We start from the raw sequence: 57,214 nt of genomic DNA, 5'->3' as shown, positions 1-57,214 counted from the left end.
GCTGGACCGCATTTCCCTGGCGTTCAGCCGGGATCAGGCCGACAAGGTGTACGTGCAGCACAAGTTGAAGGAAGAAGGCGCCGAGGTGTACGCCTGGCTGGAGCAGGGCGCCCACTTCTACGTGTGCGGTGACGCCAACCGCATGGCCAAAGACGTGCACGAAGCCCTGATCGAGCTGGTGGCCCAGCACGGCGGCAAGAGCCGCGAGCAGGCCGAAGAATATGTGGATGCGCTGCGCAGCGCCAAGCGTTACCAAAGGGATGTCTATTAAGATGAGCGAGCAAAAACTGTCCGACAACGAACGCCTCAAGCGCGAGAGCAATTTCCTGCGCGGCACCATAGAGCAGGATCTGCAGGATCCGCTGACCGGTGGTTTTAACGGCGACAACTTCCAGCTGATCCGTTTTCACGGCATGTATCAGCAGGACGATCGGGACATTCGCAACGAGCGGACCGCCCAAAAGCTGGAGCCCCTGCACAACGTGATGCTGCGCGCCCGTCTGCCCGGCGGCATCATCACTCCCGAGCAGTGGCTGGTGATCGACAAGTTTGCCGCCGACCACACCATGTACGGCAGCATTCGCCTGACCACCCGTCAGACCTTCCAGTTTCACGGCGTGCTCAAGCGTGACATCAAGCTGATGCACCAGACCCTGAACAAGACCGGTATCGACTCCATCGCCACCGCCGGCGACGTGAACCGTAACGTACTGTGTACCAGCAACCCGATCGAATCCGAGCTGCACCAGGAAGCCTACGAGTGGGCCAAGAAGATCTCCGAGCACCTGCTGCCCAAGACTCGCGCCTATGCCGAGATCTGGCTGGACGGCGAGCGCCTGGAAACCACCGACGAAGAGCCGATTCTGGGCTCCACCTACCTGCCGCGCAAGTTCAAGACCACGGTCGTGATCCCGCCGCAAAACGACGTGGACGTGCACGCCAACGATCTGAACTTTGTGGCCATTGCCGACAACGGCAAGCTGGTGGGCTTTAACGTACTGGTGGGCGGTGGCCTGGCCATGACCCACGGCGACACCAACACCTATCCGCGCAAGGCCAGCGACTTCGGTTTCATTCCGTTGTCCCACACCCTGGAAGTGGCCGCCGCCGTGGTCACTACCCAGCGCGACTGGGGCAACCGCTCCGAGCGCAAGAACGCCAAGACCAAGTACACCCTGGAGCGGGTGGGAGTGGATGCGTTCAAGGCCGAAGTGGAAAAGCGGGCCGGCATTCAGTTTGAAGCCAGCCGTCCCTACGAATTCACCGGCCGCGGCGATCGCCTGGGGTGGGTGGAAGGCGTCGATGGCAAGCACCACCTGGCCCTGTTCATCGAGAACGGCCGCATTCTGGACTTCCCGGGCAAGCCGCTGAAAACCGGCATGGTCGAGATCGCCAAGGTGCACCAGGGTGACTTCCGCCTGACCGCCAACCAGAACCTGATCATCGCCGGTGTGCCCACCGAGCAGAAGGCCACCATCGAGGCCCTGGCCCGTCAGTATGGCCTGCTGGACGACAGCGTGTCCGAGCAACGCCAGAACTCCATGGCCTGTGTGGCGCTGCCCACCTGTCCGTTGGCGATGGCGGAAGCCGAGCGCTTCCTGCCCGAGTTCGTCACCGAGATTGAAGGCGTGCTGGCCAAGCACGGCGTGAACGATGACAGCATCATCTTTCGGGTCACCGGTTGCCCCAACGGTTGTGGCCGCGCCATGCTGGCGGAGATCGGCCTGGTGGGCAAGGCACCCGGGCGCTACAACCTGCACCTGGGCGGCAATCGGGAAGGCACCCGCATTCCGCGTATGTACAAGGAAAACATTACCGATCGCCAGATCCTGGAAGAGATCGACGGCCTGGTGGGCCGTTGGGCCGCCGAGCGCGAGCCGGGCGAAGGCTTTGGCGACTTCGTCATCCGCGCCGGCATCATAGCGCCGGTGGTCGATTCAGCGAGGGATTTCTATGCAGTCTAGTGTGTTGCCCGCTCTTGACGAGCTGACCGGCCTGTCCCGACAGGAGCAGGTCGAGGCCCTGGCGCCACTCAACAAAGAGCTGGCCGCCATGAGCGCCCCCGAGCGGGTGCGCTGGGCCCTGGACAATCTGCCGGGAGAGCCTGTGCTCTCCTCCAGTTTCGGCATTCAGGCGGCGGTGATGCTGCACCTGGTGACTCAGGCCAAGGCCGAGATTCCAGTGATCCTCACCGATACCGGCTATCTGTTTCCCGAGACCTACCGTTTTATCGACGAGCTTACCGAGCGTCTCAAGCTCAACCTGAAGGTATACCGGGCGGCGGAATCTGCCGCCTGGCAGGAAGCCCGCCACGGCAAGTTGTGGGAGCAGGGCGTGGAAGGCATCAGCCGCTACAACCACCTTAACAAGGTGGAGCCGATGCAGCGGGCACTGCGCGAGCTGAACGCCACTACCTGGTTCTCCGGTCTGCGCCGTAGCCAGTCCGATACCCGTGAGGGGCTGCAGGTGCTGGGCGTGCAGAACGGCCTGTTCAAGTTCCTGCCGATCATCGACTGGAGCAACAAGGACGTGCACTACTACCTGAAGGACCATGACCTGCCTTATCACCCGCTGTGGGAACAAGGTTATGTGTCGGTGGGCGATGTGCATACCACCACCAGGTGGGAGCCGGGCATGAGCGAAGCGGATACCCGCTTCAACGGCCTCAAGCGCGAATGCGGCCTGCACGAAGTGCCCGAGTCCGACGGTAGTGGTATCTAATTTAAAAAAGGGCCGGCATTTGCCGGCCCTTTTGCTTTGCGCTGTTTGTCAGTCCAGGCAAGGTCGTCGGACAAAGCGCACTGCTTCTCCGGCACGCTGTAAATACCTCCATGTAAGCTCCGTCTCGCCATCCCTGGCGCGAAGGGCCGGCGAAGCAGACACCCTTTGCCCTCCTTGTTAACTGCCGAGTTGCCTCTCGTTTCCACACTTCTCGTGGGAATGTATATCTTTTCTGTAAATAGAAAGGTTCCTTCCAATCCTGATATTCGCGCAAGCGTTCAAAGAGTTGTTATAGGCGAAGTCGATGCCGAAGAGGGAGAGCAAAGGTGTCTGCTTCACGACCGATCAAATGCCATGGCCGAAAAGTTGCTCCTGCATTTTCGGCATTCCCGCCATCCCTGGCGGTCAGATACATTTGCCGAGCGTTCATGGGGCGAGCTTGCTCGCCGTGACGAAGTAAAAATGCCTGACCGAACATTGAGTATGTTCGCAGCAGGTATTTTTAGTGAGTGGCCTTCACCGAAGCGTGTCGTGAAGTAGTGCCTTTGTTCGACCTCTGTACAGCTCTGAAGACACCACTAATGCGTTAAAGGCATAAAAAATCATTTTTTATTATTATGTGGCTATATGACCCGGGGTTTATAGTTAGGCTGTCTATCGTTATTCGCGGAGCCGGCCATGGAACACCTGCCTCTTTTTATCAGCATTGAACAACGTCCCTGCCTGGTGGTGGGCGGCGGTGCCGTGGCCGCCCGCAAGGCCCGCTTGCTGCTGTCCCGGGGCGCCAGGCTGACCGTGGTGGCTCCGAAGCTCTGCCTCGAACTGGAACAACAGCTGTCCGAGTTCGAGTGGCTTCAGGCTTCCTTTGATGAGGTTCATCTCGACGGCCGCTTTCTGGTGGTTACCGCCACCGACAGTGCGGAAGTCAACGCCCGGGTCTACCAGCTTGCCAACCAGCGCGGCCTGCTGGTGAACAAGGCCGACGACAGCAAGCGCTCGGCGGTGATCTTTCCGTCCGTGGTGGAACGCTTTCCGCTGCAGGTGGCACTCAGCACCGGCGGCAAGGCGCCCTGGCTGGCTCGCTTGTTGCGGGCCCGGCTCGACGCCCTGCTGCCGTCCCACTGGGGCGCGTTGGCGGAGGTGGCCGGCCGCCTTCGCCAGCGGGTGAAAAACACCCTGGGCAACAGCGACGAGCGCCGCCGGTTCTGGGCCCGCACTCAGGACGACAGCACCCTCAATGCCTTTCTCAAGCACGGCAACCTGGCCGCCGCCGAGAAGTGGCTGCAGCAGGAAGTGCAACAGCCCTCAAGCGGTGAGGTGATCCTGGTGGGGGCGGGGCCGGGGGATCCGGATCTGCTGACGATCAAGGCTCTGAACGAGCTGCAAAAGGCCGATGTGGTGCTTTACGATCAACTGGTGTCCGACGAGATCATGGCGCTGATCCGTCCCGAGGCGGAGCGGATCCCCGTGGGCAAGAAGGCGGGCAACCACAGCGTGCCGCAGGATCAAATAAACCAGTTGTTGGTGGATCATGCGCTGGCAGGCAAGCGGGTAGTGCGGCTCAAGGGCGGCGATCCCTTTATGTTTGGCCGGGGCGCGGAAGAGCTGGAGACCCTGGTGGCCGCGGGTATTCGTTACCAGGTGGTGCCGGGCATTACCGCCGCCGCCGGCGCCACCGCCTATGCGGGCATTCCTCTTACTCATCGGGATCATGCCCAGAGCGCGGTATTCATTACCGGCCACTGCAAGAAGAACGGTGAAGAGCCGGACTGGGCCAGCCTGGCCTGCGGCCGCCAGACCCTGGTTATCTACATGGGACTGATGCGCTCGGGGCATATTCAGCAGCAACTGCTGGCCCACGGCCTGGACGCCGGCACCCCGGTGGCGCTGATCGAACGGGGAACCACGCGGCAACAGAAGGTGGTGCGGGGCGAGCTGAGTGGACTGAGCGAACTCGCCACTCGGGTTGAAAGCCCGGCGCTGATGGTGATCGGTTCGGTGGCCTCACTGGCGGACAGCCTGGCCTGGTTCAACACCGGAGTTCCAGACGTTTCCCTTGAACGCGCCGGTTAAGCCTCTCCGCCCGCCTGTTCCAGCTGGCCCAGCGGGGCCAGCAGCTCCATCAGATCCGTGACGTACTCCTTGGGCGTCACTTCCGTCATCAACCCGGCGAGCTCATTGCCGGTGGCGGTAAAGCGGTGATACAGCAGCCGCACCCCCCGGCGCCGAGGGCTCAGTTGCAGCCGTCTACCCGCCAGCACCAGGGTCAGCGGAGTGCTGGCTACCAACTCCCCCGACTCCAGTTCGGTCTGGTGCAACAAGCCCAGCTCAAACAACTGCATCAGCCCGGCGTAGGGCAGGCGATACTTGCCCGGATTGAGCTTTTGCTGACGTAGCCCCTGCCACAGCCCCTTTTGCCGGAAGCCGGTGATCAGCCGAAGGTTGTCGTCGCCGAAATGGCAACCCAGGGCGCCGGCCCGTTGCAGCAGCAGGGCATCCTTCTGAGTCATGCGCCGCAGGCAGGTCAGCGACTGCACCGAGCAGCGTCCGGGCCGGCCGATTTCCCGGGCCAGAATACGCGCCCAGAACTGCTGCATGGCAGGGTGACGGATGTTTTCGGCCAGATCCAGAAAATGGCTCAGCCAGTCCGGATCCGGCTCGCCAGCCACCTCGGTGCCGCACAGCTCATGGGCCTGACCGATGATGGTTTCCAGGTTTTTCTGGCGTGCGGCCTCGTCCAGCTGCCGGCGAACTTGGTAACGATCCCCCAGGCTATTGGCAGGATCTCCGTGCAGCTGTCCGGCCAGGCCACGCTGCTCGGCGAGTTCACGCAGCAGGTGTTTGCTGTTTTTGATCTTTGAATCCTGACTGGGTGGTTTGGCGTTCATGAACGTCGATTCAGCTTGTTAATTTTGTTTTCATCATGTTAACATTCGACTGCAATTTCGAAAGGAGCACCGAATGCAAAAAGACAAGTCCAGGATGACTTGGTTGCTTCTGTTCATCGGCTATGTCTCAAGCCTCGGGATCCTCGCCGTCATGATATAGGGCAACCGGTCAAACTGCATACAGCATAAGGCCCATTAGGGGCTTTGTCATCAAGGGGTTATCCCGGACCGGCTGACCGCCACACCAACAAAAAAAGAGCACCGAAGTGCTCTTTTTTTGTGTTTACAAGGAATGAACTATCACGCCTTGTTGTAGCGCTCGGCGGAAGCCAGGATTTCGGCTTCGGCGGCGGCCTTGTCTTCCCAGCCTTCTACCTTCACCCACTTGCCCGCTTCCAGCTCTTTATAGCGCTCAAAGAAGTGCTTGATCTGGGCCTTGAGCAGCTCGGGCACGTCGTTGATGTCCTGAATGTGATCGTATTCCTTGGTCAGCTTGCTGTGGGGAACGGCGATCACCTTGGCGTCTTCACCGGACTCGTCGGTCATCTTCAGCACACCCACCGGACGGCAGCGGATCACGGCACCGGGTACCAGCGGGTGCGGAGTGGGCACCAGCACGTCTACCGGGTCGCCGTCCAGGGACAGGGTCTGGTTCACGTAGCCGTAGTTGCAGGGGTAGAACATGGGAGTGGACATGAAACGATCCACGAACACGGCGCCGGTGTCCTTGTCCACTTCATACTTGATGGGATCGGCGTTCTGAGGAATTTCGATAACCACATAGATATCTTCGGGCAGGCTCTTACCGGCCGGTACCAGGTTCAGGCTCATGACGTTTCCTTGTAGATAGTCAGTAACGGAATTGTGAAAAGAGTGTACCACCGTGGCTGCATTGCATCTGTTATACAAATGGCTGACGGCGATGCGTGGCCTGCATTATAACCGGGCTGTCGCGTGAATCGCCAGAGCAGTGCCCAAAGTGCCGCCGGGTTGCTAGAATGCCTCCACTTTCACTACGCCGAAGGCAGCCTATGCACATTCATATTCTCGGTATCTGTGGCACCTTTATGGGTGGTCTGGCGGTGCTGGCCCGTCAGCTTGGCTACCAGGTGACCGGCAGCGATGCCAATGTCTACCCGCCCATGAGCACCCAGCTTGAGCAGCAGGGCATCGCGCTGATCGAAGGCTATGATCCAGCCCAGCTGGATTCTATGCCGGATCTGGTGGTGATCGGCAACGCCATGAGCCGGGGAAACCCCTGTGTGGAGGCCGTGCTCAACCGGCGCATTCCTTATACCTCCGGGCCTCAGTGGTTGCTGGAGCATGTGTTGCAGGACCGCTGGGTACTGGCGGTGGCCGGTACCCACGGCAAGACCACCACCTCCGGCATGCTGGCCCATGTGCTGCAGGACTGCGGCCTGCATCCCGGCTTTCTGATCGGTGGCGTGCCCGGCAACTTTGACGTGTCTGCCCGCCTCGGCGAGTCGCCGTTTTTCGTGATCGAGGCGGACGAGTACGACAGTGCCTTTTTCGACAAGCGATCCAAGTTTGTGCACTACCGGCCCAGCACCCTGATCCTCAACAACCTCGAGTTTGATCATGCGGATATTTTTCCGGATCTGGCGGCGATCCAGCGGCAGTTCCATCATTTGCTGCGCATGGTGCCCGGCCATGGCCGGATCCTGATGCCCACTCACACTCACGCGCTGGAACAGGTAAAGGACTTGGGCTGCTGGAGCGAGCTGGAATACGTGGGCGACGACGGCCTGTGGCGCGCCGAGCTGCAGGCCGCCGACGGCAGCCGCTTTGCGGTCTGGCTCGACAATGAGCGGGTGGGCGAGGTGAACTGGTCCTGTATGGGGCTGCATAACGTCAACAACGGACTGATGGCCCTGGCCGCCGCTCGCCACGCCGGGGTGCCGGTGGCGGACGGCATCGCCGCCCTGTGCGGTTTTGTGCCGCCCAGGCGGCGCATGGAGCAAAAGGGCGAGGTAGCCGGCATTCGCGTGTGGGACGACTTTGCCCATCATCCCACCGCCATCGCCACCACCCTGGCCGGCCTCAAGGCCCGCAGTGCAGGCCGCCGCGTGCTGGCGGTGCTGGAGCCGCGATCCAATACCATGAAAATGGGTATACACCAGCGGGAGCTGGCCGATTCACTGCAACAGGCCGATGCCACCTACCTGTTTCAGCCGCCGGGCTTGGAATGGGATCTGCAGGCCGTGGCCGGGAGTTGCCCGCAAGGCCGAGTGTTTGACGACCTCAATGCGCTGATTGACGCCCTGGTGCGCGACGCCGAGGCCGGTGACGAAATTCTCATCATGAGCAACGGCGGCTTTGGCGGCATTCACGGCAAGCTGCTGGCGGGGCTGGAGGTGGCCCATGGCTGAGTATGCCCGTGATCAGCAGATCACCCTGGCCCTGAGCGGCGCCTCCGGTGCGCCTTATGCGCTGGCGTTGCTGCAGTGTCTGGTAAAAGCCGGCATGCAGGTGCACCTGCTGGTGTCCGGTGCCGCGCGAGTGGTGCTGGCCACCGAGCAGGGCGAACAGTGGCCGGGCAAACCGGAGCTGCTGGCCGAGTATTTGTGTGAGCGTTACGGCGCCGAGCCTGGCCAAATTCGGGCCTATGGCAAGGAAGAATGGTTCTCGCCGGTGGCCTCGGGCTCGGGGGCGCCCCGACGCATGGTGATCTGCCCCTGCTCCATGGGCACGGTGGCGTCCATTGCCAGCGGCGCCTCCGACAATCTGATCGAGCGGGCCGCCGACGTGGTGATCAAGGAAAAGGGGCAGTTGATCCTGGTGCCCCGGGAGTCGCCACTGTCCGAGATCCACCTGGAAAACCTGCTCAAACTGGCGCGCATGGGGGTGACGATAATGCCGGCGGCGCCGGGCTTTTATCACCAGCCGAAAACCATCGACGATCTGGTCGATTTTATGGTGGCGCGGATCCTGGATCACCTGGGTGTGGATCAGGATCTGGTCAGCCGCTGGGGGTATGGCGCGAACCCAGGCTCGAAGCCGGAAGCTTGAAGTAAAAACAAGTTGTCTGTGGGTACAGTGCACTTCGTGGGACAAAGCGCACTGCTTCTTCGGCACGCCGTGATGACATGCCACTCAATGTTTCAACCCGCTGCGAACATACTGAATGTTCGGTCGGGCTGAAACATTTCGTTACGGCGAGCAGGCTCGCCCCATGGGGGCTCCACTGCGCATCTGACCGCCAGGGATGGCGGGAATGCCGAACATGCAGGAGCAATTTTCGGCCATGGCGCAGTGGGCCTTTGCCCTCCTCAGAATGTACTGACCTGACTGCATGCAGGCGATGCCGAGGTAACTCGAAGCAGCAGTGGGGATTGCCGAAGCCGACCATAAAATGCCATGGATGGCATTTTCGAGCGTTACAGGGAAGTACTTGAAGCGTGTCGGCGGAGTGCAACCGCACTGATGCTTCGCGTTGCGTATCCGCGTTTGTGCACAGGTTTGGGAATTCCGCTAAAATACCGCTTTAATCACAGCCGGGTGGCTCGCACCCGAACGGAGCAGAAACAATGAAACACCGAGTGGATGTGCTGATCGGCACCGAAGAGGTCAATGCCAGAACCAGGACCCTGGGCGAACAGATTAACACCCACTATCAGGGCGTCGACGAAGTGGTCATGGTGGGCCTGCTGCGGGGCTCCTGCGTCTTTCTGGCCGATCTGTGCCGTCAGCTCACCGTGCCGGTGCGGCTCGACTTCATGACCGCCTCCAGCTACGGCAACAGCATGGACAGCAACCGGGACGTGCGCATCCTCAAGGATCTGGACGACGAGATCCATGGCAAGCACGTGCTAATCGTGGAAGACATCATCGACACCGGTTACACCCTGAGCAAGGTAAGGGAAATATTGTCTCTGCGCAATCCGGCCTCACTTACCATCTGCACCCTGCTCGACAAGCCCGAGCGGCGTGAGGTACAGGTGCCGGTCGACTGGGTGGGCTTTACCATTCCCGACGAATTCGTGGTAGGTTACGGCATCGACTACGCCCAGCTGTACCGCAACCTGCCCTATATCGGCAAGGTTGTGCCGCTGGAGTAACGCCTCGCTTTTTACATCATCCATTCCTTCATATGCCTGGTCCTTGCCCAGGCATATGTTTTTCATTGGGAGTACACATGACCAAAGCACTGGAGATCGCCGGGCTGCGCAAGACCTATGCCGGCGGCGTGGAGGCGCTCAAGGGCATTGATCTCGGCGTGGAAGCAGGGGACTTCTATGCCCTGCTCGGCCCCAACGGCGCCGGTAAGTCCACCACCATCGGCATCATCTCTTCCCTGGTCAACAAGAGCGGCGGCACCGTGCGGGTGTTTGGCCACGACATCGACACCGAGCTGGAACTGGCCAAGTCCTGCATTGGCCTTGTGCCCCAGGAGTTCAATTTCAACCAGTTTGAAAAGGTGCGCCAGATTGTGGTTAACCAGGCCGGGTTGTACGGCGTGGATCGCAAGGAAGCCCTGGTCCGGGCCGAACGTTACCTCAAGCAGCTGGATCTGTGGGAAAAGCGGGATTTGCCGGCGCGCACCCTGTCCGGCGGCATGAAGCGCCGGCTGATGATCGCACGGGCCTTGATGCACCAGCCCAAACTGCTGATCCTCGATGAGCCCACCGCCGGGGTGGACATCGAAATACGCCGGGCCATGTGGGACTTTCTCAAGGAAATCAACGCTCAGGGCATCACCATCATCCTTACCACCCACTACCTGGAAGAGGCCGAGATGCTGTGCCGTCACATCGGCATTATCGACAAGGGCCGGCTGGTGGAAAACACCACCATGAAGGGGCTGCTGGGCAAGCTCAATGTGGAAACCTTTATTCTCGATCTGGCCGCCGATTGCCGCGAGCCCTTCCTGTCGGGCTTTAACTGGCAGATGGTGGACGACCACACCCTGGAAGTGGAAGTGAAAAAGGAGCAGGGCCTTAACGGCGTGTTTGACCAGCTCAACGAGCAGGGTATTCGCGTGCTGAGCATGCGCAACAAGGCCAACCGGCTGGAAGAATTGTTCGTGACACTGGTGGAACAGGGGAGAAAAGCATGAGTGCCAGACAGTATTACATCGCCTTTAACAGCATTCTGCATCGTGAAATCGTGCGTTTTACCCGCATCTGGGTGCAGACCCTGGTGCCGCCGGCCATTACCATGACCCTGTATTTCGTGATTTTCGGCAACCTGATCGGCAGCCGCATTGGTGAGATGGGCGGCTACTCCTACATGGCCTTTATCGTGCCCGGGCTCATCATGATGTCGGTGATCACCAATTCCTATTCCAACGTGGCCTCGTCGTTTTTCAGCAGCAAGTTTCAGCGTAACGTGGAAGAGCTGCTGGTGGCGCCGGTGCCCACCTATGTGATCATTGCCGGTTACGTCGGTGGCGGCGTGGTACGGGGCCTGCTGGTGGGGCTGATCGTCAGCCTGGTGTCGCTGTTCTTCGTGGATCTGCAGGTCAGCCACCTGTTCAGCGTGGTGGTCACCGTGTTCCTCACCGCCGTGTTGTTTTCCCTGGCCGGGCTGCTTAACGCCATTTTTGCCCGCACCTTTGACGATATCAGCATTATTCCCACCTTTGTGCTGACGCCGCTGACTTATCTGGGGGGCGTGTTCTACTCCATCGAGCTGCTGCCCGGCTTCTGGCAGGGGGTGTCCCATGCCAATCCGGTGCTCTATATGGTCAACGCCTTTCGCTACGGCTTTCTGGGCATCACCGACGTGCCCCTGACCGTGGCCTACGGCATTATTCTGGCCTTTATCGCCGCCTTCTACGCCGCCGCCTGGTACCTGATCCACACCGGTCGGGGATTGCGGCACTAAACGGCCGCGAGACCGGAGAGCAACCATCAAGCAAAAAGGCAGCCAGTTGGCTGCCTTTTTTGTTTACCGCGGTGAAAACCGGTTATCAGGCCAGTTGCAGCGGAATGTTCTTGCTGGTGCGCACGATATTGTTGTCGGCGTCCAGGTAAACCAGGTTCGGGTCGTAGGATTCGATCTGCTGCTCGCTCATGGGCGCATAGGCGCAGATGATGATGCGATCGCCCACGGCGGCCTTGCGGGCGGCGGCGCCGTTCAGGGAGATCATCTTTGAGCCCCGTTCGCCGGAAATGGCGTAGGTGTGAAAACGCTCGCCGTTCTCGATATTGTAAATGTCGATCTGCTCATATTCGCGAATGTTGACCGCATCCAGCAGATCCTGATCGATGGCGCAGGAGCCTTCGTAGTTGAGCTCGGCGTGGGTCACCCGGGCCTGGTGCAGTTTTCCCCTGAGCATGATGCGTTGCATATCCATGTTCACTTGTCTCCGTTGTTACCGCCTTGGAGGCGTAAAGGGCGGGATCACCGGGCCGATGCGACCGGGGCTGCATCATTTGCGCCCCGTCCGGCTATCCTGCCAAAAAACGATGATGGTTCTACAGCGCCACCACCTGGTTGTCGATCAGTCTGGCCTTGCCCAGAAAGGCGGCCATCAAAATTACCACGGCCCGGCTGTGCTCGGTCAGCTCGGTCAGGGTGTCGGCATCCACCATGTCGATGCCGTCGGTACGAAAACCGGCATTATCGAGCCGGGTGCGGCCATCGGCGGCCAGCCGTTCGAGATCACGCTCGCCGGCGGCCAGACGTTCGGCCAGCCAGTTCATGGTGGCGGCCAGCTCCGGCGCCTGTGCCCGCTCGGCCTCGGTCAGGTAGCCGTTGCGGGAGCTCAGCGCCAGGCCGTCGTCGGCACGCACCGTGGGCACGCCGATGATCTCCACCGGCAGGTTCAGATCCGCGGTCATTTTACGGATCAGTGCCAGTTGCTGGTAGTCCTTTTCCCCAAAGCAGGCCAGGTCGGGCTGCACCAGGTTGAACAGCTTGCACACCACAGTGCTGACGCCGTCAAAGTGGCCCGGGCGCAGGGCGCCTTCCAGCACCTCGGATACCCCGGGTACGCTGACCTTGGTTTGCTGCTGCTGACCGTGGGGATACATCAGCGCGGGAGTAGGGGTAAACACCAGCTCCGCCAGATCGCCGAGGCGCTCGCAGTCCTGCTCCAGGGTGCGCGGATAGGCGTCCAGATCGGCGGCCCGGTCAAACTGCAGGGGGTTGACGAAAATGCTCACCACCACCCTATCGGCCTGCTGCCGGGCCCGGCGTACCAGCTCCAGATGGCCGTTATGCAGGTTGCCCATGGTGGGCACAAAGCCGATGCGCAGTCCGGCGCGGCGCCATTCGGTGACGGTGGCGCGCAGCTGTTCAATGGTACTGACCAGTTGCATGGAAGTTCTCTCAGTTGAAGCTGTGCTCGGGGCCGGGAAAGCGGCCTGCGGCCACCTCGGCCACATAGGTCTCGATAGCGGCCTTCACATTGCCGCCGTCGGCAAGAAAGTTCTTGGTGAATTTGGGCACATAGCCGGTGGTCAGGCCGAGGGCATCCTGCATCACCAGCACCTGGCCATCGGTATCGGCGCCGGCGCCAATGCCGATGACCGGTATGGACAGCATGCGGCTGATGTCGGCAGCGAGCCGGCTGGGAACGCACTCCAGCACCAGCAGCTGTATGCCGGCGGCTTCCAGCGCTTTGGCATGATGCTTGATCTGTTCGGCCTGTTCGGCCTCGCGCCCCTGCAGCTTGAAGCCGCCAAACACGTGTACCGACTGGGGAGTAAGCCCCAGGTGGCCGCACACCGGCACGCCCTGGCGGGTCAGCTGCTGCACGGTGTCAGCCAGCCAGTCGCCGCCTTCCAGTTTCACCATATGGGCGCCTGCCCGCATCAGGGTGGCGGCATTGGCACAGGCCTGCTCGGGCGTGCTATAGCTCATAAACGGCATATCGGCGACAATAAACGCCTTTTCACAGCCGTTGGCCACACTTTTGGTATGGTAGGCCATGTTGTCCACGGTCACGCCCAGCGTGCTGCTTTCGCCCTGCAGCACCATGCCGAGGGAGTCGCCAATCAGAATGGCGTGCACGCCGGCCTGTTCAAACAGGGCGGCAAAGGTGGCGTCGTAGGCGGTGATCATGGCGATCTTTTCCCCGGCCTGCTTCATGGCCTGCAGCCGGGCGGTGGTGATTTTGCTCATTATGGTTTCCTGTTACTGCTCGGGCAGAGGGGTCATGCCATTAAGGGGGCATTGTTGCAGCAGGGAGGAGAGGCTGGTGCCGCAGGGCAGGGTCAGGCTGGGAGCCAGATCTGCCAGCGGGTAGAGTACGAATTCCCGTTGCTTCATGCCGTAGTGGGGCACGGTCAGGCGCTCGTCGTCGAGTTGCTGCTCACCATAGAGCAGCAGATCGAGATCGAGCGCCCGAGGGCCCCAGCGTTCATCCTTGCGCACCCGACCTTCCCGCTGCTCGATGGCCTGCAGGGCATCGAGCAGGGCATGGGGCGCCAGTTGGGTGTCAAATACCGAGACGCCGTTAATGTAGTCGGGCTGATCCGCAGGCCCCATCGGCTTGCTGCTGTACAGCGGCGAGTGGCGCAGGCTGCCGGGCTCGGCCAGTGCCAGCAGGGCCTGCTGGGCGGCACGAATACGTCTCAGGGGCGCATTCAGATTGGCGCCCAGGGCCACATACACCGTGGTCACGACTCTTTTCTCCGGCGCGGCCGGCGGCGGGGGCGCTTGCGCTTGCGACCGCCGCCGTCCTTGCCCTCGTCATTGCGGCTTTGTGGCTGACGCTCGGCCGAATGACGCTCCGCCGGGTGGCGCTCCACCGGGTTGGCCTGCTGGAACTCGGTCCACCATTCGGCCAGCTCCTTGAGGCGCGGATCCAGCTCGGCCCGCAGCAGCAGAAAGTCGTAGCCGGCGCGGAATTTCGGGTGCTCCAGCAGGCGGAAGGGGCGCTTGCCAGCGCGCTTGGTGAGCCTGTCCTGCAGTTGCCAGATATCGCGCACCACGGTGCTGAAGCGCCGTGGTATGGCCACGCTTTTCACCTGGCGGCCAATCACGTCGTCGGCGGCCAGCATAAAGGCATCGTGATAGCCCAGCCCGCCCTCGTTGACGAATTCCTGAGTGCGGGTTTCCACCGGGCCCCACAGCAGGGCGGCGTAGAGGAAGGCGGGGGTGACCCGTTGATCCTGGGCGATGCGCTCGTCGGTATTGGCCAGGGCCAGCTCGATAAAGCGGCCATAACGGTTGTTGCCTCGCCCCATGACCTCGGCGGCTTCCGGAAACAGCGGCGCGAACAGGCCGTAGTGCTGCAGTTGGCGATAGGTTTCCACGCCCTGGCCGGCCAGCAGCAGCTTGAGGGTCTCCTCAAACAGCCGGGCCGGGGGAATATCGGTCAGCAGCGGCGCCAGCTCCTTGATCGGGGCTTCGGTGCGCGGACTGATGGACAGTCCCAGCTTGGCGGAGAAACGTACCGCTCGCAGCATGCGCACCGGATCTTCCCGGTAGCGGGTTTGGGGATCGCCAATCAGCTCCAGGCGGCGGGCTTCCAGATCGGCCAGGCCGCCGGCAAAGCCGTGCACGGTGAAGTCGGCAATGTTGTAGTAAAGGGCGTTGACGGTAAAGTCGCGACGTTCGGCGTCTTCCTCTATGGTGCCGTAGACGTTGTCGCGCAGCAGCATGCCTTCCTTGGAACGGGCGGAGATGTGCTTGCTGGTGTTGACGCTGTGATGATGGCCGCGAAAGGTGGCCACCTCGATCACGTCGCGGCCAAACAACACATGGGCCAGGCGAAAGCGACGCCCCACCAGCCGGCAGTTGCTGAACAGCCCCTTGACCTGCTCGGGCGTGGCATTGGTGGCCACGTCGAAGTCTTTGGGCTGGCGTCCCAGCAGCAGGTCGCGCACGCCACCGCCCACCAGGTAGGCGTCAAAGCCTGCCTTGTTCAGGCGATAGAGTACCTTGAGGGCGTTCTCACTGATTTGTCGGCGCGAAATACCGTGCTGGTCGCGCGTCAGTACCACGGGTTGCAAGGGCAACGCCTCCTGTTGTCGGGTCAGCAGCTTTTTACAAAAGCCGGCAATCTGGGAAAAAATGGGACACCTCGCGGGGCTCGGGGTTGAAAAATCGGCGCACTATGATAGCGCAGGGCGCTGAAAATGCGAACTGTCGGTGCAATTCAGCTCAATCTGTGGCCCTTTGGGCACCTTCTCCAGGCGCCAGTTGCGCACCGCCCAGGCCAGCAGCTCGGTCGCGCCGGCACCGAATAGATCCGTTGGTGGCTGCTGTCCCAGAAAGGTCAGCGCCTGCCACAGGGCATGCCCCGGGGCCCGAGTGTCGAGGGCCGGCGCATGGTTCTGCTTTGACAGTTTGTGGCCGCCGTGCACCGCCAGCGGCAGGTGCAGCCAGCCCGGTTCGGGAGCGTGCAGCAGCCGGTAGAGGGCAATCTGGCGTACCGTGGGTTCCAGCAGGTCGGCGCCGCGCACTACCTGTGTGACACCCGCGTCCATGTCATCGATCACCACCGCCAGGTTGTAGGCATAGAGGCCGTCGCGCCGGCGCACGATAAAGTCCTCTTCCGAAAGCCGCTCGTCCACCGACACGGCGCCCTGCAGGCCATCCTCAAAGCCATAGACCGGTGTGGTCATTTTCAGCCGCACGGCGGCATTTTTCGCCGGCAAGCCGAGCTCGCGGCAGTGGCCGGTATAGAGGCCACCGGCGGCGGCAATCTGTTTGCGGGTGCAGTGGCAGTGATAAATCAGGCCGCGGCTGGCCCAGTCGTCCAGTATCTGCTGATAGCGGCCGTGGCGCCGGCTCTGATAGACCAGCTCGCCGTCCCAGTGCAGGCCAAAGGCATCCAGGGTGCGCAATATGTCGTCGGCGGCACCGGGCACTTCCCGGGGCGGATCCAGATCCTCCATGCGCACCAGCCATCGCCCCGCCAGGCTGCGTGCCTGCAGGTAACTGCCGAGGGCGGCGACAAGGGAGCCGAAATGAAGGGGACCGCTGGGGGAGGGAGCAAAGCGCCCTGTGTAGCGGTCGGGCGCTGTGGTGTTCATGGCGTAACGGACCGGTCAGTAACCGGCCATCTGCTTTTCCTTGATCTCGGCCAGTGTCTTGCAGTCGATGCACAGATCGGCGGTGGGGCGGGCTTCCAGCCGGCGAATGCCGATTTCCACACCACAGTGCTCGCAAAAACCGAAATCGTCGTCGTCGATTTTCTGCAGGGTTTTTTCGATCTTCTTGATCAGTTTACGCTCCCGATCCCGGGCACGCAGCTCAAGGGCAAACTCTTCTTCCTGGGCGGCCCGGTCAACCGGATCGGGGAAGTTGGCGGCCTCGTCCTTCATGTGGCCCACGGTGCGATCCACTTCTTCGCGCAATTGATTGCGCCAGGCGCCCAGAATCTTGCGGAAGTGCGTTTTTTGCGCTTCGTTCATGTATTCTTCGTCGGGCTTGGCCTGGTAGGGCTCAACACCGGCAATAGCCAGAATACCGAGAGATTTTTTGGTTTCGACTGCTGGCATTCCGTATCTCCTAAAAAGCAAATATTGCGCCAACCTAACTTGAGAAGCGGCTATCTATAGCAGAAAGCATATTGGCAACGCAATTTTACCGTGCTGTTTCTGCGAAAGTGGTCTTCGAACGGCCATGGCCGGTGTTCGCAAACCACGATAACCACCCAAAGAGGTGGCATCTCTTTTGGTGAGCACTCCAGATGGGGGCGGGCCTTTCACTTTTCAAGGCTGGAGGCCCTGACCCTGCTACGGTTACCATTTCACGTCATTTCAACAACTATAGGTATTATTTTGCATTTTGCCTCTACCCTGGCTCAGGGACGGCTGATTCGGCGTTATAAACGCTTTCTGGCCGACATTATTGTCGATGATAACGAGTTGACTCTGCACTGCCCCAACACCGGTCGTATGACCGGCTGCGCCGAACCCGGCTGGCGCGTGTATTACTCCACCTCCGACAATCCCAAACGCAAATATGCCCACACCTGGGAGCTGTGCCGGGACGACGCCGGGGACTTGATTTGCGTCAACACCGCCCGGGCCAACCAGCTGGTGGCCGAGGCGTTGAGCGAACAGCGTATAGCTGCCCTGGCCGGCTATGAGCGTGTGCGCGCCGAGGTGCGTTACGGTGCCGAGAACAGTCGCATCGACTTTATGCTGAGCGGCCCCAACCTGCCCGACTGCTATGTGGAGGTGAAAAGCGTGACCCTGCATGAAGGGCAGGGTAATGGCTTTTTTCCCGATACCCAGAGCGTGCGGGCGCAAAAGCATGTGCGCGAACTGATGGAGTGTGCCCAGGCCGGCCACCGGGCCGTGATGCTGTTTTGCGTGCTGCACACCGGCATTGAGCGGGTCAGCCCCGCCGAGCACCTGGACTCAAAATATGCTGCGCTGGTGCGTGAGGCCGTGGCCGCCGGCGTGGAATGCCTGGCCTGGAAGGCGGCGATTTCTCCGGACGGCATGACGTTGATTGAGCCGCTGCCGGTTGAGCTTGGCTGTTAGGCCGTGCAATGCCGTCGGGCAAGGGACTCTGCTTTGCAGTGTGGTGCTCCCGGCAACACTTTACTCTGCAAGCGGCCAGCGCTGCAGGCAGTGGTACTCGGGCCCCTGGTCGGTCAGGGTGGAACGGTACAGACACAGGGACTGGGGCCGGTAATGCACCGGCTGTATAACGGGCAGGGTGTCGGTTTTGCAATGGCGAAACAGGGTGATGTGGGGGCGGTAGGCCTTGTGGGGTTTGCCCACCCCCAAGGCTCGGCATTTGAGCTCCACGGTGTCGGCCAGCTGCATCAGCGCGGGTGGCGGGGCACTCGGTCCCAGCCAGACCACGCCGGCCCGGGGAAAGCAGCCCAGCCGGTCCAGGTCCAGTTCAAAGCCCGGCAGGGGCAGTCTGTCCAGTTGCTGCTGCAGGGAAGCCTGTTGTTCCGGGCTGCACTGGCCAAGAAAGTGCAGGGTCAGGTGCAGTTGATGGAGCGGAATGCGTCGGCCGGGCAGAGCCAGCCGGTGCTGCAGCCGGGTCAGGGGCGGCGCCAGTTCATCGGCGGGAAAGGCCAGGAACAGCCGGTTGTCATTACTTGCCATGAAATGCTCTCAGGTTCGCCCGCCGGCAGCGGTCAGGTTGCATGTTTCAGTATCGGTAGCGGTGTTGTTCCTCGCCAGACTGGCATGGCCGTGGTAGTGCAGCGCCTGCTCCGTCGCCAGCGGCCTGGCAAACAGAAAGCCCTGGCCATAGTCGCAGCCGATGGTCCTCAGAAACCGCATTTGCTGTTCGGTTTCAATTCCTTCGGCCACCACTTTCAGATCCAGCTTGTGCACCATGGCGGTAATGGCCTCCACCATTTGCCGGTCTATCGGGCTGCTTTCCAAATCCCTGACAAAGGAGCGGTCAATTTTCAGGGAATTGACGGGAAACTGGCGCAGTTGTGACAACGACGAGTAGCCGGTACCAAAATCATCAATGGAAATGCGAATGCCCAGACGTTTAAGGTGCTCAATCAGCACCAGGGCGAGATCAACATTTTCCATCAACATGGACTCGGTAATTTCCAGCTCCAGCAGCTCGGGCGGTATTTGCAGGCGGATCAGCAGGGCTTCTACCCTGTCTGCAAAGTCCGCTTCGCGCAACTGGCAGACGCTCAGATTCACCGCCACCGGCCTGACCTTGTGGCCCGAGTGCATCTGCCGGCGCACAAACTTGCAGGCGGCTTCAATCACCCAGTAACCGATGGGCACGATCAGGCCCGTCTGCTCTGCCGTGTCAATAAAGCTGCCCGGCGCCTGCATGCCCCGCTGTGGGTGGTTCCAGCGCAGCAGGGCCTCGAACTTTTCGGTGCGACCATGTTCCAGAGCGATGATGGGCTGAAACATCAGCGCAAATTCCTGCCGGCAAACGGCCTGGCGTAATTCTTCCTCAAGGTGTATCGCGTGAAGGGCCTGCTCCTGCATTTTGGGGTTGTAAAAGGAAAACTGGTTCTTCCCCGCGCGTTTGGAGTCATACATGGCGAGATCGGCGTTGCGCATCAATTCACCACTGCTGGTGCCGTCTTCCGGCGCCAGGGTAATGCCAATACTGGCGCCGACCACGGCTTCATGTTGGGCAAGCTTAATGGGCTTGCTGATACTGGCGATGATTTTTTCGGCCATCATGCGAGCGTTGTCGGCCCTTTTTATGTTCATCAACACCACCGCAAATTCATCCCCACCCAGGCGGCCGACTAGATCACTTTTTCTGACCGCGGCCCGAAGGCGCAGGGCCACCTCGATCAGTAACCGATCGCCATCGTCATGGCCGGTGGAGTCATTGATGCGTTTGAAGTCATCCAGATCCAGATACATCAGGGCCAGGCTTTCGCCCTCGCGTTGGCAATGAAGGATTGTGCGCTCCAGTTGTTCTGTGAAAAAGCGTCGGTTGGCAAGGCCAGTGAGATCATCATTAAAGGCCAGGTGTTCCAGCTGGACGGTTTGCTGTTTGACCAGAAGTCGTAACCGTTCCGGCTCTCGCAGAATACGGCGCATGAGCAGAGCAAACAGGGTTGCGATTAACAGGCTGAAGATAATGCCCAGTACCACCGGCAGCGTGAAGCTGGCGGGGCGGCTCATGGTGATGGTCCATTCTCCATTGGGCACTCGAATGGTTTTGGCGACTTGCTGTTTATCCAGTCCGCTGGTGGAGCGGGCAAAGATATCCACCTTGCCAGTATCGGGGTGCAAACGTGACAGTTCATAGGCATAGCCTTTTTGCTGCAATTGATCCAACTCGGTAAAGGCAAGCAAATCGTCCAGGTAAATCAGGGCCGTGGCAAAGCCCCAGAAATAGGGATCGCCGTTTTGTTCCAGAAAGACAGGGTTACGGCCCACCATGCCCATGCGCCCTTGTACCAGCATAAAGGGACCGGCCAGGGTCAGCTTTTTACTTTCAATGGCCTGGATGGCTTCCTTTCTGCGCACGTCATGTCGTAACAGGTTATGGCCAATGCCCTTTTCATTGCCTGCCAGCGGGTAGATTCTTTCGGTAATCCCGTTTGGGGCTAATTGCAGGTTGGATACACCGCCCAGAGTTTGTATGACTTCTTCGGCAAACTTGTCGAAATCCCTGAACTGACCGTTACTGCGCCGCACTTCCTGGGCAAGGATGTAAGTGGACGACAGGGAACGGGTCAAGCGGCGTTCAATGGCGGCGGCTTGAACACCGACCACTTCTTCCATCAGCAGCCGCAGTTCCTTTCGGTCGGCCATAATGCTTAGGTGAGTGTAATAAACCCCTGCCGCAAAGATGCACACAAAGGCCATCAGGATATACAAGCTGCTGAGCCTGAATGTAGGCATTGATGTCTCTTACCTGGCTCGCCAGGAGCGTTTGAATGTAGTGGTTTCGCGGTACCAGGCACGACCACTCAACAATGCCTAACGTTAGCGTAATAAACCGTCCAGGGTTACCTGTAAACCACTATACACAATCTTCGGTGCGCGTTCCGTTTGAGAACCTGCCGAACCGGCGGGCAGCGGTTAAACAGCTCCAGCTCCATAGTCCTTTGCCCGGGCTTTTGGCACAATATAGCGGTTTCAAGGCCAGCCGAGTAACCCCGTGAATCAGCTACCCATCACAGAGGCCCTGCCTCGCCTGCAACAGGCGCTGGCGGCCAGCCAGATTATCGTTGAGGCGCCCCCCGGCGCCGGCAAGTCCACCTGGCTGCCGCTGTGGCTGCTGCAACAGCCGGCCATTGACGGTCGCATTATTATGCTGGAGCCGCGCCGGCTGGCGGCCCGCAGCATAGCCCAGTATCTGGCCAGCCAGTTGGGTGAGCAGCCCGGCCAGACCGTGGGTTATCGCATGCGCGGTGAAAGCCGCAGCGGCAAGCAGACCCGGCTGGAAGTCGTTACCGAAGGGGTGCTGACCCGCATGCTGCAGGCAGACCCCGAGCTTGCTGGTGTCTCGCTGCTGATTTTTGACGAATTTCACGAGCGCAGCCTGCAGGCGGATCTGGCCCTGGCCTTTGCCCTGGAATGTCAGGCCCTGCGCGACGATCTCAAGATCATGGTGATGTCGGCCACCCTGGAGGGCCTGGCCCTCGACACCCTGCTGCCCGAGGCCGAGCTGGTGGTGAGCCGAGGGCGAAGTTTTCCCGTTGAACTGGAATACCGTCCCCGCAATCAGCACAGCCGGCTGGAGGAAAGCCTGGGCCGGGCGGTGCTGGATGCCCTCGGTAATGAAGACGGCAGCCTGCTGGCCTTTCTGCCTGGCGAGCGGGAAATTCGTTGGGCCGAGGAGTGGCTGCGGGAGCGCCTGCCCGGCGAGGTTGAACTCAGGCCGCTCTATGGTCGCCTTTCAATTGCCGAACAGCAGGCGGCCATTGCTCCGGCGGCCGAGGGCCGGCGCAAGGTGGTGCTGGCCACTAATGTGGCGGAAACCTCGCTCACCATTGAAGGCATTCGCATGGTGGTGGACTCCGGACTGGAGCGTCTGGCCCGGTTTGATCCGGAAGCCGGCATGACCCAACTGCACAGCCGGCTTATCGGTCAGGCCTCGGCCGCTCAGCGAGCCGGCCGGGCCGGGCGCTTGCAGCCGGGCACCTGCATTCGGTTGTGGAGCAGAGAGCAGCAGGAGCGGCTGGCGCCGCGCCGGCCGGCGGAAATCGAACAAAGCGATCTGGCCGGGTTTGTGCTGGAGTGCGCCGCCTGGGGCGCCGAGCCCGAGTGGCTGCCGCTGCTGACCTCGCCGCCGGCCCCCCAACTGGCGGCGGCCCGGGCGCAACTGGCGGCGTTGGGCATGCTGGCCGGCAACCAGCTCACTTTCCTGGGGCGCCGCGTCTGGCAGCTGGGATGCGAGCCCTGGTTGGGGCAGCTGCTGCTGACCGCGCTGGAGTGGCAGCAACAGGGACACGCCGGTGCCCTGGCCGACGGCGCCTGGTTGTTGGCGCTGCTGGAAGAAGGCCGACCCGGCGACGGCCCGCTGTCGGGCCAGCTACTGGCAGCCAGGGGACGACTCAAGGCCGGCGCCCGGCGCTGGTTTGAGCGGGTTAATCAGCCCGTGGCCGAGCCGATGGGCACCTATGTGGGGCCCCTGCTGGCCAACGCCCGGCCCGACTGGGTGGGGCAGCTGCGCACCGGGCGTCGTTATGGCCTGGCCGGCGGCCTCAGCGCCGATCTGCCCGAGGGTAGCCCGCTTACCGGCAAGGACTGGCTGGCGGTGGCGGGCCTGGGTCGGGGCGAGCGGGGCGTGTTTGTGCAGGCCGCCGAGCCGGTGACGCTGGAGCAGTTGCAGCGCTTTGTGCCGGCGCGCTTTTGCGAGCGCGAGCAACTGGAATGGGACGACGGTGCCAACCGAGTGCGGGCCGAGCGCCATTGGTGCTTTGGCAACTTGGTGCTGCGGCGCACGCCGCTCAACACGGTCAGCCCGGAGCAGCGGGCTCGGTGCCTGTTGCAGGAAGTACAAAAACGCGGCTGGGGCGCGCTGCCGCTCAATGAACAGGCACGGCAAACCTGGCTGCGAATGACCCTGGCCGGACAAAAACTGGCCGACCGGGGCTTTGCCGGCTGCGACGACAGCGCCTGGCTGAACGAGGCGGAACACTGGCTGTTGCCCCACCTGCTCGGGCTCGGGCGCTGGGACGAGCTGGCCAGGCTCGACTGGCATGGTATTTTGCTGAGCCGGCTGGACTGGTCACAACGGCAATTGCTGGATACTCTGCTACCCAGCCACCTTGAACTGGCCACCGGAACCCGGGCCGCCATTCGCTACCGTGAGGCAGAAGATCCGGTATTGCCGGTGAAACTGCAGGAAATGTTTGGCCAGGCCGGTTCGCCCACCCTGGCCGATGGCCGAGTATCGCTGGTGCTTGAGCTGTTGTCGCCGGCGCGCCGGCCACTGCAGCTCACCCGGGATCTGGCCGCCTTCTGGGCAGGAGCCTACCAGGAGGTAAAAAAGGAAATGCGCGGACGCTACCCCAAACACCCGTGGCCCGATGATCCCGCCAATACGGCGCCCACCCGGCACACCAAAAAACACATGAAGCACTGATTATGGCAAAAAAGACAACCCGCAAAACCCGTAAAAAGCCGGTGAAGAAACAGCGCCGGTTTGGCTGGGGGCTGATGCTCAAGCTGGCCCTGGTGGGCGCCGTATTGATTGGCGTTTTCGGCATTTACCTGGACAGTCAGGTGCGCGCCCGCTTTGAAGGGCAGAAATGGGCGCTGCCGGCGCTGGTCTACAGCCGGCCGCTGGAGCTGTTCCCGGGCCAGAAGCTGTCTCACGCCCAGATGCTGCGTGAGCTGCAGTTGCTCAACTACCGCAAGGTGGCCAGCCCGTCCCGGCCCGGCGAGTATGCGGTGAGCAACAACCGCATTGAAATTCACCGCCGGCCGTTCAACTTTTCCGACGGCGCCGAGCAGTCCCGCACCCTGTTGCTGAGCTTTGACGGCCAGCGCCTGAGTCGCATGCAGAACCCGGACAACGGCCGGGAGCTGGGCTATGCGCGCATGGATCCGGTGCTGCTGGACCGGCTCAACGTGGATGAACGGGAAGACCGGCTGCTGGTGCGCCTGGATCAGGTGCCCGAGCTGCTGGTGCAGACGCTGATCACCGTGGAGGACCGTGACTTCTACCAGCATGACGGCGTGTCACCGCTGGCGATACTGCGGGCCCTGGTGGTCAATATCAAGGCCGGTCGCACGGTGCAGGGAGGCAGTACCCTGACCCAGCAGCTGGCCAAGAACTTCTTTCTGACCCAGGATCGCAGCCTGTGGCGCAAGGTTCAGGAAGCCTACATGGCCCTGATCATCGACTTTCGCTATGACAAGGACGAGATCCTCGAGGCCTACCTCAACGAGGTCTATCTGGGCCAGAACGGCGCCAAGGGTGTCCACGGTTTTGGCTTGGCCAGTTATTTCTATTTCGGCCTGCCCATCAATGAACTGAACCCGGATCAAATGGCGCTGCTGGTGGCGCTGGTCAAGGGCCCGTCCTTCTATGACCCCTGGCGTAATGCCGAACGGGCCCGGGAGCGGCGGGATCTGGTGCTGCGTTTGCTGGCCAACGAGGGCCACATTGACCGGCAGACCTATGAGCGGGCCAGCAGTCGGGATCTGGGACTGATCGAGCGGGGCCGGATGGGCTATGGCCGCACCCCGGCCTTTATGGGCCTGCTCAGAAATGAGCTGCAGGGCCGCTTTGGTCCCGAGTTTCTCAATCAGAACGGGCTGCGCATTTTCACCAGCCTGGATCCCATCGCCCAGCACACCGCCGAGCAGGCGGTGGCCGAGCAGATCAAGCAGCTGCGCGCCAACACCAAGCGCAATGATCTGGAGGCCGCCATGGTGGTGTCCAACTGGCGCAAGGGCGAGGTCAGCGCCGTGGTGGGCGGGGCCGATCCGGCCTTTGCCGGCTTTAACCGGGCGCTGTCGGCGCGCCGCCCCATCGGTTCGTTGATCAAGCCGCCGGTTTATGCCCTGGGGCTGGAAAGCGGCTTTACCCTGGCCAGCACCCTGAAGGACGAGCCGGTGACCCTGCGCAGCGAAGGCGGTCAGGTATGGCGGCCCAAGAACTACGATCGCCAGTATCGCGGCAATGTGCTGTTGGTGGATGCCCTGGCCAAGTCCCTCAACGTGCCCACGGTCAATCTGGGCATGGCGATCGGGCTGGACAAGGTGGTGGACGGGCTGCGGCGCCTGGGTGTGGAGCAGCCGATTCCGCCCTATCCGTCCATGTTGCTGGGCACCCTGGAGCTGACCCCCTTTGAGGTGAATCAGTTGTTCCTGACCCTGGCCAATCAGGGCCTGCACCAGCCGCTCACTTCGATTCGTGCCATTCAGGATGAAGAGGGCGAATTGATCTATCAGCATAATGCCCAGGCAAGGCAGGTGCTGGAACCGGAGGCGGGCTACCTGGGACTCTATGCCATGACCCGCGCCGTGGCCGGCGGCACCGCCGCCCACCTGGCGGCGCGCTTTCCCAACCGGGTAATGGCGGGCAAGACCGGTACTACCAATGATCTGCGTGACGCCTGGTTTGCCGGCCTTGACAACGAGGAGCTGGTTACCGCCTGGGTCGGTCGGGACGACAACGGCGTCACCGGGCTGACCGGCGCCAGTGGCGCGCTGCGGGTATACAGCCGCTATCTGGATGGCCGGGGCGTGGACTCTCTGGAGCTGACGCCGCCACCAGGCATTGATCAGGTGAATTTCGCCCTCAGCGACGGCCAGCCCGCCGATCCCCGCTGTGAGCAGACCCGGCTGCTGCCGGCCCGCACCCATGACCTGCCGCCGATACGCGGCTGCCAGCCTTCCCTGCCCGAGCTGCCTTCCGGCGAGCAGGTTAGCGACTGGCTGCGGGATATCTTTAACTTCGCCCGCTGAGGCCGCAAGGGGGAGCAGTTTGCTCCCCCTTGTTGTTGGGGCCGCTTTTCTTCAAACGGGTGAAAGCCGCCGTCTCCGTATATGCTGAATAGAGAGACGGAGGTGACCGCCATGTTTGCTTTTCATCATGTAACCCTGAACGTGCGAAACTTGGATGCGGCCGAAGGGTTTTACCGGGGGCTCGGTTTTGAGCCGGATTATCGCTGGCAGGATGAGCAGGGCGTGCTGCAGATCTGTCACCTGCGCCTGGGGCAGGCGCGACTGGAGTTGTACTGTTTTCGCCCGGCGGACGAGCCGGATCTGGCGGCGCTACCGCCCTGGGCCCATGGTCATCGGCTGGGGCTCAGGCATTTCGCGTTGCAGGTGGAGGATCTGGACAATGCGTTAAGCAGCCTGCACGGTGCCGGACTGTTGGCCGACAAGCCGACCCCGGTACCGGGCCAGACCTGTGAGCGGTATGTGTTTATCATGGACCCTGACGGCAACAGCGTGGAGCTGCTGGAGGCACCCTTGGTGGAGATTCAGCGGCCGGCGTAGGAGGAGAGTCTGGCGATCGAAACTACAGGGTACCTCCACCGACACGCCACGGCGAAAGCCACTCATTAAAAAAGCCTGCTGCGAACAACATGAATGTTCGCAGCAGGCTTTTGACTTCGTTACGGCAATCCCAGTTACTGTTTCTCGAAACCGGTTTGCTTAAACCTTAGCCCTTGAGCGCGGCAAAGGCCTTGTCGGCGGCGGCCAGGGTGTCGGCAATTTCCTGCTCACCGTGGGCCAGAGACATAAAGCCCGCTTCAAAGGCGCTGGGAGCCAGGTAGACGCCGTGATCCAGCATCAGGTGGAAGAAGCGCTTGAAGACGCCCAGATCGCAGCGGGTGACCTGCTCGTAGCAACTGATGTTTTTCTCCTCGGTAAAGAAGAAACCAAACATGGCGCCGACCCGGTTGGTGGTAAAGGGGATACCGTGCTTGTCTGCCGCGGCCTGCAGGCCATCCACCAGCTCCTTGGTTTTTCGCTCCAGGGCTTCGTACACACCGGGCTGGCCGATGGCGTTCAGGGTGGCCAGGCCCGCGGCCATGGCCACCGGGTTGCCGGACAGGGTGCCGGCCTGATACACGGGGCCGGTGGGCGCCAGGTGCTCCATCACGTCACGGCGACCGCCAAAGGCGCCCACCGGCATGCCGCCGCCGATGATCTTGCCCAGGGTGGTCAGATCGGGTTTCACACCAAAGCGCTCCTGAGCGCCGCCCAGAGACGCGCGGAAACCGCACATCACTTCGTCAAAGATCAGCAGGGCACCGAACTCGTCACAGAGGGTGCGCAGGCCTTCCAGGAAGCCGGGGGCGGGGGGAATGCAATTCATGTTGCCGGCCACCGGCTCCACGATGATACAGGCGATGTCCGCGGGGGCGGCCTCAAAGGCGGCCCGCACCGAGTCCAGATCGTTAAAGGTGCAGGTCAGGGTGTGCTTGGCAAAGTCGGCGGGCACACCGGGGGAATTGGGCTGGCCCAGGGTCAGGGCACCGGAGCCGGCCTTGACCAGCAGGCAGTCGGCATGACCGTGGTAGCAGCCTTCAAACTTCAGAATCTTGTCGCGACCGGTAAAGCCCCGAGCCAGACGAATGGCGCTCATGGTGGCCTCGGTGCCGGAGTTGACCATGCGCACCTGCTCCATGGAGGGCACCAGCTGGGACACCTTCTCGGCCATGGTCACTTCCACCCCGGTGGGGGCGCCAAAGCTCAGGCCGCGGGACACGGCCTCGATCACCGCATCTTTTACCACGGCGGCGTTGTGGCCCAGAATCATCGGACCCCAGGAACCCACGTAATCGATGTAACTGTTGCCATCCACGTCATACATGCGGGCGCCGTCGGCGCGCTCGATAAAACGGGGCGTGCCACCCACGCCACTGAAGGCGCGCACCGGTGAGTTGACACCGCCGGGAATAAAGCGGCGGGCCTGGTTAAAGAGTTCGTCAGACTTGGACATGCACATAATCCTTGGTGTTCATGAGCGTGAAAGGCCGCGGCGTGGCGGCCGGTGTGGGCCGACTATAACAAAATCCACTCAGGCCGAGAATCGGCCTGAGTCGCACAATACTTGAACTGATTGGTCGGGTATTGGATAATTTTGCCGACACCGATATTAACGAGGTAGTGATGAGCGAAGCAGTCCCCCTGCCGATCCAGATGAGTGATGCGGCAGCGAACAAGGTCAAGGCCCTGATCGCCGAAGAGGAAAACCCCAATCTGAAGCTGCGGGTCTATATTACCGGCGGCGGCTGTTCCGGTTTTCAGTACGGCTTTACCTTTGACGAAAGCAGCAACGACGGCGACACCGTGATCGAAAAGAACGGCATCGTCATGGTGGTGGATGCCATGAGCCTGCAGTATCTGGTGGGCGGCACCGTCGATTACGTGGAAGGCCTGGAAGGCTCCCGCTTTCTGGTGACCAACCCCAACGCCACCAGCACCTGCGGCTGCGGTTCTTCCTTCAGCATCTGAGGCGCATATGTCCCTGTTTGACTTTTTTGGCGGCGGTGCAAGCCAGGCCGCCGAGGCGGCGCCGGCGGTAAACAGCCCCGAGCGGCTGGCGCTGTATCAGAAAGAATGGTGTCCCTATTGCCAGCGTGTTAAAGCCGTGGTGGCCGAACTGGGCCTGGAACTGGCCGAGTACGACACCAATGACTCCGAACACCTGCAGGCGCTGATGGCCGGCGGTGGTCAGCGTATGGTGCCCTGCCTGCGTATTGAACAGGACAACGGCGACTATTTTTGGTTGTATGAGTCGGCGGATATTGCCGCCTACCTGCGGATGCATTTCGGCAAGGATTCATGAGCGGCTTTGTGTTGCACGAGCGCCTGGCGGCCGATGGTATGGTGCTGGGTGATCTGCCCCTGAGCCGAGTGTTGCTCGCCAAAGACGGCCGCTATCCCTGGCTGATCCTGGTGCCCCGGCGTGCCGATATTCGTGAGATCCATCATTTGAGTGAGGACGAGCAGCAACAGCTGATGCGCGAGTCCTGTGCCCTTGGCCGGCTGATGGAAACAGCGCTGTTGCCGGACAAGCTCAATGTGGCGGCACTGGGCAACATGGTGCCCCAGCTTCATCTGCATCATGTCGCCCGCTTTACCGGGGATGATGCCTGGCCCGGCCCCATTTGGGGTCGTTTTGAGGCCAGCCCCTATCAGAATCTCGAGGCCGAGGCGGCCAGCTGGCGCGAGCGACTGGCAAGCCTGCCCGACTTTGTGTCCAGCGAATAAAAAACGGCCCGCAGCAAGCGGGCCGTTTTTTATTGAAGCCGGGGCGACGTTCCCGTGCCAATGCCGAGAACCGGCAGCTAATTTTTTGCCAGCATGATCTCGCTGACCCGGGTCAGCTGGGCCAGCAGTTGGTTGGCCCTGGGCTGAAAGCGGGCCAGCTCTGCCGCCGGCAGCTTGGCGGCCTGGGGCAGCTTGACGGTTTTGGGATCCTGATGCACGCCGTTGACCAGAAACTCGTAGTGCAGGTGTGGACCGGTCACTCGGCCGGTGGCGCCCACGGTGCCGATTTTTTGCTCCTGCTTCACCCTCTGTCCCTTTTTCACCAGCCGTTCATGCAGGTGCAGGTACTTGGTGAGGTAGGTGCCGTCATGGCGAATAAACACATAGTTGCCGTTAAAGCGGTTGTAGCCCGACTCGGTCACCACGCCGCTGCCCGCCGCCACCACGGGAGTACCGGTGCGGGCGGCATAATCAATGCCGCGGTGCGGCCGCACCTGACCGGTGACCGGATGCAACCGGCGCGGGTTGAAGTTGGAACTGATATGGCTGAAGTTCACCGGGGCGCGCAGAAAGCTCTTGCGCATGGCCCGGCCTTCCGGCGAGTAATAATTGCCGTCGTCGTGGCGCACCGCCCGATAGACATTGCCCTGGTTCACGAACTCGGCGGCAAGAATATCGCCGGTGCCCACGCGAAAGCCGTCTTTGTAGGTTTCTTCAAACAGCACGGTGAAGTGGTCGCCGGCGCGAATGTCGAGGGCAAAGTCCAGATCCCAGGCGAACATGCCGGCCAGGCTCATGATCTGGCCAGCACTGAGCCCGGCGGAGACCCCGGCATTCCAGAAACTGGAGTCGACCTTGCCCTGGGCAAACTTGTTGCGACTTTCCAGTTCCACACTGTGTACCCGGCTTTCCAACCCGTCCTGGCCCTGGCGAATTTCCAGGGTGCGGGCGGCATCGAGGGGATATTGCAGGCCGACGAAGCGGTCTTCCCGATCAAGGCGAAAGGTCAGCTTGTCCCCCGGGTGCAGGGTTTGCAGCGGCGCGGCGGTCGACAGCTGGCTGATATTGTGCAGCAGGGCCGAGGGCAGCTGCAGTCGGGCAAAGATGAGCGACAGGGTGTCGCCGGAGCGGATTTGCACCACCTGCTCACGCGTGTGGATGCGATTATCGATAAACGGAATGTTTTCCACCTCCAGCGGCAGGGTCTGGGGCTCGCCGACGGTGATCCCGGTGGGGCGGTCGCGGCTGGCCAGGGCCGATTCGCTGGGGAGCAAGGTCAGCAATCCCATGCCGGCGGCGAGAATCGAAATGGCAATGCGGTGGCCGCGGGGCAGTATTCTGAACAGTCTGATAACGGGCATCGTGTGCTCTTCCCTGATAACTGCCAAAAATTCTACAGTCTTTCCAATTTTCGCGCCATTCCAGTAATATGGCTTGTTTCTTAATGATCTCGCCTGCACCACCTTTTACCCCGACTGCCCGTGTTTTCGGCGTCCATGGGGAGTGGCCTGTCAGGCACACCGAACAGGAGTGAAGTTGTCATGTCCCAGCTGGAAGCGGCGCTGGCGGAAATCAAACGTGGTGCCGAAGAGATACTGGTTGAAGAAGAGCTGATTGCCAAGCTGAAGGAAGGTCGTCCGCTGCGGGTGAAACTGGGCATGGATCCTACCGCCCCCGATATTCACCTGGGCCACACCGTGATCCTTAACAAGCTGCGTCAGTTCCAGGACCTGGGTCATGAGGTGCTGCTGCTGATCGGCGACTTTACCGCCCAGGTTGGGGATCCTTCCGGCAAGAACACCACCCGCCCGCCGCTGTCCGCCGAACAGGTGGCAGAGAATGCCAAAACCTATGCCGAGCAGGCGTTCAAGGTGCTGGACCCGGCGAAAACCGAGATAGTGTACAACTCCAGCTGGCTCGGCGAACTGGGTGCTACCGGCATGATTCGGCTGGCTTCCAAGCTGACCGTGGCGCGTATGCTGGAGCGGGACGATTTCAAAAAACGCTACGCGTCCGGCCAGTCCATTGCCATTCACGAGTTTATGTACCCGCTGCTGCAGGGTTACGATTCCGTGGCCCTTAAGGCGGACGTGGAGCTGGGCGGTACCGATCAGAAGTTCAACCTGCTGATGGGCCGCGAGCTGCAGAAGGACGAAGGCATGTCGCCCCAGGTGGTGCTGACCATGCCGCTGCTGGAAGGCCTGGACGGCATCAAGAAGATGTCCAAGTCCGCCGGCAACTACATTGGTGTGGATGAAGCCCCGAACGAGATGTTCGGCAAGATCATGTCACTGTCCGACGAGCTGATGTGGCGCTACTTCGAGCTGCTGTCCCGCCGCAGCCTGGACGAGCTGGCCGCCCTCAAGCAGGAAGTGGCCAACGGCGCCAACCCCCGCGATACCAAGATCCTGCTGGCCAAGGAAATCATCACCCGCTACCACAATGAAGCGGCCGCCGAGCAGGCCCATCAGGACTTTGTGCAGCGGTTTCAAAAGAACGCCATTCCCGACGACCTGCCGGAAGTGACCCTGACCGCCGGTGCCGAAGGCATGGGCATCGCCAACCTGCTGAAGGACGCAGGCCTGGTGGCTTCAACCTCTGAAGCCCTGCGCATGATTAAGCAGGGTGCGGTCAAGGTGGACGGTGAGAAGCTGGAAGACGGCAAGCTGCAGGTGCAGCCCGGCCAGGCGGTATATCAGGTGGGCAAGCGCAAGTTCGCCAAAGTGACCGTGGCCTGAGCCTGACGCTTACGCTAAAAAGGGCAGCTCGAAAGAGCTGCCCTTTTTTATGACGTTCAACGTCGGCAGGTTTACCGCGTCAGGGAAAAGGCGGGCAAGGACAGGTGCCAGCGAATGGCGGCCACCCGCAGCACAAAGGTGCCCAGCATGCCCAGCCCGGTAGCCAGCAGGACCGGCAGGCCGAGTGCCAGGGAGCCGGTATAGAGCATGCCGCCCAGAATGCAGGCGGTGGCATAGATTTCCCGCTGCAGTACCATGGGAACTTCCCGGGCCAGCACATCCCGAATCATGCCCCCGGCGACCCCGGTGATCACCCCCATCACCACTGCCACCATGCCCGAAGTGCCGTGGCTCAGGGCCTTGTCGGCGCCGATCACGGTAAAAATGGCCAGGCCAAAGGCATCGGCCAGGGGCAGCATGTACCAGGGCAGGCGCCGGGGCAGATGCACGAGATAAAGCCCCAGCAGGGCGGTGCCGAGGATCACCCAAAGGTAGACGGTATTGGCCACCCAGAACACCTGCTCGGCACCAATAATAAGGTCCCGAATGGTGCCGCCGCCGATGGCGGTCACGGCCGCCAGCACGATAACGCCAAAGCCGTCCATGCGCAGGCGGCCCGCCACCAATACGCCGGAAAAGGCGAACACGGCGGTGCCGAACAAATCGCTCCAGTAAAACACCGATTCAACCAGCGGCAACACTTGTCTTTACCTCAATAAAAAAGGGGCGCCATGGTACAGGGCGCACCAGCATACCTCAATCCAGTCGCTGCCCGGAATGCCGTGCCAGCTCCAGTTGCCGGCACAGGGCGGCAATGCCGCCGGCGGTGCGGGGCGTAAAGCGGTGCAGGGCGTCGACATTGATGGTAAACAGCTGCCTGCGGCTGACCGCGGTCAGCTCCGGCCAGGCGTGCCAGGCGTTCAGCGCCTGCTGGCTTTCCGCCAGTATCACCTCGGGGTTTCGCGCCAGCACGAATTCCCGATCGATCTGCGGATAGGGCGTGGGACTGTCGGCGGTGATGCTGGCGCCTCCGCACAGGCTGACCGCCTGGCCAATCCAGGTATGGCGGCTGGTAGACATCAGCGGCACCTCGTTCAGCTGATAAAACACGCTTACCGACGTCACTCCCCGATACTGTTCACGCAGGGCGTCAAGGGTGCGCCTGTAGTGGGCGGCTACCTGTGCGGCCTGTTGCTCATGGCCGGTGAGCCGGCCAAAACGCTCCAGATCGTCGCCGAGGTCGACAAGCCGTTTGGGCTCGGAATAGGCCACCTCAATGCCCAGCCGAATCAGGGGTTGCACCTGCAGTGACTGGGCGCTTTGCCAGGCGATCACCAAATCGGGATTCAGGGCAAGAATGCCTTCGAGGTTAATGGAACGATAATTGGCGATTTTGGGCAGTCTGGCCACGGCTTCGGGGTAGTCGCTGGCTTCGTCCACGCCCACCACCTGGTCACCGGCACCGATGGCGAACAGGATTTCGGTAATGTGAGGGGCCAGGCTGACGATGCGCCTGGGCTCGGCAACGGCCAGGCAAGGCACCAGCAGCAGGCATAACAGCCATTTAGTCATAAAACAGGGGAACCAGGGTCAGGGTCCAGGCCAGCGACAGCCAGAACAGCGGCGCCAGGCTCAGTCGCAGCAGCAGGCTGTGTGCCTGAGCGAAGCCGATGGGGTTGCCACTGCCCAGCTTGGGGTAGTAATCGGTGGCTTGCGTATAGCGGCGTGGGCCGCCCAGACCGGCATCCACGCCGCCGGCGGCCACCGCCAGCGCCCTGCCGGCGGCGGGAAAGGCCCACAGGCCGCCTCTGGACCAGGCCGCCAGGGCCCGGCGGGAGCCGGGGTAAATCAGCAGGGTCAGGGCCAGCAGGTGGAACGGCAGCCAGGCCATGGCCCGATACAGGGCAGAGGGCAGGGAGCCAAAGGCACGCCAGTTGGCCAGCTTGGCCGGCCAGGCCTGCACCGCCAGTCGCAGCAGGGCAAAGCCAAGAGCGGCGTAAATGCCACCGACCAGGTACCAGCAGGCCAGGGTAAAGTCACCGGCCAGCCGCAACACCGCCACTTCCGCCACCGCCTTGCGCAGTCCCAGCTCCGACAGCGGATCGGTCTGGCGCAAACACAGGGGCGCCAGGGTCAGCCGGGCCAGATGGCGTTGCTCGGGAATTTGCCGAAGTGTTTGTGGCAACCGCCGTGTGAGCCGGCCCGCATCGAGGCAGGCCCACAGCAGCAGCACATCGAGCAGGGCCGGCCAGGGGGCCAGCTCTGCCAGCGCCCACCAGGCCGCCAGCAGTGGCAGTAGCACCACCAGCCACAGGCCGACGCCCGCCGCCCGCAAATAACCCTGGCCATAGCCGGACTTGTTTAGCCGCCGGCCCAGCCGGGCCAGGCCCGCGGTCAGCAGCGGCTGCAGGCGATCGGCGGGCTGCAGCAGGCTGAGCAGCAGCGCCAGGGTCAGCAGGGTCAGCGAATGCTCGAGCAGGTGTGCCATGGTTTAGCCGGGCAAGCGCTGCACCATGGCCTTGACCATGGCCGAGGAGTGGCGGGCGGCCACTTCCAGGAAGGCTTCAAAGGACTCGGCCTGTTCCTTGCCGGCGATGTCAGACAGGGCGCGCACCACCACGAAAGGCACCTTGAACTGATGGCATACCTGGGCGATGGCACCGGCTTCCATTTCGCAGGCCTTCATGGAGGGAAAATCGGTCACGGCTTTTTTCAACTGATCTTCCCGGTGCATAAACTGGTCGCCGGTGCAGATAAGTCCCACTGCCGAGTGAATCTCTTCCTGGCCGGTGAGGCATTCGCGGGCCAGCTCCACCAGGGCGGGATCGGCGGTAAAGGCCGGTGGCTGCTGAGCCATCTGGCCCATTTCGTAACCAAAGGCGGTTACGTCCACGTCGTGAAAGCGCACCTCGCTGGACACTACCACATCGCCCACGTGCAGGGCCGGATCAAAGCCGCCGGCGGAGCCGGTGTTGATCACGCAGTTGGGTGCAAAGCGCTCCAGCAGCAATGTGGTGGCGATGCTGGCGGCCACCTTGCCGATGCCGGAGCGGGTGATCACCACGTCCTTGCCGGACAGGCTGCCTCGATAAAATTCGCAGCCGCCGACCGTTGTGGTGGTGGCGTTCTCCAGCAGGGCGCGCAGCTCGGCCACTTCCTGCTCCATGGCCCCGATAATTCCGATAGTCATAACACTGATTTCCGCAAAAATGATGGCCGCAAGTGTAACACCATCAAGGAAAAAGGCCGATTGCAGAAAGGGGGAATTCGTCCTGAAGGCCTGCCATGCGAAGCACCAGCAGGGTTGCCTGCGCCGACACGCTTCGAGCCCATCCTTGGAACGCTCGGCAAATGCCATCCATGGCATTTGACGGTCGGCTCCGGCAATCCCTACCGTTGCTTCAGGTAACTCCAGTGTTGCCAGCAAATATCTTCAGACAGCTCGGTGGTGAATAAGGAGGGCAAAGGGTGTCTGCTTCGGCGCGCCCTTCGCGCCAAGGATGGGTTTACGGTGTGCCGAAGAAGCAGTGCCCTTTGGCCGACGTATTTGCACGATTCAACTGACAGTTCAAACAAAAAGGCCGCTCATTGAGCGGCCTTTGCACATGAAGATAATCGAGCTTACACGCCGATATAGTCCATGATGCCGTCGGCGGCCTTGCGGCCTTCGGCGATGGCGGTCACCACCAGATCGGAGCCGCGCACCGCATCGCCGCCGGCGAAGATGTGCGGGTTGCTGGTCTGGTAGGCGAACTCGGCCTGCTCGGGGGCGACAACCCGGCCCCACTGGTCGGCCTCAATGCCGAATTCCTTCAGCCAGGGCTGCTCGTGGGGCTGGAAACCAAAGGCCATGATCACGGCGTCGGCCTCCAGTACCTGCTCGGAACCGGGTACCGGCTCGGGGCGGCGGCGGCCGTTGGCGTCGGGTTCACCCAGCTGGGTGGAGACCACTTCCACGCCGGTCACCTTGCCGTTGTCGTCCACACGTATGCCGGTGGGCTGCAGGTTGAACATGAAGTTCACTCCTTCTTCCCGGGCGTTCTGCACCTCGCGGCGGGAGCCGGGCATGTTGGCCTCGTCCCGACGGTAGGCACAGATGACGTTGTCGGCGCCCTGGCGAATGGAGGTGCGTACACAGTCCATGGCGGTGTCACCACCGCCCAGTACCACCACCTTTTTGCCGGTCATGTCGATGTAGTCGGCCGCCTGCTTCTCAAAACCCAGCACCCGGTTGGCGTTGGAGATCAGGAAGGGCAGGGCATCGTGCACGCCTTCGGCATTCTCGTTGGCCAGGCCGCCGCGCAGGTACTTGTAGGTGCCCACGGCCAGGAAGACGGCGTCATAGTCGTCTACCAGGCTCTGGAAGGACACGTCCTTGCCCACCTCGGTGTTGAGGCGGAATTCCACGCCCATCTCGGTGAACACTTCCCGGCGACGGCTCATCACCGACTTTTCCAGCTTGAACGAGGGAATGCCAAAGGTCAGCAGGCCACCGATTTCCGGGTAACGGTCAAATACCACAGGGGTAACGCCGTTACGGGCCAGAATGTCGGCACAGGCCAGCCCGGCGGGGCCGGCACCGATAACCGCGACCTTTTTGTCGGTCTTCACCACCTTGGACATATCAGGACGCCAGCCCATCTCAAAGGCCTTGTCGGTGATGTACTTTTCGATATTGCCGATGGTCACGGCACCGAACTCATCGTTCAGGGTGCAGGAACCCTCGCACAGCCGATCCTGGGGGCACACCCGGCCGCAGACTTCGGGCAGGCTGTTGGTCTGGTGGCACAGATCCGCCGCTTCGAAAATACGTCCTTCGTTGGCCAGTTTCAGCCAGTTGGGAATGTAGTTGTGTACCGGGCACTTCCACTCGCAGTAAGGGTTGCCGCAGTCCAGGCAGCGGTCGGCCTGCATTTGGGCCTGGCTGTCTGAAAAGGGTTCGTAGATTTCCACGAACTCGATTTTACGGGTGCCGATGGGCTTCTTGGGCGGATCGACACGTTGTACGTCTATAAACTGAAATACGTTCTGGCTCATCACAATCTTCCTTTACTGCGCGTGGACCCGAAGCTCGGCGGTGGAGCGACTCTGGTGGCCCAGCAGGGATTTCACATCGCTGGATTTGGGTTTGACCAGCTTGAACATGGGCAGGTAACGGTCAAAATTGGCCAGTATTTCCTGCGCCCGGTCGCTACCGGTTTCCTGCAGATGTTGGGTGATGATGCCGCGCAGGTGCTCCTGGTGGATCACCAGCTCGTCCAGCCCCAGCAGCTCAACCAGCTCAAAGTTGGTTCTGAGCTCGAAATCATCGCTTTCATCCAGCACATAGGCAAAGCCGCCGGTCATGCCCGCCGCGAAGTTCACGCCGGTGCGGCCCAGCACGGTCACAATGCCGCTGGTCATGTATTCACAGCCGTTGTCGCCCAGGCCTTCCACCACGGCGATGGCACCGGAGTTGCGCACCGCGAAACGCTCGCCGGCGCGGCCGGCCACGTACAGGTGGCCGCCGGTGGCGCCATAGAGGCAGGTGTTGCCCGCCAGGGTGGCGTCCTTGGAAGAAAAGGCCACGCCCACGTGGGACTTGATCACCAGCTTGCCGCCGGTCATGCCCTTGCCCACATAGTCGTTGGCGTCACCGGTCAGGATCATTTCCAAGCCGCCGGCGTTCCACACCCCAAAGCTCTGGCCGGCGGTGCCGTCCAGGTGAATACGCACCGGATCCGCCGCCATGCCCTGGTTACCGTGGCGTTTGGCGATTTCTCCGGACAGGCGGGCACCCACGGATCTGTCGGTATTGCGAATGCTGTAATAGAAGTCGCCGCCGCTTTTGCTCTCTACCGCGGCCAGGGCGTCTTCGGTCATCTTCAGGTTCAGCACACCCTTGTCGAAGTTGGGGTTGCCTTCCTGGCAGAACACGCCCAGGCCCGGCTTGGGCTCGGGTTTGGCCAGAATGCCGGACAAGTCCAGCTTCTGCTGCTTGGCGGTGAGGCCGGGCAGGGCTTCCAGCAGGTCGGTGCGGCCAATCAGATCGGTCAGCTTGGTTACGCCCAACTGGGCCATCAGCTCGCGGGTTTCCTCGGCGATGAACTTGAAATAGTTCTCCACCATTTCCGGCAGGCCGAGGAAGTGATCCCGGCGCAGTTTCTCGTCCTGGGTGGCCACGCCGGTGGCGCAGTTGTTCAGGTGGCAGATACGCAGGTACTTGCAGCCCAGGGCTACCATGGGGCCGGTGCCAAAGCCAAAGCTTTCGGCGCCGAGAATGGCCGCCTTGACGATGTCGAGGCCGGTCTTGAGGCCGCCGTCCACCTGCAGCCGCACCTTGTGGCGCAGGCCGTTGGCCACCAGCGCCTGCTGGGTTTCGGCCAGGCCCAGTTCCCAGGGGGAGCCGGCGTATTTGACCGAGGTCAGCGGGCTGGCGCCGGTGCCGCCGTCATAGCCGGACACGGTGATCAGGTCCGCATAGGCCTTGGCCACACCGGTGGCAATGGTGCCCACGCCGGGCTCGGAGACCAGTTTGACCGATACCATGCAGCTCGGGTTGATCTGCTTGATGTCGAAGATCAGCTGGGCCAGATCCTCGATGGAGTAGATATCGTGGTGCGGCGGCGGTGAAATCAGGGTCACGCCCGGCACCGCGTAACGCAGCTTGGCGATCTCGGCGGTCACCTTGTGGCCGGGCAGCTGGCCGCCCTCGCCGGGCTTGGCGCCCTGGGCCACCTTGATCTGAATGACCTCGGCGTTCATCAGGTAGTGCGGGGTAACACCAAAGCGACCAGACGCCACCTGCTTGATTTTGGAGTTTCTCAGGCTGTTGAATCGACGGGGATCTTCACCGCCTTCACCGGAGTTGCTCTGGCCGCCGAGACGGTTCATGGCAATGGCCAGAGACTCGTGGGCTTCCGGGCCCAGGGCGCCGATGGACATGGCAGCGCTGTCAAAGCGCGGGAACAGCTCGGTGGCCGGCTCAACCTGGCTCAGATCGATGCCGGAGCCGGCGGGCTTGAGGGTCAGCAGATCCCGCAGCATGGCCACCGGACGTTCGTTCACCAGCTTGGCGTAGGCCTTGTAGTCGTCATAGTTGCCGGAGCGCACCGCCTTTTGCAGGCTGTTAACCACATCCGGGTTGTAGCTGTGATATTCGCCACCGTGCACGTACTTGAGCAGGCCGCCCTGATTGAGGGGCTTGCGGGCAATCCAGGCCAGTTTGGCCAGGTTGAACAGATCCTGCTGGAAATCCTCAAAACCGGCACCCTGTACGCGGCTGGATACGCCCTTGAAGCAGTACTGCACCACGTCGTCGTGCAGGCCGATGGCTTCAAACAACTGGGAGCAGCGGTAGGAAGCGATGGTGCTGATGCCCATCTTGGACATCACCTTGTACAGGCCCTTGTTGATGCTGTTGCGGTAGTTGAGCAGCGCCTCACGCAGGGACATCTTCAGTACGCCATCGGCCACCTGGCGACCCAGGGTCTCGTAGGCCAGGTAGGGGTAGATGGCGGTGGCACCAAAGCCCAGCAGCACCGCAAACTGGTGCGGATCCCGAGTGCTGGCAGTTTCCACGATAATGTTGGAGTCGCAGCGCAGGTTGGCTTCCACCAGAGTGCGTTGCACCGCACCCACCGCCATGGCGGCCGGCACCGGCAGCCGGTCTTCGCGAATGGCACGGTCGGACAGCACCAGCAGCACGGCGCCATCGCGCACGGCGGCGGTGGCTTCCTCGCACAGCCGCTCCAGTGCCGCCTTCAGGCCCTCGGCCGGGTCAAAGTTCAGATCCAGCACCGCATGCTTGTGGTGCGTCTGATCCAGGCCCATCAGCTGATGGAAGTCGGAATACAGCAGAATGGGCGATTCAAACTGAACCCGGTGGGCATGGCCGTGGGTTTCGTTGAATACGTTCTGCTCCCGGCCGATCAGGGTGGCCAGGGACATGACGTGGTTTTCCCGCAACGGATCGATGGGCGGGTTGGTCACCTGGGCAAACATCTGGCGGAAATAGTCATAGACGGAGCGGGCCCGGCTGGACAGTACCGCCATGGGGGCATCGTCGCCCATGGAGCCGACAGCTTCCTGGCCGTTTTCGCCCATTACGCGAATGACCTGATCCAGCTCTTCCATGGAATAGCCGAACAGCTTCTGATAGGTGCGCAGCTGTTGTTCATCCAGTTCGCACTGGCCGGCCTGGTCGTCGGGCAGGTCTTCAAAGCGCTCCAGTTTGCGCTTGTGCTTGGTCATCCACTCCTTGTAGGGGTGGCGGCCCTTGAGGTCGTCATCGATTTCAAAGCTGGTCCAGATCTTGCCACTGGCGGTGTCTACCACGAACAGCTCACCAGGACCGACCCGGCCCTTTTCCAGCACCTCGTCCGGGGTGTAGTCCCAGATGCCGATTTCCGATGCCAGGGTGATAAAGCCGTCTTTGGTGCGCACGAAGCGGGCCGGGCGCAGGCCGTTGCGGTCCAGGGCGCAGGCGGCGAAGCGGCCGTCGGACATCACGATGCCGGCGGGGCCATCCCAGGGCTCCATGTGCATGGAGTTGAAGTCGTAAAAGGCGCGCAGGTCTTCGTCCATGGCCGGGTTCTTCTGCCAGGCGGGCGGGATCAGCATGCGCATGGCGCGGAACAAGTCCATGCCGCCGGCCAGGAACAGCTCCAGCATGTTGTCCAGGCTGGAGGAGTCGGAGCCCGAGGTGTTCACATAGGGGGCGGCCTCCTGCAGATCCGGCAGCAGCGGCGAGGCGAACTTGTAGCCCCGGGCCTGGGCCCACTGGCGGTTACCGCCTATGGTGTTGATTTCACCGTTGTGGGCCAGGAAGCGGAACGGCTGGGCCAGCGGCCAGCGCGGTTGGGTGTTGGTGGAGAAGCGCTGGTGGAAGACGCAGATGGCGGACTGCAGGCGAATGTCGGCCAGATCCAGGTAGAATCTGGGCAGATCCGCGGGCATGCACAGGCCCTTGTAGGTCATCACCAGGTTGGACAGGCTGACCACGTAGAAGAAGTCGTCGCTGATGCGCTTTTCAATGCGGCGGCGCACGATATAAAGGCGGCGCTCAATGTCTTTTTCGGCCCAGCCGGTGGGGGCGTTGACGAACACCTGCTCAATGCGCGGCAGCGAGGCCTTGGCGATCTCGCCCAGCACGCCGGGGTTGACCGGCACTTCGCGCCAGCCCACCAGGCTCAGGGTTTCCCGCTCCAGCTCTTCATTGATGATTTGGCGGTGTTGTTCGGCCAGTGCGGCATCCGGGTTGAGGAACAGCATGCCGACCGCGTACTTGCGGCCCAGGTTCCAGCCCTTGTCTTCCGCCACGGCGCGAAAGAAACTGTCGGGTTTCTGCATCAGCAGGCCACAACCGTCGCCGGTTTTGCCGTCGGCGGCGATACCACCCCTGTGCTGCATGCGATCCAGTGCCGAAATGGCGAGACGAACAAGCTTGTGGCTGGTTTCGCCTTCTGTATGGGCGATTAGGCCAAAACCACAGTTGTCCTTCTCAAGCCGGGGATCATAAAGAGACATTGCATTCCTCCATTGCTCGAGCTCGGTGGCCGAGCGACTGCTTTCTTGTCAGCGCATCATGCTCTGAAGCGTCCGTTGCCATAAGTGGCTAAATTACAAAAATATCGATATTTATTTGTGAGGTCAATTAAATAAACACATCAACTGAATATCTTTTCACCATGGCCAGGGTGGTGTTTTTTAATGAAAAAGTGTTTTATTTAGGCTTAAATCCGGCGGCGGGCGGGCGTTTGTGCTCGCTTATCCCGGCGCTCCAATCCCCTCGCTGGAAAACGCATAACTATTCGGTATGTTGTTTTATTACAACAAAAGGGTCGTAAAGATTTGACCTTTGCCATGCCTTTTAATGGCGCAACCTCTGCCCCATCGAGGTGCATTCAACGGAAAAATCATTTTTATCAGCTTGTTAGGTGTTCAATTTTGGTGCAAGTGCGCCATTTTGGGTAGTCAGTATGGGCACCAAACGGGCCGATGTGGCACTGAGTTACGTCAAATCTTCCCGCGCTTTCGGTTGCGCCCGTTCCGTTTTGGTGCAACGGGATTCAGTGACCACCTGAAATGCATGCCGACAAGCACGGCGGTGACATGACAGTCCACTTCGGAGCCGGTATTCTTTCCCTCTGCCGTTGCGAAGGACAAAAACCGATGAAACCCATTAAAACCTGGGCCCAGTACTATGTGGACCTGATGACCAAGCTGGGCATAGTGCGCTTCAGCATGCTGCTGGCCACCTGCATTATTTTGCTGGCCATCTTTATACAGGTGGGGGTGACCCTGTTTTTGCGCGGTTCGGTGGAGTCCATTGATCTGGTGCGCTCCATCTTCTTTGGCCTGCTGGTTACCCCTTGGGCGGTGTATTTTCTGTCCGTGGTGGTGGATCAGCTGGAAGACTCCCGCCAGCGCCTGAGCCGGCTGGTACAGCGGTTACAGCAGATGCGTGAACGGGATCTGGAGCTGAACAGCGAACTGCAGGAAAAAATCGAACTGCTCAACCGCCAGATAGAGGAAACCCGCAAGGCCCAGGCCGCCCGCCAGCAGGCCATTGAGGATCTGGAAGGGGAGGTCTATCAGCGCGAAAAGGCGCAGCTGGAATCCCAGGAACGCTCGGCGCTGCTGCGCTCCTTTATCGATACTTCCCCCGATCTGGTGTATTACCGCAACGAACTGGAAGAGTTCTCCGGCTGCAACAAGGCCATGGAAAACCTGCTTGGCCGGCAGGAAAAGGAGCTTATCGGCCTGACCCCCTACGATGTCTACCCGGAAGACGTGGCGATCAAGGTGGTGGAGACCGACAAGGAGGTGTTTGCCCGCAACGAAAGCCAGACCTACGAGCAGTGGCTGCAATATCCGGACGGCCGCCGGGCCTGTTTTGAGTTGCGCAAGGTGCCCTTCTTTGATCGGGACGGCAAGCGCCTGGGTCTGCTCGGCTTTGGTCGCGACATCACCGAACGCAAGCGTTATCAGGAGCAGCTGGAAAAGGCCAGTCGCGACAAGACCACCTTTATTTCCACCATCAGCCACGAGTTGCGCACGCCGCTCAACGGCATTGTCGGCCTGAGTCGCATATTGCTGGCCACCGAGCTGAGTCAGGATCAGCGTCAGCACCTCAAGACCATTCACTTCAGCGCCGTCACCCTGGGCAACATCTTCAACGACATCATCGATCTCGACAAGATGGATCGCAGCCGGCTGGAGCTGGCTCCCGAGCCCATGGACTTTCCCGGCTTTCTCGACGATCTGGAGAGCCTGGCCCGGCTGCAGGCGGAACAAAAGGGGCTCTACCTGCACTTTGACCGGGACGGCGACATTCCCGAGTGGATACTGGCCGACGGCACTCGGCTGCGCCAGGTGCTGTGGAACCTGGTGGGCAATGCGGTCAAGTTTACCGACGACGGCGGTGTCACCATACGTTGCCTGGCCGACGAGCTGGCACCAGGCCAGGTTACCCTGCGCTTTGACATTGAAGACACCGGCATCGGCATTCCCGCCGCACTGCAGCAGAAGATCTTCGCGCTCTATTTCCAGATTGAAGGCAAGAAACACGCCACCGGCACCGGCATTGGCCTGGCGGTCTCGCAGCAACTGGTAGAAGCCATGAATGGCAGCATCGAGCTGGACAGCGAGCCGGGCGAGGGCTCCTGCTTTAGTGTGACCATTACCGTGCCCACCGCTCAGGCGCCCAAGGACGATCCCGTGCTGGCCCAGTTGCCCTGTTTGTCGGTGCTGCTGGTGGAAGACGTGGAACTCAACGTGACCGTGGCCTGCGCCCTGCTGGAAAAGCTGGGCCACCGGGTGAGCGTGGCCCGGGACGGCGGCGAGGCCTTTGCGTTGTTGGCCGAGTACGATTACGACCTGATCTTTCTTGATATTCAGCTGCCCGACATGACCGGCTTTGATATCGCAATCCGGCTGCGAGAAGAAGCGCAACAGCAGGGGCAGGCGTTGCCGCCGTTGGTGGCGCTCACCGCCAACGTGATCAGCGACAAGCAAAAGTATCTGGCCGGGGGGATGGATGACGCCATCAGCAAGCCGCTGTCGTCCAAGGCCATCAAGGGCGTGCTGGCGCGTTTCTTCGGCCATCGACCGCCCTGTAACAGGGCCGCGCCGGCATCGACCCCGGCCGTGCCGGCAGTGGAGCCAGTGCAGGCCGATGAGGCGGTACTGGACACGATATTCCTGCAGGACTATGTGGATACCGTGGGCGCCAAGGCGCTGTTGTCGAGCGTGGACATGCTGGCGGACATGGCCAGTGATTACCTGGCCCGACTCAATGAATTTACCGCCGCACGCCAGCAGCAGGAAATAGTGGAAGAGGCCCACAAGATCAAGGGAGCGGCCGGCTCGGTGGGGCTGAAGCGAGTACAGTTGCTGGCCCAGCAAATCCAGAGCCCGGAGCTGCCCGACTGGTGGGAGCACCTGAATGATCGAGTGGCGGAACTCAACCGGCTGCTGCCGCCGGATCTGAATGAGCTGCGCCGCTGGCTGGAGCAGCGGGCATGAGCCGTTATGAGCCGCTGATCCGTGCCGATCGGTTGCATCCCGAGCCCCACGCGCAAACCCCGGAGCAGGCCATTGAAGCGGATCGGGCCCGGATTGTGCAATGCTCGCCGGTGCGCCGGCTGCAACAGAAGACTCAGGTGTTTCCGCTGGATGTAAAGGCCTCGGTGCGCAGCCGCCTGACCCACTCCCTGGAGGTCAAGGAAACCGGCCGTCAGCTGGCACTGCGGGTGGTCTCGGCGCTGGATGATCAGGTGGATAGGGACGCCTTTGTCAGTCTGGTGGAAATGGCCTGTCTGCTGCACGATGTGGGCAATCCGCCTTTTGGTCACTTTGGCGAGGCGGTGATCATTGACTGGCTGGGCCAGCGACTGCCGGGGCTGTTTCGCCGGGCCGTGGGCTCGCCGTCGCGGCAGTGGCCCATGCTGCTGGCGGATCTGCGTCAGTTCGAGGGCAATGCCCAGAGCCTGCGGCTTCTGCACAGCCTGCAGGAGCTGAACCTGACCTTGAGCCAGCTGGCGGCGTTGCAGAAATATGTGCGTGGCGCCTACCAGCCCAGAACCGGTGGCCGCTGGCAGCAAAAGCCCGGCCACTTTTTCAGTGAGCGCCCCCTGGTGCAGCAAATTCGACAGCATTTTCCCGCCACCGCCTATGGCCGCTTTCCGCTGGCCTTTCTGATGGAAGCGGCGGATGACATGGCCTATGGCGTGGCGGACCTGGAAGACGCGGTGGATCGGGGGGTGCTCAGCCTGGCCGAGCTGGAGCGGGCGCTGCTGGGGGAAGGCAATGATTACCTGCAACGGCTGTGGCGAGAGTCGAACGTCGATCAGCCGGGCTTTTTCAGTCGCTTTCGCCAGCGTCTGGGGCAGGATCTGCTGCCACTGGTGAGCGACCAGTACCTGGCGCATCAGCAGGCCATTCTCGACGGCGAGCACGATCAGCCCCTGCTGGCGGTGGAGCAGCCCCCGGCCCAGGCGCTGCAGTGGTTGAAAGCCTTTGCCCATCGCCACGTGTTTCGCCGGCGGGAAGTAGAGTCGCTGGAGCTGGCCGGCTTTGCCGCGCTCAAGGGCGTACTGGATGCCTTTGCGCCGCTGCTGGCGCTGCCGGCGGCGGAGTTTACCGGCCTGGACGAGCGCGCCGACGCCAACGGCCAGGTGCTGCGCCGGCTCTACCACCGACTGCCACCTCGGCACCTGGCCGCCTATCACAGGGACAGCCAAAACGCGCCTTTTTTTGAAAGTGACGTCGAGCGGGAGTGGTATTTTCGCGTGCGCCTGGTGCTGGATTTCATCAGTGGCATGACGGACACTTATGTATTGGAAGAATATCGTTTGCTGTGTGGCCTGCAGGGCTGAACGCGGTCCTGAACTGAACGGGTGAGTGGAGGCCTGAACATGCGGTGGTTGTGCCTGCTGCTGTGTTTATGGACGGTGGCATTTGCACGGGCCGCCGGCCCAGTGATGGTGATGCATCGGGTTGCCGAAGGCGAGAGCTGGGCCAGCCTGGCCCAGCGTTACCAGTTGAGTGAGCGTCGTCTGCGATGGGAGTTTAATCGCGAACGTTTTATGGTGCCCTTGTCGCCCGATGACTGGATCTGGGTGCCTGACCGGCCGCCCGGCCCTGCCCCGGCATCACGCCCGCTCGCCACCGCCATGCCGGCCCCGGAGTCTGTGCAGCAACGCCATCATGAGCCTCTGCCCGCCCTGGGGCGTCCCAATCCGGCTCGAGCGCCCAAATCCGATGAGCTGCTGTTGACCCTGGCCACCGCCGCACGGGCCGCGGCCACCGACAGCCTGGACGGCTTTGTGCTGGCCCAGACCGAGCACCTGGCCGACGATACCCTGTCTTTTGGAACCGAGCAGTTGACCACCTTGCCCTGGCTTAACCCCAGCGACTGGTACTGGGATTATCAGCTGCCGTTGTTTGATCATGAAGCCGAGGCCAGCAGCCAGCTGGCCTTGCCCCTGTGGCAAGGCCTGGATACCGAACTGGGCGTGGATTACCGGGACGAGCGGTTTACCTACCAGTTGGGGCTGCATTACCGCCGTCCCTTCAGGCCGCGCACCCTGGTGCACCTGCAGCCGCTGTTCGACTACCAGGAGCAGGGTGCCCATCGCCGCGGTGGCCTGCTGCTGTGGCTGGAGCATGAGGACTTCAGGATGGGGGCGGTGCAGTACCGGCCGCTGTCGCCCTGGCATACGGATACGTTGCGGGAGCGGCCCGCGGTGGGCAGGGTGTGGTTTGGGGAAGGGCGGCTGAGTGCGGTGCCGGGCTTGAGCGTCAGCGGTCAGTATTACCGCTGGCAAGGAGACCGGCTGCGGCTGTTTGGCAGCGGTGACAAGTACAAGGCGTCTTCTTCCACCCAGTGGTCTCTCAGCTATGCGCCCTGGCGCATACTGCGCTTGCAGACCTCGGTGCTCAGCAACAGCGAGGACGAGCTCGATTCTCGGCTGCGGCTGATGGTGGAGCTGCCGTTGCGGCTGGCGCCCGGGCTCTGGTGGCAACCGCCCAAGCCCTCCGGTACCGCGGATTACCGGCCGTTGCAATACCACAGGGTGATGGTGCTGGAGCGGCGCTGACTGCTTATCGTTAGGGGGAAATATAACGATAAGGGGACCCAGGCGCTCCTCTCAGAATTAAAGCCGGCTGTAGTCGGTGTTGGCAAAGCTGGCGCGGGTCTGGCTTTGCAGCAGGGTCAACAGCAGCATGGCGCGGCTGTCGCCGTCCGCCTCCTGATAGATGGCCTCCATGCCTGCAAAGGGACCTTCATTGATGATCACCCGGTCGCCGCAGTTAGGCAGGTTGCTCAACTGCTCGCCCAGGCGGTCGTCACCGGTGCGGCACATCAGGTCGTGGATCAGCTCGTCGGGCACCACGCAGGGGGTTCCACCAAAACGCACCAGGTTGCGAATGCCCCGGGTGGAACCCAGGGTGGCGCAGCTGGTCTGTTCCAGGTCGGCACGCAGAAACAGGTAGCCCGGGAACAGGGCTTCGTTGCGCAGGACCCGTTTACCCCGTATCAGTTTCTTGACCTCGATCAGGGGGCAGAAGGTTTCTATCTGCTGGTTGTCGAGGTGCAGCAGGGCCCGCTCTTCTTCTCGCGGGCGGCAATGGGCCAGATACCAGTTCAGCATAATTCCCTTCCGGCTCAATCGTTAAATAAGCATTATGGCAGCAACAAAAAAAAAGGGCCACGGCATGCCGTGGCCCTGAGGATAAAGTGAACGCCGGATTACCAGCCCTTGACCACGCCGCCCTTGAACAGCTCCAGCGCGGCCTGGTAGACCTCTTCGCTCTGGTAGGCCTTGACAAAGGTCTGAATGCGCTCGTCGTTCTGGTTGTCGATGCGGGACACGATTAGGTTAACGTAGGGAGATTCCTTGTCTTCCACGAACAGGCTGTCGCGACCGGGCAACAGGTCGATCTGTGACGCATAGGTGGTGTTGATGATGGCAAAGGCCACGTCATCCAGGGAGCGGGGCAGCTGAGGTGCTTCCAGCTCGATGATGTCGAGGTTTTTGGGGTTGGCGGTAATGTTCAGCGGAGTGGCTTCCAGACCCACGGCATCGTCCACCTCGATCAGGCCCTGTTGCTCCAGCAGCAGCAGGCTGCGGCCCAGGTTGGTGGGATCGTTGGGGACGGCTACCTTGGCGCCTTCGGCCAGTTCATCCAGGGACTTGATCACCTTGGAGTAGGCGGCGATGGGGTAAACAAAGGTGTTGCCTACCGGAGTCAGCTCGTAGCCGCGATCGGCGATTTGCTTGTCGAGGTAGGGTTTGTGCTGAAAGGCATTGATGTCCAGGCTGCCATCGCTCAGGGCCACGTTGGGGGTCACGTAATCGCTGAAGGATACCAGCTCGACTTCCAGCTCATACTGCTCCTTGGCCACCTTGGCGGCCACTTCCGCGACCTGCTCTTCGGCACCGGCAATCACGCCCAGGCGCAGCGGTTTGACCGCGGCGGCTTCGGTGGTGGTCTGTTCGGCCTGTTCGCCGCAACCGGCCAGGGCCAGGGCCGAAGCCAGTACGCCCAGGGTGGCGAATGATTTCAATCCAGCTTTCATGATGCACTCCTTGATATAAGAAAACTCAGCGACGATCCATATGAGCCACCAGCCGCTCGCCGGCGCTCTGAATGATTTGTACCAGTACTACCAGTATCACCACGGTGATCAGCATGATTTGCGGATCAAAACGCTGGTAACCGTAGCGAATGCCCACATCACCCAGGCCACCACCGCCCACGGCGCCGGCCATGGCCGAGTAGTTGACCAGGGTGACCAGGGTGATGATGATGCCGTTGAGCATGCCCGGCAGGGCTTCGGGCAGCAATACCTTGTACACGATTTGCAGCCGGCGGGCGCCCATGGCCTGGGCCGCTTCCACCAGCCCTGACGGCACTTCCATCAGCGCCCCTTCCATCAGTCGAGCCACAAAGGGAATGGCGGCAACGGTCAGCGGCACCACGGCGGCCCAAGTGCCGATGCTGGTGCCGACCACCAACCGGGTAAAGGGAATGATGGCCACCAGCAGAATGATAAAGGGCACGGAACGGCCGATGTTCACCACCGTACCCAGAATCTTGTTAAAGGCCTTGTTTTCCCATATCTGGCCGGGTTTGCTTACGTGCAGGGCAATGCCCAGCGGCAAGCCCAGGGCACAGGCGATGGCGCCCGAGCCGAAGGTCATGATCAGGGTCTCCCAGAGTGCCGAGAGCAGCAGGTTAATCATGGCGTCGGACATAACCGAGTAACTCCACCTGAATTTTGTGTTCCTGAAGGTAAACGATGGCGGCCTGAGTCTGTTCTGGCTGGCCATCCAGCTCGGCCAGCATAAAGCCGAACTTCACGCCGCCGGCATATTCGATGTCGGCGCTGAGAATGGTGACGTCCACCTGCAGCTCGCGGCTGAGAATGGAGATCAGTGGCGTATCCACGGTTTCGCCGGTAAAACCCAGCCGCACCAGGGGCAGGGCATCGGCTACCGGTTCGGCCGATAGCCGGGCCTGGTATTCATCGGGAATTTCCAGATGAATGGTGGAGGCGATAAAGCGCCGAGCCAGATCGGTCTGGGCGTTGGCAAAGAACCAGGCAACTTCTCCCTGTTCCACCAGCTCACCGTCGTTGATAATGGCCACTCGGTCGCAGATGGACTTCACCACCTGCATCTCGTGGGTGATCAGCAATATGGTCAGCCCGAGGCGCTGGTTGAGCTCTTTCAGCAGTGCCAGAATGGACTGGGTGGTCTGCGGATCCAGCGCCGAGGTGGCCTCGTCACACAGCAGCACCTTGGGTGCCGGCGCCAGTGCCCGGGCGATGGCCACCCGTTGCTTCTGACCACCCGACAGGGCGTTGGGGTAGGCGCTGGCGCGATGGGACAGTCCCACCAGCTCCAGCAGCTCGCTGACCCGCTGTTTGATCTCGGCCTTGGGGGTGCCTGCCAGCTCCAGGGGCAGAGCCACGTTGTCGAAGACGGTGCGCGACGACAACAAATTGAAGTGCTGAAAAATCATGCCGATATTGCGGCGGGCACGGGACAGTTCGGTACCGCCCATGGCGGTCAGATCCTGGCCGTCCACGTATACGCGACCCTCGGTGGGGCGCTCGAGCAGGTTGACGCAACGGATCAGGGTGCTCTTGCCGGCACCGGATTCGCCGATAACGCCCATGATCTGGCCGGCAGCGACCTCCAGATCGACGTTTTTAACGGCGTGAACGGCATTCTCGCCCGCTCCGTAGCGCTTGGTAATATTGGTCAGTTTGATCATCGGAGGATGGGCCCTTCCGGTATGGTTATCCACTGCATAGACAGCGTAAGAACAGGGACAAGTCATGCTGGCATGACAGATGGCAGAGGATGCTAAGCCGTCTGGACGTCCGAGTCAACGAGTATTTCCCGTCACGGCGCGAGAATGAAAACTGGCTAGTGCCTTGTCCCTTTTTCCAATGCCTTGATATAGGATGAAAAAGAACAGCATAAGCCGTAAGCTGGCATGATAAGACTCGACTGTTATGCATTAGTCGAAGGAATATTGAACAAGGGAATCGACAGCAGGCAACCCTGTTGGTGATTCGCGATACTCAGAGTTTTCAGGCTGAGCGTTTCAGGGAACGAAGATAAGGAAAACGATGGGCCAGTATTTTCTGCGTCGATTATTGCTGCTGATCCCCACCTTTCTCGGCATTACCCTGGTGGTGTTTGCCATTACCCGATTTGTGCCGGGCGGCCCGGTTGAACGCATGCTGATGGAAAGTCAGCTGGCGGGCAGCGAGTTCAGCCAGAGTAGCCGGGGCGGGCAGGTGTTGTCCTCCGAGCAAATCGATGAGCTCAAGGAATTTTACGGGCTTGATAAGCCGGTGGGCGAAGCCTACCTGGACTGGCTGGGCAAGCTGGTGCGGCTCGATCTGGGGGAGTCCACCCGTTACTACCTGCCGGTGTGGGAGCTGATCCAGGAACGGCTGCCGGTGTCGGCCTTTTTTGGCATTAGCACCTTTATTCTCAGTTATCTGGTGTCCATTCCCCTCGGAGTGCTCAAGGCACTCAGGCATAACAGCCGCTTCGACAGCATCAGCTCCATGTTTATCTATGCCGGCTATGCCCTGCCGGCTTATGTGGTGGGCATTTTTCTGCTGACGGTGTTCGCCTTTCAGCTGGGCTGGTTTCCCATGGGTGGCTTTGTGGGGGACGATTTCTACTATCTGGAGGGCTTTTGGCCCAAAACCCTGAATTTGTTTCACCATGCCCTGCTGCCGCTGATTGCCTACGCCATCGGCGATTTCGCGGTGCTCACCATGACCATGAAAAACAGCCTGATGGAAAACCTGTCGGCGGATTATGTGCGCACCGCCGTGGCCAAGGGCCTGCCGTTTGGCAAGGCGGTGACCCGCCATGCCCTGCGCAACAGCCTGATCCCCATTGCCAGCCACTTCGGCAACGTGATTTCGGTGTTTTTCGCCGGCTCTTTCCTGATTGAAGTGATCTTTAATATCGACGGCCTGGGCCTGCTGGGCTACGAAGCGGTGGTGGAGAGGGACTATCCGGTGGTAATGGGCATACTGGCGGTGACCTCACTGTTGATGCTGCTGGGCAACATATTGTCGGACATCTGCGTGGCGCTGGTGGATCCGCGAGTGAGGTTCGATGGCTAGACTGCTTTCCGATGTCACCAAAAAGAAGTTGCGCCGTTTTCGCAGCATTAAACGCGGTTACTACGCCTTTGTGATTTTTATGGTGATGGTGTTGCTGGCCGCCGCCGCCGAGCTGTGGGTCAGCAACCGGGCGCTGCTGGTGAAATATGAGGGTGAGCTGTACTTTCCCACCTATGGTGCCGTGATCACCGGCGACACCTTTGATCTCGGTTATCAATATGAAACCGACTACAGAGAGCTGAAGCGAGTGCTGAGCGAGCAGCCCGGCAACTGGGTGCTGCTGCCCCTGGTGCCCTGGAGTCCCTATGAGCAGGATTACAGCGGCAGCACCTATCCACCCACGGCGCCCAGCCTGGCAAACCGGCACTTTCTCGGCACCGACAGCTCGGGCCGGGACATGGTCGCGCGGCTGGTATACGGCTTTCGTACCGCGGTGGGCTTTGCCTTTATCGCGCTCACCGCCAGTTATGTGATTGGCGTGATGCTGGGCTGCCTGATGGGATTTCTCGGCGGTCGCTTCGATCTGCTGTTTCAGCGCTTTATCGAGATCTGGTCCCAGGTGCCGTTTCTTTACGTGATCATGATACTGGTGTCGATTACTCAGCCCAACTTTGCCCTGTTTGTCGCCATCAACGTGCTGTTTGGCTGGATGGGCATTACCTGGTACATGCGCACCCTGACCTACAAGGAAAAGGCCCGGGACTATGTGCTGGCGGCCCGGGCCCAGGGGGCGGGCACGACGCGTATTATCGTGCACCATATCCTGCCCAATACCCTGATGATGATAGTGACCCTGGCTCCCTTTACCGTGGTGGCCAATATTTCCCTGCTCACCGCCCTCGATTACCTGGGCTTTGGCTTGCCTCCGCCTACCCCGAGCTGGGGCGAGCTGTTGCGTCAGGGTGTTAACCACCTGGATTCGCCCTGGATAGTGGCGTCCGTGGTGACGGCGGTGTCGCTGGTGCTGATCAATGTTTCCTTTATCGGTGAGGCCATTCGTGAAGCCTTTGATCCCAAACACTTTTCCCGTTACGAATAGGTGAGGACTGCATGAACAAACTGCTGGCAATACTCGCGTCTTTTGGTCTGGCCCTGAGTCTGCAGGCGGCGGAGCTGCCCGAAAACCTGGAGTGGGAAACCAATGACGCGGATCCCATTTTTGCCTCGCCCGAGGCCAAGCGGGGCGGGCGTTTCAACATGACGATGATGAGCTTTCCGCTCACCTTTCGCACCGTGGGGCCCGACTCCAACACTTCGTTCCGTTCTTTTGTGCTGGAGAACCAGCTCGGGCTGTATGGCTTGCACCCCGACACCGAAAACCCCATTCCTGCCCTGGCCACCCACTGGGCCTTTGGCGACGACAACCGCACCATGTATTTCCGGCTGAATCCAAAGGCTCGCTGGTCCGACGGCGAGCCGGTGACCGCCGACGACTTTCTGTTTGCGCTGGAATTCATGCGATCCAAGGTGATTCGGGCGCCCTGGTACAACAACTACTTCACCGAAGAAATCACCGAGGTGGTCAAATACGACGATTACACCATCTCGGTGACCGCCGGCAGCCCCAAGAGCCGGCGTGAGCTGCTCAATACAGTGGGCCTGGTACCCCAGCCCGAGCATTACTATGAAATGACCGAAGACTGGGTGCGCCGTTATAACTGGGAGGTGGTGCCGGTGACCGGCGCCTATGTGATAAGTGATGTCAAACGGGGTCGCTCCATTACCTTCAAGCGGCTGAATGACTGGTGGGGCAACGAGCTTACCTACTACAAGCACAGGTTCAATGTGGATGAAATTCGGCTGACCGTGGTACGGGATCTCAATATCGCCTACCGCCACTTTCTGCGTGGTGACATCGACACCTTTGGCCTGATCCTGCCCGAATGGTGGCACGACAAGACCAACACCCCCGAATACCGCAACGGCCTGATTAATCGTATCTGGTTCTATAACGAAATGCGCCAGGGCGCCCAGGGGCTGCATCTCAACACCGCCCACCCCAGACTGGCGGATGTGCGGGTGCGTCAGGGCATGGCCCATGCCATCAATATGCAGCGCATGCTGGACACCATATTGCGCGGCGACTACGAGCGCATGCACGGCTTTGGCACCGGTTATGGGGATTTCACCGATTATGACATTCGTGCCCGCGACTACGACATTCAGCAAGCCCGGGCACTGTTTGCCGAGGCCGGCTACGATCGCCAGGGGCCGGGGGGCATACTGCTGAACAGCCAGGGCGACCGGCTCAGCCTGGCGGTGACCTACACCACTCAGGAGCACACCGCTCGCCTGGCCATTCTGCGGGAAGAGGCACGCAAGGCCGGCCTGGATCTGCAGCTTAACCTGGTGGATGGCGCCACCGGTTTCAAAGCCATGCTGGAGAAAAAACACGAGGCGGCCTGGCTGGGCTGGAGTGGCGGCGGCCTTTACCCCCAGTACTGGGAGTTTTTCCACTCCCTGAACGCCGACCAGCCTCAGACCAACAACCTGTTCAATATCAGTGATGCCGAGCTCGACCGGTTAATCGAGGAATACCGCCGCACCATGGATCTGGACGCCAAGGCGGCGATTTCCCGACAAATACAGCGCCGGGTGCACGAGCTGGCCATCTTTATACCCGGTTATCAGGTGCCCTACACCCGGGAAGCTTACTGGCGTTATGTGAAACTGCCCGAGAGCAAAGGCACCCAGCGCTCGCCATCCCTGTTCTGGCCGATGGAAGGTTACCCCCATAGCACCGGCGGCCTGTTCTGGATCGATCAGCAGCAACAGGCCGAAATCAAGGCTGGCGGCAAGCGCTATGAGCCGGTGCTGGAGGTGGTGGAAACCTGGCGGAGACCCGAAGCCTGATGGGAAATCTGCTGGAAGTGGACAATCTGGCGGTCAGCTTTACCACCGAAGCGGGTTGTTTTCGCGTGGTGGATGACGTCAGTTTTTCGCTGGCGCCGGGGCAAACCCTGGGGCTGGTGGGCGAGTCCGGTTGTGGCAAGAGTGTCACCGCCCTCAGCCTGCTGGGCCTGCTGCCACAACCTGCGGGCAGGGTGGAAAAAGGCCGGGCGCTGTTTCAGGGCGAGGATCTGCTGACCTTGAGCCCACAACAGCGCTACCGGTTGCGGGGCAACAAGATCGCCATGATCTTTCAGGAGCCGATGACAGCCCTAAATCCGGTGCATACCGTGGGCCGCCAGCTGATGGAAGTCTATGAATTGCACCGTCCGGAGCTGAACAAGGCGCAGCGCCGGCAGGCGGCCCTGACCATGCTGCGCCGGGTGGGGATTCCGGAAGCCGAGGCCCGACTGGCCGCTTATCCCCACCAGCTTTCCGGGGGCATGCGGCAACGGGTGATGATCGCCATGGCGCTGGCTTGCGAACCGGAACTGCTGATTTGCGATGAGCCCACCACGGCACTGGACGTGACCATTCAGGCGCAAATCCTGCACCTGATCCGCGAGCTGCAGCGGCAAAATAACATGGCGGTGATCTTTATTACCCATGATCTGGGTGTGGTGGCCCAGATCTGCGATCGTGTACTGGTGATGTATGCCGGCCGCAGTGCCGAGCAGGCAGGGGTGTTTGAGTTGTTTGAACACCCCCGCCATCCCTATACACGGGGCCTGCTGGCGTCCATTCCCCGGCTGGATCGGCCGGGAAAAACCGAGTTGCCGGCCATCGCCGGGCAGGTGCCCTCGCTGGAGGAGCAGTCTGCCGGCTGCCGTTTCGCCAACCGCTGCCCCTACAGCACCGAGGTGTGCGCCACCCAGCCGGCTCTTGAGCAGGCGGATAGCGTGCACCACGTCTGGTGCCACCACTGGCGGGAGTTATCCTGATGAGCACCCTGCTGAAAGTGGATGGATTGACGCAGCATTTTACGCTTGGAGGGGGGCTGCTGCGTTCGGGAAAAACCCTGTATGCGGTCGATGGGGTCAGCTTTGAGCTGGAAGAAGGCAAGACCCTGGGACTGGTGGGAGAATCGGGCTGTGGCAAGTCTACCTTGGCGCGTACCCTGCTTAAGTTGCACGAACCCACCTCCGGGCGCATTGTTTACGACGGCACCGATATTACCCAGTACAGCCGGCGGCAAATGCAGCCCCTGCGGCGGCAGATGCAAATGGTGTTTCAAGACCCTCAGGAATCCCTCAACGGCCGTCATACCATAGGTACCCTGTTGCAGGAACCTTTTGTCATTCACCGGCTGGGCAGCTGGCGCGAACGCCAGGCCTGGGCAGCGGAGCTGCTGGAGCGGGTCGGGTTGCCGGCCTCGGCGCTGGATCGCTTTCCTCACGAGTTTTCCGGCGGGCAGCGGCAGCGCATCGGCATTGCCCGTGCCATGGCGCTCAACCCCAGGTTACTGGTGTGTGACGAGGCGGTGTCGGCGCTGGACGTGTCGGTGCAGTCGCAGATCCTTAATCTATTGCTGTCACTGCAGCAGGAACGGGGGCTGGCCATGCTGTTCATCGCCCACGACCTGTCGGTAGTCAAACATGTCTCGGATCATATTGCCGTCATGTATCTGGGACGCATCGTCGAGCAGGCGCCGGCGGACGTACTCTACCGGCAGCCACGGCATCCCTATACCAAAGTACTGATCTCGGCCATACCACAGCCAAACCCCAGGGAGCGCCAGGACCCCATGATGCTGAGTGGTGAACTGCCATCCCCGGCCAATCCTCCAAGCGGCTGCCACTTTCGTACCCGCTGCCCTTATGCCGGTGAACGTTGCGCCAGGGAAGTGCCTTTGCTGCAAGGGCAGCAGCACAGGGTAGCCTGCCATTACGCCGCAGAAATTGCCTCCGGCGCCCGGCAGCCCTGTGCTAACATGCGCCCGGTAACGATTGACTGAAGGCAGGTACAAAGTGGCAAAGCCAGCGATTTTTCTCGACCGGGACGGCGTTATCAACCAGGACAGCGGTTATGTTTCCCATTCCGACGATTTCATCTTTATCGAGGGAGTGATCGACGCCCTCCGTTCGCTCAAGGAAAAAGGCTATCTGCTGGTGGTGGTCACCAACCAGTCGGGCATTGCCCGGGGCATGTTTACCGAAGACGACTTTATGCGTCTGACCGAATGGATGGACTGGTCCCTGGCCGATAGGGGCGTGGATCTTGACGGTATCTATTTCTGCCCCCACCACCCCTCCGCTGGTAACGGTCCCGACACCAAAGCCTGCGACTGCCGCAAGCCGGCACCGGGCATGCTGCTGGACGCGGCCAAGGAGCTGAACATCGATCTGGCTGCTTCCTTTATGGTTGGGGACAAGGTCTCGGACATGAATGCGGCCATCGCCGCCGGCGTGGGCCACCCCGTGCTGGTGCGTACCGGCAAGGAAATTACCGAGGAAGGGGAAAAACTGGCGAAAAGCGTCTATCCTTCTTTGGTGGAATTTGCACGGCAACTGCCCGAGGCGCAGTAATTTCCATCATTCCGGTCAACCTTTGAACGCTTGAGCTATGTGAAGTGATTTTTCCTCAAAAAGCCCTTGCGCAAAATCGGCGGCTCCCTATAATGCGCCCTCACTGACACGGCGGAACACGCCGACGGTCACAAGGGTTGAAACAACACGAAACAAAGTTTGATTCAACGCTTGACGAACACCAAGGATTGCGTAGAATACGCAGCCCTGACCCGCTGAAGGGTCAACGCTCTTTAACAATTTATCAAGCAAACTGTGTGGGCACTCGCAGGATGTT

Annotated in this window: 50 protein-coding genes (1 of these 50 cut by a window edge); 26 read left to right on the top strand and 24 right to left on the bottom strand. The window is 61.2% G+C overall.

The window, feature by feature from the left end:
• The 4 genes from B6S08_RS17315 to cysG form a co-directional block, all read left to right on the top strand.
• A protein-coding gene (locus B6S08_RS17315; RefSeq protein ID WP_094202066.1) for an assimilatory sulfite reductase (NADPH) flavoprotein subunit crosses the window boundary here: on the top strand, positions 1-271 show its end. It extends 1,529 nt beyond the left edge of the window; only the last 271 of its 1,800 coding nucleotides appear in the window; its start codon lies off the left edge, out of view; its stop codon occupies positions 269-271.
• A complete protein-coding gene (gene cysI, locus B6S08_RS17310) occupies positions 261-1,964 on the top strand; it encodes an assimilatory sulfite reductase (NADPH) hemoprotein subunit (RefSeq protein WP_211284263.1) in 1,704 nt (567 codons plus the stop codon). The genes B6S08_RS17315 and cysI overlap by 11 nt, the downstream gene beginning before the upstream one ends.
• On the top strand, positions 1,954-2,721 hold the full coding sequence (locus B6S08_RS17305) for a phosphoadenylyl-sulfate reductase (protein WP_094202064.1): 768 nt from the start codon (positions 1,954-1,956) through the stop codon (positions 2,719-2,721). The genes cysI and B6S08_RS17305 overlap by 11 nt, the downstream gene beginning before the upstream one ends.
• A gap of 678 nt (positions 2,722-3,399) precedes the next feature.
• Positions 3,400-4,794: a siroheme synthase CysG gene (gene cysG, locus B6S08_RS17300; RefSeq protein WP_094202063.1), complete on the top strand. Its 1,395-nt coding sequence runs from the start codon at positions 3,400-3,402 to the stop codon at positions 4,792-4,794.
• Here the strand turns inward: cysG and B6S08_RS17295 are convergent.
• A complete protein-coding gene (locus tag B6S08_RS17295) occupies positions 4,791-5,609 on the bottom strand; it encodes a TIGR03899 family protein (protein ID WP_094202062.1) in 819 nt (272 codons plus the stop codon). The genes cysG and B6S08_RS17295 overlap by 4 nt on opposite strands.
• A 300-nt stretch (positions 5,610-5,909) precedes the next feature.
• The gene (gene ppa, locus B6S08_RS17290) at positions 5,910-6,440 is read right to left on the bottom strand and encodes an inorganic diphosphatase (protein WP_094202061.1); all 531 of its coding nucleotides are present in this window, start codon (positions 6,438-6,440) and stop codon (positions 5,910-5,912) included.
• Between the two features lie 200 nt (positions 6,441-6,640).
• Here ppa and mpl point away from each other — a divergent pair, with 200 nt between their 5' ends.
• The 5 genes from mpl to B6S08_RS17265 all read left to right on the top strand — a co-directional run bounded on the left by mpl (position 6,641) and on the right by B6S08_RS17265 (position 11,456).
• Positions 6,641-7,999, top strand: coding sequence for a UDP-N-acetylmuramate:L-alanyl-gamma-D-glutamyl-meso-diaminopimelate ligase (gene mpl / locus B6S08_RS17285; protein ID WP_094202060.1), 1,359 nt, complete (start codon positions 6,641-6,643; stop codon positions 7,997-7,999).
• On the top strand, positions 7,992-8,639 hold the full coding sequence (locus tag B6S08_RS17280; protein WP_094202059.1) for a flavin prenyltransferase UbiX: 648 nt from the start codon (positions 7,992-7,994) through the stop codon (positions 8,637-8,639). Before mpl ends, B6S08_RS17280 begins: the two co-directional genes overlap by 8 nt.
• Positions 8,640-9,157: 518 nt before the next feature.
• Positions 9,158-9,688 (top strand): hypoxanthine phosphoribosyltransferase, encoded by a 531-nt coding sequence (hpt, locus tag B6S08_RS17275; RefSeq protein ID WP_094202058.1) that lies wholly within the window; start codon positions 9,158-9,160, stop codon positions 9,686-9,688.
• Between the two features lie 77 nt (positions 9,689-9,765).
• Entirely contained in the window at positions 9,766-10,686 is a 921-nt protein-coding gene (locus B6S08_RS17270) for an ABC transporter ATP-binding protein (RefSeq protein ID WP_094202057.1), read from the top strand.
• Positions 10,683-11,456, top strand: a complete 774-nt coding sequence (locus B6S08_RS17265; protein ID WP_094202056.1) for an ABC transporter permease — start codon at positions 10,683-10,685, stop codon at positions 11,454-11,456. Before B6S08_RS17270 ends, B6S08_RS17265 begins: the two co-directional genes overlap by 4 nt.
• An 85-nt stretch (positions 11,457-11,541) precedes the next feature.
• Here B6S08_RS17265 and panD read toward each other — a convergent pair whose 3' ends face one another.
• From panD to dksA, 7 genes are all read right to left on the bottom strand, one after another.
• A complete protein-coding gene (gene panD / locus B6S08_RS17260; protein WP_425435404.1) occupies positions 11,542-11,928 on the bottom strand; it encodes an aspartate 1-decarboxylase in 387 nt (128 codons plus the stop codon).
• Positions 11,929-12,049: 121 nt separating this feature from the next.
• Entirely contained in the window at positions 12,050-12,895 is an 846-nt protein-coding gene (panC, locus tag B6S08_RS17255; RefSeq protein ID WP_094202055.1) for a pantoate--beta-alanine ligase, read from the bottom strand.
• 10 nt (positions 12,896-12,905) lie between these two features.
• Positions 12,906-13,700, bottom strand: coding sequence for a 3-methyl-2-oxobutanoate hydroxymethyltransferase (gene panB, locus B6S08_RS17250; protein WP_094202054.1), 795 nt, complete (start codon positions 13,698-13,700; stop codon positions 12,906-12,908).
• A gap of 12 nt (positions 13,701-13,712) precedes the next feature.
• Positions 13,713-14,201: a 2-amino-4-hydroxy-6-hydroxymethyldihydropteridine diphosphokinase gene (folK, locus tag B6S08_RS17245; RefSeq protein ID WP_094202053.1), complete on the bottom strand. Its 489-nt coding sequence runs from the start codon at positions 14,199-14,201 to the stop codon at positions 13,713-13,715.
• Positions 14,198-15,535: a polynucleotide adenylyltransferase PcnB gene (gene pcnB, locus B6S08_RS17240; protein ID WP_094202052.1), complete on the bottom strand. Its 1,338-nt coding sequence runs from the start codon at positions 15,533-15,535 to the stop codon at positions 14,198-14,200. The genes folK and pcnB overlap by 4 nt, the downstream gene beginning before the upstream one ends.
• Positions 15,536-15,637: 102 nt before the next feature.
• Positions 15,638-16,561, bottom strand: a complete 924-nt coding sequence (gene gluQRS / locus B6S08_RS17235; protein ID WP_094202051.1) for a tRNA glutamyl-Q(34) synthetase GluQRS — start codon at positions 16,559-16,561, stop codon at positions 15,638-15,640.
• Between the two features lie 15 nt (positions 16,562-16,576).
• On the bottom strand, positions 16,577-17,029 hold the full coding sequence (dksA, locus tag B6S08_RS17230; protein ID WP_094202050.1) for an RNA polymerase-binding protein DksA: 453 nt from the start codon (positions 17,027-17,029) through the stop codon (positions 16,577-16,579).
• A gap of 282 nt (positions 17,030-17,311) precedes the next feature.
• On the opposite strand from dksA, the gene sfsA reads away from it, so the two are divergent.
• Complete coding sequence (gene sfsA / locus B6S08_RS17225) at positions 17,312-18,022, top strand: DNA/RNA nuclease SfsA (protein ID WP_094202049.1); 711 nt, start codon at positions 17,312-17,314, stop codon at positions 18,020-18,022.
• 60 nt (positions 18,023-18,082) lie between these two features.
• On the opposite strand, the gene thpR is transcribed toward sfsA, so the two are convergent.
• Positions 18,083-18,601, bottom strand: coding sequence for an RNA 2',3'-cyclic phosphodiesterase (gene thpR, locus B6S08_RS17220; protein ID WP_094202048.1), 519 nt, complete (start codon positions 18,599-18,601; stop codon positions 18,083-18,085).
• A gap of 9 nt (positions 18,602-18,610) precedes the next feature.
• Positions 18,611-20,845, bottom strand: a complete 2,235-nt coding sequence (locus B6S08_RS17215) for a bifunctional diguanylate cyclase/phosphodiesterase (RefSeq protein WP_094202047.1) — start codon at positions 20,843-20,845, stop codon at positions 18,611-18,613.
• A gap of 259 nt (positions 20,846-21,104) precedes the next feature.
• On the opposite strand from B6S08_RS17215, the gene hrpB reads away from it, so the two are divergent.
• The 3 genes from hrpB to B6S08_RS17200 all read left to right on the top strand — a co-directional run bounded on the left by hrpB (position 21,105) and on the right by B6S08_RS17200 (position 26,407).
• A complete protein-coding gene (gene hrpB, locus B6S08_RS17210; protein ID WP_094202046.1) occupies positions 21,105-23,537 on the top strand; it encodes an ATP-dependent helicase HrpB in 2,433 nt (810 codons plus the stop codon).
• A 2-nt stretch (positions 23,538-23,539) separates the two neighbouring features.
• A complete protein-coding gene (gene mrcB, locus B6S08_RS17205; RefSeq protein WP_094202045.1) occupies positions 23,540-25,870 on the top strand; it encodes a penicillin-binding protein 1B in 2,331 nt (776 codons plus the stop codon).
• A gap of 111 nt (positions 25,871-25,981) precedes the next feature.
• A complete protein-coding gene (locus B6S08_RS17200) occupies positions 25,982-26,407 on the top strand; it encodes a VOC family protein (protein WP_094202044.1) in 426 nt (141 codons plus the stop codon).
• 166 nt (positions 26,408-26,573) lie between these two features.
• On the opposite strand, the gene hemL is transcribed toward B6S08_RS17200, so the two are convergent.
• The gene (gene hemL, locus B6S08_RS17195) at positions 26,574-27,860 is read right to left on the bottom strand and encodes a glutamate-1-semialdehyde 2,1-aminomutase (RefSeq protein WP_094202043.1); all 1,287 of its coding nucleotides are present in this window, start codon (positions 27,858-27,860) and stop codon (positions 26,574-26,576) included.
• A gap of 170 nt (positions 27,861-28,030) precedes the next feature.
• Between hemL and erpA the strand changes: the two genes are divergently transcribed.
• Genes erpA through B6S08_RS17180 form a run of 3 tightly spaced genes read left to right on the top strand, consistent with a single transcriptional unit; the run spans position 28,031 to position 29,134 of the window.
• Positions 28,031-28,375 carry an iron-sulfur cluster insertion protein ErpA gene (erpA, locus tag B6S08_RS17190; RefSeq protein WP_094202075.1) on the top strand — a complete coding sequence of 115 codons (345 nt, stop codon included), beginning with the start codon at positions 28,031-28,033 and terminating at the stop codon, positions 28,373-28,375.
• A gap of 7 nt (positions 28,376-28,382) precedes the next feature.
• The gene (locus B6S08_RS17185) at positions 28,383-28,709 is read left to right on the top strand and encodes a glutaredoxin family protein (protein ID WP_094202042.1); all 327 of its coding nucleotides are present in this window, start codon (positions 28,383-28,385) and stop codon (positions 28,707-28,709) included.
• Complete coding sequence (locus B6S08_RS17180) at positions 28,706-29,134, top strand: HIT domain-containing protein (protein WP_094202041.1); 429 nt, start codon at positions 28,706-28,708, stop codon at positions 29,132-29,134. The genes B6S08_RS17185 and B6S08_RS17180 overlap by 4 nt, the downstream gene beginning before the upstream one ends.
• Before the next feature lie 77 nt (positions 29,135-29,211).
• Here the strand turns inward: B6S08_RS17180 and B6S08_RS17175 are convergent, their stop codons facing one another.
• Positions 29,212-30,495 (bottom strand): peptidoglycan DD-metalloendopeptidase family protein, encoded by a 1,284-nt coding sequence (locus tag B6S08_RS17175; RefSeq protein ID WP_094202040.1) that lies wholly within the window; start codon positions 30,493-30,495, stop codon positions 29,212-29,214.
• 180 nt (positions 30,496-30,675) lie between these two features.
• On the opposite strand from B6S08_RS17175, the gene tyrS reads away from it, so the two are divergent.
• A complete protein-coding gene (gene tyrS, locus B6S08_RS17170) occupies positions 30,676-31,872 on the top strand; it encodes a tyrosine--tRNA ligase (RefSeq protein WP_094202039.1) in 1,197 nt (398 codons plus the stop codon).
• A 71-nt stretch (positions 31,873-31,943) separates the two neighbouring features.
• On the opposite strand, the gene B6S08_RS17165 is transcribed toward tyrS, so the two are convergent.
• The 6 genes from B6S08_RS17165 to gltB form a co-directional block, all read right to left on the bottom strand.
• The gene (locus tag B6S08_RS17165; protein ID WP_094202038.1) at positions 31,944-32,573 is read right to left on the bottom strand and encodes a trimeric intracellular cation channel family protein; all 630 of its coding nucleotides are present in this window, start codon (positions 32,571-32,573) and stop codon (positions 31,944-31,946) included.
• Positions 32,574-32,628: 55 nt separating this feature from the next.
• Entirely contained in the window at positions 32,629-33,444 is an 816-nt protein-coding gene (locus tag B6S08_RS17160) for a cobalamin-binding protein (RefSeq protein WP_094202037.1), read from the bottom strand.
• On the bottom strand, positions 33,437-34,360 hold the full coding sequence (locus tag B6S08_RS17155; protein WP_094202036.1) for a cobalamin biosynthesis protein: 924 nt from the start codon (positions 34,358-34,360) through the stop codon (positions 33,437-33,439). The genes B6S08_RS17160 and B6S08_RS17155 overlap by 8 nt, the downstream gene beginning before the upstream one ends.
• 3 nt (positions 34,361-34,363) lie before the next feature.
• On the bottom strand, positions 34,364-35,062 hold the full coding sequence (mtnN, locus tag B6S08_RS17150) for a 5'-methylthioadenosine/S-adenosylhomocysteine nucleosidase (protein ID WP_094202035.1): 699 nt from the start codon (positions 35,060-35,062) through the stop codon (positions 34,364-34,366).
• Positions 35,063-35,493: 431 nt separating this feature from the next.
• Complete coding sequence (locus B6S08_RS17145; protein ID WP_094202034.1) at positions 35,494-36,909, bottom strand: FAD-dependent oxidoreductase; 1,416 nt, start codon at positions 36,907-36,909, stop codon at positions 35,494-35,496.
• A gap of 12 nt (positions 36,910-36,921) precedes the next feature.
• The gene (gene gltB, locus B6S08_RS17140; RefSeq protein ID WP_094202033.1) at positions 36,922-41,379 is read right to left on the bottom strand and encodes a glutamate synthase large subunit; all 4,458 of its coding nucleotides are present in this window, start codon (positions 41,377-41,379) and stop codon (positions 36,922-36,924) included.
• A gap of 645 nt (positions 41,380-42,024) precedes the next feature.
• Between gltB and arcB the strand changes: the two genes are divergently transcribed.
• Genes arcB through B6S08_RS17125 form a run of 3 tightly spaced genes read left to right on the top strand, consistent with a single transcriptional unit; the run spans position 42,025 to position 46,955 of the window.
• Positions 42,025-44,379, top strand: coding sequence for an aerobic respiration two-component sensor histidine kinase ArcB (gene arcB, locus B6S08_RS17135; RefSeq protein ID WP_094202032.1), 2,355 nt, complete (start codon positions 42,025-42,027; stop codon positions 44,377-44,379).
• Entirely contained in the window at positions 44,376-45,731 is a 1,356-nt protein-coding gene (gene dgt / locus B6S08_RS17130) for a dGTPase (protein WP_094202031.1), read from the top strand. Before arcB ends, dgt begins: the two co-directional genes overlap by 4 nt.
• Before the next feature lie 39 nt (positions 45,732-45,770).
• On the top strand, positions 45,771-46,955 hold the full coding sequence (locus tag B6S08_RS17125) for an inverse autotransporter beta domain-containing protein (RefSeq protein WP_094202030.1): 1,185 nt from the start codon (positions 45,771-45,773) through the stop codon (positions 46,953-46,955).
• A 57-nt stretch (positions 46,956-47,012) separates the two neighbouring features.
• On the opposite strand, the gene rfaH is transcribed toward B6S08_RS17125, so the two are convergent.
• The 4 genes from rfaH to metN form a co-directional block, all read right to left on the bottom strand.
• Positions 47,013-47,510: a transcription/translation regulatory transformer protein RfaH gene (rfaH, locus tag B6S08_RS17120; RefSeq protein WP_094202029.1), complete on the bottom strand. Its 498-nt coding sequence runs from the start codon at positions 47,508-47,510 to the stop codon at positions 47,013-47,015.
• Between the two features lie 98 nt (positions 47,511-47,608).
• Positions 47,609-48,439: a methionine ABC transporter substrate-binding lipoprotein MetQ gene (gene metQ / locus B6S08_RS17115; RefSeq protein WP_094202028.1), complete on the bottom strand. Its 831-nt coding sequence runs from the start codon at positions 48,437-48,439 to the stop codon at positions 47,609-47,611.
• Between the two features lie 25 nt (positions 48,440-48,464).
• Positions 48,465-49,118, bottom strand: a complete 654-nt coding sequence (locus tag B6S08_RS17110) for a methionine ABC transporter permease (RefSeq protein WP_094202027.1) — start codon at positions 49,116-49,118, stop codon at positions 48,465-48,467.
• A complete protein-coding gene (gene metN, locus B6S08_RS17105) occupies positions 49,099-50,142 on the bottom strand; it encodes a methionine ABC transporter ATP-binding protein MetN (RefSeq protein WP_094202026.1) in 1,044 nt (347 codons plus the stop codon). Before metN ends, B6S08_RS17110 begins: the two co-directional genes overlap by 20 nt.
• Before the next feature lie 361 nt (positions 50,143-50,503).
• On the opposite strand from metN, the gene B6S08_RS17100 reads away from it, so the two are divergent.
• The 6 genes from B6S08_RS17100 to gmhB are packed head-to-tail and all read left to right on the top strand — an operon-like array spanning position 50,504 to position 56,937.
• The gene (locus B6S08_RS17100) at positions 50,504-51,523 is read left to right on the top strand and encodes an ABC transporter permease subunit (protein WP_094202025.1); all 1,020 of its coding nucleotides are present in this window, start codon (positions 50,504-50,506) and stop codon (positions 51,521-51,523) included.
• Complete coding sequence (locus B6S08_RS17095) at positions 51,516-52,562, top strand: ABC transporter permease (protein WP_094202024.1); 1,047 nt, start codon at positions 51,516-51,518, stop codon at positions 52,560-52,562. The genes B6S08_RS17100 and B6S08_RS17095 overlap by 8 nt, the downstream gene beginning before the upstream one ends.
• An 11-nt stretch (positions 52,563-52,573) precedes the next feature.
• A complete protein-coding gene (locus tag B6S08_RS17090) occupies positions 52,574-54,376 on the top strand; it encodes an extracellular solute-binding protein (RefSeq protein ID WP_094202023.1) in 1,803 nt (600 codons plus the stop codon).
• On the top strand, positions 54,376-55,353 hold the full coding sequence (locus B6S08_RS17085) for an ABC transporter ATP-binding protein (protein ID WP_094202022.1): 978 nt from the start codon (positions 54,376-54,378) through the stop codon (positions 55,351-55,353). Before B6S08_RS17090 ends, B6S08_RS17085 begins: the two co-directional genes overlap by 1 nt.
• On the top strand, positions 55,353-56,366 hold the full coding sequence (locus B6S08_RS17080; RefSeq protein ID WP_094202021.1) for an ABC transporter ATP-binding protein: 1,014 nt from the start codon (positions 55,353-55,355) through the stop codon (positions 56,364-56,366). Before B6S08_RS17085 ends, B6S08_RS17080 begins: the two co-directional genes overlap by 1 nt.
• 13 nt (positions 56,367-56,379) lie before the next feature.
• Positions 56,380-56,937: a D-glycero-beta-D-manno-heptose 1,7-bisphosphate 7-phosphatase gene (gene gmhB, locus B6S08_RS17075; RefSeq protein ID WP_094202020.1), complete on the top strand. Its 558-nt coding sequence runs from the start codon at positions 56,380-56,382 to the stop codon at positions 56,935-56,937.
• A gap of 87 nt (positions 56,938-57,024) precedes the next feature.
• Here the strand turns inward: gmhB and B6S08_RS18520 are convergent.
• Positions 57,025-57,214 (bottom strand): hypothetical protein (locus tag B6S08_RS18520; RefSeq protein ID WP_211284221.1); only part of this gene is annotated, 190 nt, incomplete at its 5' end.

It is taken from the genome of Oceanimonas doudoroffii, from assembly GCF_002242685.1.
In the GTDB taxonomy this organism is placed as follows: Bacteria; Pseudomonadota; Gammaproteobacteria; order Enterobacterales; family Aeromonadaceae; genus Oceanimonas; species Oceanimonas doudoroffii.
This window is presented reverse-complemented; position numbering and strand designations above follow the sequence as displayed.

Excerpts from the sequence above, each read along its gene's own strand:
- B6S08_RS17080 (WP_094202021.1), top strand. The coding sequence starts at position 55,353 with ATGAGCACCCTGCTGAAAGTGGATGGATTGACGCAGCATTTTACGCTT.
- hpt (WP_094202058.1), top strand. The coding sequence starts at position 9,158 with ATGAAACACCGAGTGGATGTGCTGATCGGCACCGAAGAGGTCAATGCC.
- B6S08_RS17125 (WP_094202030.1), top strand. The coding sequence starts at position 45,771 with ATGCGGTGGTTGTGCCTGCTGCTGTGTTTATGGACGGTGGCATTTGCA.
- B6S08_RS17155 (WP_094202036.1), bottom strand. The coding sequence starts at position 34,360 with ATGGCACACCTGCTCGAGCATTCGCTGACCCTGCTGACCCTGGCGCTG.
- arcB (WP_094202032.1), top strand. The coding sequence starts at position 42,025 with ATGAAACCCATTAAAACCTGGGCCCAGTACTATGTGGACCTGATGACC.
- cysG (WP_094202063.1), top strand. The coding sequence starts at position 3,400 with ATGGAACACCTGCCTCTTTTTATCAGCATTGAACAACGTCCCTGCCTG.
- B6S08_RS17200 (WP_094202044.1), top strand. The coding sequence starts at position 25,982 with ATGTTTGCTTTTCATCATGTAACCCTGAACGTGCGAAACTTGGATGCG.
- mpl (WP_094202060.1), top strand. The coding sequence starts at position 6,641 with ATGCACATTCATATTCTCGGTATCTGTGGCACCTTTATGGGTGGTCTG.
- B6S08_RS17145 (WP_094202034.1), bottom strand. The coding sequence starts at position 36,909 with ATGAGCCAGAACGTATTTCAGTTTATAGACGTACAACGTGTCGATCCG.
- B6S08_RS17185 (WP_094202042.1), top strand. The coding sequence starts at position 28,383 with ATGTCCCTGTTTGACTTTTTTGGCGGCGGTGCAAGCCAGGCCGCCGAG.
- ppa (WP_094202061.1), bottom strand. The coding sequence starts at position 6,440 with ATGAGCCTGAACCTGGTACCGGCCGGTAAGAGCCTGCCCGAAGATATC.
- erpA (WP_094202075.1), top strand. The coding sequence starts at position 28,031 with ATGAGCGAAGCAGTCCCCCTGCCGATCCAGATGAGTGATGCGGCAGCG.
- B6S08_RS17110 (WP_094202027.1), bottom strand. The coding sequence starts at position 49,118 with ATGTCCGACGCCATGATTAACCTGCTGCTCTCGGCACTCTGGGAGACC.
- B6S08_RS17100 (WP_094202025.1), top strand. The coding sequence starts at position 50,504 with ATGGGCCAGTATTTTCTGCGTCGATTATTGCTGCTGATCCCCACCTTT.
- B6S08_RS17295 (WP_094202062.1), bottom strand. The coding sequence starts at position 5,609 with ATGAACGCCAAACCACCCAGTCAGGATTCAAAGATCAAAAACAGCAAA.
- dgt (WP_094202031.1), top strand. The coding sequence starts at position 44,376 with ATGAGCCGTTATGAGCCGCTGATCCGTGCCGATCGGTTGCATCCCGAG.
- mrcB (WP_094202045.1), top strand. The coding sequence starts at position 23,540 with ATGGCAAAAAAGACAACCCGCAAAACCCGTAAAAAGCCGGTGAAGAAA.
- B6S08_RS17215 (WP_094202047.1), bottom strand. The coding sequence starts at position 20,845 with ATGCCTACATTCAGGCTCAGCAGCTTGTATATCCTGATGGCCTTTGTG.
- B6S08_RS17270 (WP_094202057.1), top strand. The coding sequence starts at position 9,766 with ATGACCAAAGCACTGGAGATCGCCGGGCTGCGCAAGACCTATGCCGGC.
- rfaH (WP_094202029.1), bottom strand. The coding sequence starts at position 47,510 with ATGCTGAACTGGTATCTGGCCCATTGCCGCCCGCGAGAAGAAGAGCGG.
- B6S08_RS17160 (WP_094202037.1), bottom strand. The coding sequence starts at position 33,444 with ATGACTAAATGGCTGTTATGCCTGCTGCTGGTGCCTTGCCTGGCCGTT.
- thpR (WP_094202048.1), bottom strand. The coding sequence starts at position 18,601 with ATGGCAAGTAATGACAACCGGCTGTTCCTGGCCTTTCCCGCCGATGAA.
- B6S08_RS17280 (WP_094202059.1), top strand. The coding sequence starts at position 7,992 with ATGGCTGAGTATGCCCGTGATCAGCAGATCACCCTGGCCCTGAGCGGC.
- B6S08_RS17085 (WP_094202022.1), top strand. The coding sequence starts at position 54,376 with ATGGGAAATCTGCTGGAAGTGGACAATCTGGCGGTCAGCTTTACCACC.
- tyrS (WP_094202039.1), top strand. The coding sequence starts at position 30,676 with ATGTCCCAGCTGGAAGCGGCGCTGGCGGAAATCAAACGTGGTGCCGAA.
- B6S08_RS17305 (WP_094202064.1), top strand. The coding sequence starts at position 1,954 with ATGCAGTCTAGTGTGTTGCCCGCTCTTGACGAGCTGACCGGCCTGTCC.
- B6S08_RS17180 (WP_094202041.1), top strand. The coding sequence starts at position 28,706 with ATGAGCGGCTTTGTGTTGCACGAGCGCCTGGCGGCCGATGGTATGGTG.
- gluQRS (WP_094202051.1), bottom strand. The coding sequence starts at position 16,561 with ATGAACACCACAGCGCCCGACCGCTACACAGGGCGCTTTGCTCCCTCC.
- mtnN (WP_094202035.1), bottom strand. The coding sequence starts at position 35,062 with ATGACTATCGGAATTATCGGGGCCATGGAGCAGGAAGTGGCCGAGCTG.
- gltB (WP_094202033.1), bottom strand. The coding sequence starts at position 41,379 with ATGTCTCTTTATGATCCCCGGCTTGAGAAGGACAACTGTGGTTTTGGC.
- metQ (WP_094202028.1), bottom strand. The coding sequence starts at position 48,439 with ATGAAAGCTGGATTGAAATCATTCGCCACCCTGGGCGTACTGGCTTCG.
- panB (WP_094202054.1), bottom strand. The coding sequence starts at position 13,700 with ATGAGCAAAATCACCACCGCCCGGCTGCAGGCCATGAAGCAGGCCGGG.
- B6S08_RS17095 (WP_094202024.1), top strand. The coding sequence starts at position 51,516 with ATGGCTAGACTGCTTTCCGATGTCACCAAAAAGAAGTTGCGCCGTTTT.
- B6S08_RS17175 (WP_094202040.1), bottom strand. The coding sequence starts at position 30,495 with ATGCCCGTTATCAGACTGTTCAGAATACTGCCCCGCGGCCACCGCATT.
- B6S08_RS17265 (WP_094202056.1), top strand. The coding sequence starts at position 10,683 with ATGAGTGCCAGACAGTATTACATCGCCTTTAACAGCATTCTGCATCGT.
- panC (WP_094202055.1), bottom strand. The coding sequence starts at position 12,895 with ATGCAACTGGTCAGTACCATTGAACAGCTGCGCGCCACCGTCACCGAA.
- hemL (WP_094202043.1), bottom strand. The coding sequence starts at position 27,860 with ATGTCCAAGTCTGACGAACTCTTTAACCAGGCCCGCCGCTTTATTCCC.
- cysI (WP_211284263.1), top strand. The coding sequence starts at position 261 with ATGTCTATTAAGATGAGCGAGCAAAAACTGTCCGACAACGAACGCCTC.
- B6S08_RS17090 (WP_094202023.1), top strand. The coding sequence starts at position 52,574 with ATGAACAAACTGCTGGCAATACTCGCGTCTTTTGGTCTGGCCCTGAGT.
- metN (WP_094202026.1), bottom strand. The coding sequence starts at position 50,142 with ATGATCAAACTGACCAATATTACCAAGCGCTACGGAGCGGGCGAGAAT.
- dksA (WP_094202050.1), bottom strand. The coding sequence starts at position 17,029 with ATGCCAGCAGTCGAAACCAAAAAATCTCTCGGTATTCTGGCTATTGCC.
- panD (WP_425435404.1), bottom strand. The coding sequence starts at position 11,928 with ATGGATATGCAACGCATCATGCTCAGGGGAAAACTGCACCAGGCCCGG.